Genomic DNA, 56,452 nt, shown 5'->3' on the forward strand with positions numbered 1-56,452 from the left:
GGCCGCCGATGCGCGGGCGACCGGCGCCGCCGACGCGTCCGGGCAGCAGCTGGGCGCCGACGGCGTCCCGGTGGGCCACGCCCAGGTGCTCGACTTCCGCGCCGACTCCGGGCACGGCGTCTCCGGAGTCGTCCGGACGGCGCACGCGGGCGTCGGGCTCGGCCGGCGCGTCCTCGTCGGACGGCCCGGCTGGCTGCGCGAGCAGGGGGTCGCGACGGACACCGTCGACGACGCGGTCGCCGCGGCCGAGCAGGACGGGGCGACGGCGGTCGTCGTCGCCTGGGACGGCTCGGTGCGCGGCGCGATCGTCCTGCGGGACCCGCTCAAGGCGACGTCGCGGCAGGCGGTCGAGGAGCTGCGCGCCGCCGGGCTGCGGCCCGTGCTGCTCACGGGCGACAACGAGGGAGCCGCGCGGGCGACCGCCCGCGAGGTGGGCATCGAGGACGTGCTCGCCCAGGTGCTGCCGGCGGACAAGGTCGCGGCGGTCGAGCGGCTGCAGGCCCAGGGCGCTCGCGTCGCGATGGTCGGCGACGGGGTCAACGACGCGGCGGCGCTCGCGCAGGCGGACCTCGGCCTCGCGATGGGCACCGGCACCGACGTGGCGATCGAGGCCGCCGACATCACGCTGGTCCGTGGGGACCTGCGCTCGGCCGCGCAGGCGGTGCGTCTCTCGCGTCGCACCCTGCGCGTGATCCGGCAGAACCTCTTCTGGGCGTTCGCCTACAACGTCGCGGCGATCCCGCTGGCCGCGGCCGGGCTGCTGAACCCGATGATCGCGGGCGCCGCGATGGCGTTCTCCTCCGTGCTCGTCGTGACGAACTCGCTGCGGCTGCGCCGGTTCGACCGCTGAGGCGCGGGCTTCCCCGGTGGGGCTCTAATGTGATATCACTTTGATATCGCCTGGACCCCGCCGGGCGCCCGACGCCCAGGAGGCACCCATGACCGAGACCGTCCCCCCGCAGGAGTCCGAGGGCGGCGAGCCCGCCGGCCGCCCCGTGGGTCACGCGGGGGCGCGCGTCGACATCGAGGAGCGCACGGCGTGGTCGCTCGGCGCCGGTGGCGCCGTGCTCGCGCTCCTCGTCGCGGTCGGGTTCGTCGCCGTCGCGATCCCCCTGTTCGCCGCGGCCGACCGGGGCCAGGACGCACTCGGCGGCCTCGGCATCCTCGTGCTCCTCGTCGGCCTGCTCGCCCTGTCCGGCCTGACGATCGTCTCCCCCGGCCAGACGAAGGTCGTCCAGCTGTTCGGCCGCTACCTCGGGACCGTCCGGCGCACCGGCTTCGTCCTCACCGTGCCGCTGACGACGAAGAAGCGCGTCTCGGTCCGGGTGCGCAACTTCGAGACGAACGAGCTCAAGGTCAACGACGCGGACGGCAACCCGATCAACATCGCCGCGATCGTCGTCTGGCAGGTCGCGGACACCGCGAAGGCGACCTTCGCCGTCGAGGACTACGCCGACTTCGTCCGCGTCCAGTCCGAGTCCGCGCTGCGGCACGTCGCGATGGCCCACCCGTACGACCACGCCGACCACGGCGAGCAGTCGTTGCGGGGCGCGACGGACGTCGTCTCCGGCGAGATCGCCGCCGAGGTCGCCGAGCGCGTGGTCATCGCGGGCATCGAGGTCATCGAGGCGCGCATCTCCAACCTCGCGTACGCGCCCGAGATCGCCCAGGCCATGCTGCAGCGCCAGCAGGCCGGCGCGATCATCGCCGCCCGCGAGCGGATCGTCGAGGGCGCGGTGTCGATGGTCGAGGACGCGCTGGGCCGCCTCGAGCGCGACGGCATCGTCAGCCTCGACGACGAGCGGCGCGCGGCGATGGTGTCCAACCTGCTCGTCGTGCTGTGCGGCGAGAGCCGCCCGACGCCCGTCGTCAACGCGGGGAGCCTGTACGCGTGAGCGACCGGGCCGACGCGTCCGCGCCGGGCGGGGATCGTCCCGCCCGGCGCGAGCGCAAGCAGGTGCTGCTGCGGCTGGACCCGGCGGTGCACGACGCGCTGGCCCGCTGGGCCGCCGACGACCTGCGGTCCGTCAACGCCCAGGTCGAGCTCCTGCTGCGCCGTGCCCTGGACGACGCCGGCCGCATGCCGCGCGACGCCGGCCCCCAGCGGCGACCGGGCCGCCCGCGCGCCGGCGAGCGGCCCGGGGAGCCGTGAGCTCCCGGCGTCAGCGGAAGCGGCGGCCCTCGTCGGCGCGGTACGCCAGCACGGCGAGCAGCCCGAACACGAACGTCCAGCCGAGCAGCACCGGCAGCGCGAGCGCGTACGCCTCGACCCCCGTCACCATCTGCACCGTCAGGTCGCGCAGCGCCCGCGTCGGCAGGGCCCGCGACAGCGCGTCGAGCCACGCCGGGAAGGCCTCCGGCGGCATGAAGAGGCCGCCCGCGAACGCGAGCGGGAACACGATCGCCTGGACGACCGCGATGGCCGCCTTCGACGAGAGGCGGTAGCCGATCGCGAGCCCCAGCAGGACGAACGGCACCGCGGCGGCGAGCACGAGCAGCACCGACCAGCCGGCCTGCGCCCAGGTGAGCGCCGCGGCCGTGAGCAGCCAGCCGACGAGCACGATCGGCACGACGGACACGTAGGACCAGCCGACGCCGTTGAGCACCCGGCCCGTGAGGCGCGGGAGCGGGCCCGCGGGCAGCGTCCGGACGAACGGGTCGAACGGCATCTGCCGGTCCTCGGCGACGCCCGCGCCGAACGAGAACATGCAGGTCGACATCACGGCGAAGACGCCGAGCTGCACCACCGCCGCCGTGGCGTAGAGCGGGTTCTCGGCGACAGCGCGCTGCGGCACCACGAAGAACAGCAGCGCGAGCGCCGGGAACGCGAGGTTGCCGATCACTGCGATGGGGATGCGGACCGTCTCGACGAACCCGAGCCGGGCGTGCAGCCAGGCAAGCCGCCAGAACGGGCGGCGCGCGAGGGTCTCGGTGGTCATGCGGTCACCTCCTGGGTGGCGGCGGGCGCGCCGGCTCCGGCACGGCCCTCGTCGTCGGGGCGCTCCCCCTGGGCGGCGGTGAGGGCGAGGAACGCCTCCTCCAGCGACGCGCCCCGGACCTCGAGGTCCCGGAACGGGGTGCCGCGCTCGACGAGCGCCCGGACGAACGCGTCGGCGTCGGACGCGAGCACCGTGACCCGGTCGCCGGCGGGCGAGGCCACGCGCCCGGCGAGACTGTGCGCGCCCGGGAGCGCGGCGAGCTCGTCGCCGTCCGCGACGCCCGCGGGCAGCGTGAGGAGCACGCGCCGCAGCCCGACGAGGTCGAGCACCGAGCGCAGCGAGCCGTCGGCCAGCACGCGTCCGCGGTCGATGACGACGACCCGCTGGGCGAGCGCCTCCACCTCCTCGAGGTAGTGGCTCGTGAGCAGCACCGTCGCCCCGTCCGCGTGGTAGTCGCGCAGCGCCTGCCACAGCACGTGGCGCGCCTCGACGTCGAGGCCCGTGGTCGGCTCGTCGAGGAGCACGAGCCGGGGCCGGCCCACCAGGGCGAGCGCGACGGCGAGCCGGCGCTTCTGCCCGCCGGACAGCCCGCCGGTCTGGCGGCGCACGAGGTCCTCCAGGCCGAACCGGGCGAGGGCCTCCCCGCGCGTCATGGGGTCGGGGTAGTGCCCGGCGACGAGGTCGACGACCTCGCCGACCCGCAGCGTGGGCGGCAGCCCGGTCTCCTGGGGCGTGGTGCCCAGCCCGATGCGGGACCGGGCGTCGCGCGGGTCGCCCCCGAGCAGCCGCACCGTGCCGGCGTCGGGCCGGCGCAGGCCGGAGACGAGGCTGAGCAGCGTCGACTTCCCGGCGCCGTTCGGGCCGAGCAGCCCGACGAGCTCCCCCGGGTGCACGTCGAGGCTGACGTCGTCGAGCGCGACCACGGCGCCGAACGTGCGTCGCACCCCCCGCACCTCGACGACCGGCGGTCCCGCGGTCACGAGACGCCGCCCAGCAGCGCGCGCAGCTGCTCGGTGTACCGCTCGAACGCGAGGCGCCCGGCCCCGGTCAGCTCCACGTAGGTGACCGGCGTGCGCCCCTCGTAGGTCTTCGTGATGCTCACGTACTCCGCCTCCTCCAGCCTGCGCAGATGGGTCGAGAGGTTGCCGGCGGTCATGTCGAGCAGCCTCTGCAGCCGCGGGAACGCGATGCGGTCCCCCCGGCCCAGCGCGGCGAGGGTCGCCACCACGCGCAGCCGCGCCTGCGCGTGGATCACGGGGTCGAGCGCGTCGTCGCTCACGCCGGCGCGCCCGCTGCCGCCGCACGCCGGGCACGGAGCCCGACGACGAGCGACGCGACGAGGGCGACGCCGCCGCCCGCCAGGCCCATGACGAGGTAGGTGCAGGGCACGCCGGCGAAGGCGGCGGCACCGGCGACGAGGGCGATCCACACGCCGAGGCCGTACAGCAGCCGCTCGTGCCACAGCGCGCCGCCGGCGACGTACAGCAGCGCCACGACCAGCGCTGCGATGCTGTTCGCGGCGACCGCGACGACCTCCGGCGAGGCTCCCGCGCCGGCGATGCCCCCGACGATCAGGCCCTGCGCCGTGAACCCGACGGGCCACGCGAAGCCGTAGAGCGCGCCCTCGACGGCGCTGACGCCGCGGATCCCCCGGGACCGGTGCGCGGTGTGCCACACGGTCGCGGCCACCGCCACCACCCCGAGCCCGATCGCGAGCGCGGCGGCCGCGACGCCCGGCGTGCCGTCGTCCCGCGCGCTCGCCCACAGCGCGCCGTACCCGACCAGCCAGGCCGCGCCCCACGCGCCGGTGATGAGCGCCGACGACGGCTCCGTCGTGGCGGCCCGCCGCCGCTGCTGGTCGATGATCCCGAGCGCCTCCCGCGGGTCCAGCCCGTCGCGCCCCGTCGAGACCGCATCCTCGTCGCTGCTCATCGCCATCCCCCTGGTCGGCTGAGGTTTGCGCCACAAACTACTCTGCGCCACCTCGCCGGACAACCCCCGGCGCCCCGGCGTCGTCCAGCCCGCGCCCAGCCCGCGCGCCTACAGTCGTCGCCATGACGCCTCCCGCCGGGCCGACGGCCGACGCCGTCGACGAGCCGCCGGCCCCCGCTGCCGCCCGTGCCCCGGGCCCGTCGCCGCGCGCGGTCCGGCGGCGGCTCACCGCCGAGGTGTGGATCGTCCTGGGGCTGTCGCTCGGCTCGTCCGGGCTCTACGCCGTGGTCCGGATCATCGACCGCATGACCGCGGGCCCCTCGCTCGGCAGCCAGAGCACCGCGCTCAACCCGAGCGTCTCACCGCGCCCCTGGCTCGACCTGACCTACCAGCTGCTCGGGCTGGCCCTGGCGCTCGTCCCCGTCGCGCTGGTGCTCTACCTGCTGTCCGCCGGCGGGCGGTCGGCCGTGCGCCGCATCGGCCTCGACCTGGGCCGGCCGTGGCGCGACCTCGCGGTCGGCGCGGGCCTCGCCGCCCTCATCGGCGTCCCCGGCCTGGGCCTCTACGTCGCCGGACGCGCGCTGGGCGTCACCGTCGAGGTGCAGGCCTCCGCGCTCAACACGGCCTGGTGGACGATCCCGGTGCTGGTCCTCGCCGCGCTCAAGAACGGCCTCCTGGAGGAGGTCGTCGCGGTCGGCTACCTCATGGAGCGGCTGCGCGAGCTGCGCTGGTCCGCGCCGGCGGTCGTCGCCGCGAGCGCCCTGCTGCGCGGCTCGTACCACCTCTACCAGGGGTGGGGCCCGTTCGTCGGGAACGTCGTCATGGGCCTGGTGTTCGCCGAGTACTACCGCCGGCGCCGGCGCGTGATGCCGCTCGTCGTCGCCCACACGCTCATGGACGTGTTCGTCTTCGTCGGCTACGCGCTCGTGCCGCACGCGTGGCTGCAGGCGCTGCACCTCACCTGAGCGGGTCCGGGCGCACCAGCGCCTTCGCCATGCTGCGCGTCGCCAGCCCGCTGACGACCAGCAGGACGCCGCCGACGCACGCGAAGAGCCCGATCAGCACGACGATGACGGTCACCGAGGTCTGCGGGTTGGCGAGCAGCACGATCCCGAACAGCAGGTTGACGAGCCCGAACGCGAGCACCCAGTACCAGGCCACCTCCTCGGCCCGGTAGAGCACGATCGACGCCACGACGGCGAACACCCCGACGGCGACGACCCAGAACGCCGCGAAGTAGAACAGCACGGTCGCGGTGGGCTGCGGCCACAGGACGAGGACGAGGCCGAGGGCGATCTCGACGAGCCCGCCGAGCAGCTCCCACCAGAACGCACCCTGGCGCCGGTCGGCGAACGCCTGCACGACCACCAGCACGCCGTCGAGCACGGCGAACGCGCCGAACACCCAGACGAGGGCGGTGACGCTCTCGAGCGGGCGCGCGAGCATGAACAGCCCGAGCAGCAGGATCACGGCGCCGCGGACCACGGGCACCCACCAGATCCGCCGCAGCTCGGCGGACAGGCGTTCGGCGGCGAGCTCGGACATCGGTGCTCCTCCCGACGGACCCGCCACGCGGGCGCTGCCTCACGCTAGCGCGCGGCACGTCCGGTTCGCCCGGATCGCCGCCGACACGCGGGCCGCGCGCCCGGACCCCCTGCCTAGACTCGTGCGCATGTCCGCCGAGCCCGAGGCCCGCCGCGCGGCTGAGGGGACGGACCCCCTCACGCCGCCCGCCGACGACGCCGCGCGGCCGCCGGTCGCGGAGGACCGGCCGGAGCCGGCGCCCGGCACCGCCGACCCCGGCGCCACCCGCACGCCCGTCGAGGTCGACGACGCGCCCACCCGGCGCATCCACCACCCCGGCGACCTGCTGCAGGCGGTGCTCTCCGCCGCCGGCGTCGTCCTCGTCATGGTCCTCGCCACGTGGGCCCACGGCACGACCGAGGGCGTCAGCGAGGACGTGCAGGGCTTCGCGTCGTTCCTGCAGGGGTTCCTGTTCGTGCCGGTCGCCCTGCTCGAGGGCCTCGTGCTGCTCGTCGTGCCGCTCGCGGTGGTGACGGAGCTCGCGATGCGCCGCCTCGGCCGCCAGGTGCTCGACGCGCTCGTCGCCGCCGTCGTCGCGGTGGCGCTCAACTCCCTCGTCCTGTGGCTCGTCACCACGCTGGACGCGGAGCAGCTGCAGCTCGGCCTCTCGGCCCGGCCCCGGGGATCGCTCGTCGTGACGCTCCCCGCCTACGTGGCCATCGTCGCGGCGCTCCTCACGGTGTCCGGGCCGCGTCAGCGGTTCCGGACGGTCCGGTGGTCCTGGAACCTGCTGTGGCTGGCGATGGGCGTCGCGGTCATCACCGGCACGCTGTCGCTGACCGGCGCGGTGGCGTCGCTGCTGCTGGGGCGGGCGGCGGGTCTCGTCGTCCGGTACGCGTCGGGCGTGCGCGCGGAGCAGGCGTACGGCTCCGCGCTCGTCGCGGGCGTCCGGCACGCCGGGTTCGACCCGGTGCGCCTGCGGCGCATCGACGAGGACGACGAGGGCGAGCCGGCGGACGCCGCGGCCCGCGCCGTCGTCCGCGCGACCGACCACCGCGCGTACGCGATGACGACGAGCGACGGGCGCGAGCTCGACGTCGTGGTCCTCGACGGCGACCGGCAGGTCGTCGGCATGCTCGCCCGGCTCTGGCGCTCGATCCGCCTGCGCGGCATCGAGGGCCGGACGATCGTCTCGCTGCGGCAGGCCGCCGAGCGACGGGCGCTGATGCTGTACGCCGCGCACGCCGCCGGCGTCTCGTCCACCCGGCTGCTCGGGCTCGCCGAGGCCGAGGACTCCGTCGTCTTCGTCCAGGAGCCGGCGCCGCGGGCGGTGACGCTGGGCGAGCTGCCCGAGGAGCGGCTCACCGACGAGCTGCTGCGCACGCTGTGGGACGAGCTCGGCACCGCGCACGCAGCCGGGCTGGCGCACCGCAACCTCACGAGCGACACGATCCTCGTCGACGACTCGGGCGACCGGCCGCGGGTGCTGCTCACGACGTGGGAGCTCGGCGACATCGCGTCGTCGTCGCTCGCGCGCCGGATCGACGTGACGCAGCTCGTGGCGCTGCTGTCCGTGCGGGTCGGCGCCGAGCGCGCCCTGGCGTCGGCGGTGGCGTCCCTGCCGGAGGCCGACGTCGAGGCGATCGGGCCGCTGCTGCAGACCATCACCCTCCCGCGGCGCACGCGCGACGAGATCCGCCAGGCGCGCCGGTCCGGGCACCACGCGATCGCGCGGCTGCGCGAGGCGCTCGTGGAGCGCATCCCGGAGGCGGACGTCGAGCCGCAGCAGCTCACCCGGTTCGGGCTCCGGACGATCCTCACGATCTTCGTGCCGATCGTGGCCGTCATCTACGTCGTCACGACGATCAACATCGAGCAGATCAGCGAGGCGATCGCCGACAGCGACTGGCGGTGGGCGGTCGTCGCGTTCGCGCTCGGGCTCGTCACGCTCGTCGGGGCGGCGCTCGCCTTCGTCGCGTTCTCGCCGGTGCGGCTCAGCCTGTGGCGCGCGACCCTCGTGCAGACCGCGGCCACGTTCGTCGCCCTCGCCGCCCCCGCGGGCATCGGGCCCGCGGCCCTCAACCTGCGGATGCTCACGCGGCGCGGGGTCAGCGGGTCCCTCGCCGCCGCCACCGTCGCGCTGGTCCAGGTCAGTCAGTTCATCGTGACGCTCGCGCTGCTGCTGGTGCTCACGCTCGTGTCCGGACGGCAGGACACGACGCTCACCATCTCGCCGACGATGCTCGTCGTCATCGGGGCCGTCGTCGCGCTCGTGGCGGCGGCGCTGCTGGTGCCGAAGATCCGTCAGCTCGCGGTCGCGCGGATCATGCCGATCGTGCGGCAGACGTGGCCGCGGCTCCTGGCGACGCTCAGCCAGCCGTCGCGCCTGGCCCTCGCGTTCGGCGGCAACCTGCTGATGACGCTGGGGTTCATCCTCGCGTTCGACGCGTGCCTCGCGGCCTTCGGCCAGGACGCGTCGCTGATCCAGGTCGCGATCGTCTACCTGGCGGGCAACACCGCCGGCGCACTCGTGCCGACCCCGGGCGGGATGGGCACGGTCGAGGTCGCCCTCGCCGCGACGCTCTCCGCGGTGACCGGCATCAACACCGGTGTGGCGACCTACGTCGCCGTGCTGTTCCGGGTCGCCACGTACTGGCTGCGCATCCCGATCGGCTGGGTCGCGATGCGGTACCTGCAGAAGACCGGCGAGCTGTAGCCGGCCCCTGCCTCGCCGGGGCCGGTGACCGCGCACGAGGCCGGCGGCTGCTCCCGCCGGCCTCGCCCGGACCACCGACCCCGGCGGGGTCAGGCGAGCGCCTTGGCCTTGAGGGTGTCGAACTCCTCCTGCGAGATGACGCCCTGGTCGAGGAGCGCCTTGGCGTCGGCGATGTGCTCGGCCGGCGACTTCGTCGCCACCTCGCGGATGTAGGAGTCGGTCTCCACCTTCGCGCGCTGCACCGCCTGGAGCTGACGCTCCGCCATGCCGTTGCCGCGCGCGATGAGGTACACGAGCGCCGTGAGGAACGGGAAGACGATGAGGAAGACGACCCAGACGGCCTTCCACCACCCGCTCAGCGCCCGGTCACGGAACAGGTCGCCGATGATCTGGAACAGAACGATCAAGTAGGCGAAGAACAGGAACCACCAGACGAGCAACCAGAACCAGTCCCAGAAGCTGTCCATCACGAGCCCTTTCTGCCGTGTCAGCGATCCCGGCGAACCGGGCGTACCTGGCAATCTAGGGCCAGGGGCGGACGTCGCGGCAAGCGACATTCCGACAGCTGTCACGCAGGGGACGACGCCACGGGGCCGCGGGTACCGACGCGACGAGAGCCACGGACGGCGTCGTCCGTGGCTCTCGTCGGCACAGCTCGGGAGCCTGCGCTCCTCGTGATGCTCGGTGCGGCGGCCCGTCAGGCCGCGAGGTGCTCGCGCTGAGCAGGCACGTGCGAGACCTGCTCACCCCCCGCGGCGAACGCGGCCCAGACCTGCAGCCGCGCGAGCGGGAGGCTGGTGACGGGGGTGACGGCGGGCTCGAGGTGCGATCCGTGCTGGTCCATGCTGCGACCGTCCTTGTCGTTCGGTAGCCCGGCTGACCGCATGGGTCCCGTGGCTTTGCGTCCCCTCCTTGCGGAGGGTTTGCCGTTTCGCTGACAAGTCAGACATTACGACGGTCATGGCGCGAAGTGGAAGAGCGATCGCTTTCGAAAATCGGACGGGCGACCAGTTTCACCCGTTCGGACCGCGCGTCTGCTTGACGGGTCCCCCGGTCGGGCACGTGTCACTCGCCTGCGCGCCCCCGGCGGCCGCGCGGGCCGGCCGGGGGCGGGGCGGCGACGGGTCCGCTGACCGATCACGCACCGACGGGTGATCGATCAGGTGCGATCCGTGGCCGGATCAGCTGCCGACGGCGGTCGGGTCAGCTGAACGCGTCCTTGACGTCGTCGCCCGCCTGCTTGAGGTTCGCGGACGCCTGGTCCTTCTTGCCCTCGGCCTCGAGGCGCTCGTTGTCGGTCGCCTTGCCGGCGGCCTCCTCGACCTTGCCCTTGGCCTCCTCGGCCCCGTGCTGGATCTTGTCGTCGAGTCCCATGGCTCCTCCTCGTACCTCTGCTGGCACTCCCGGTCGCGGGTACGACCGGCCGGTGCCCTCGACGCTAGGTCGGACCCGCGGGGCCCGCACCTCGAGCACCCCTGCCCGGCCGTCCCCCGCCGTTCGCCCGCCGCGGCGGGACTCTTGACGGGCGCCTGTGACGTTCGTAATGTCCTGATCCGACATCGCAAGAAGTCGACAGAGCAGTCGCACAAAGTTGTGCGACGGGTGGAAGCCCGCGCCGCCCGCGCTCTGGACGTCGCGATGCCGCCGCCCTTGCGGCGAGTGCTCGACGGGCCCGCGACCGTCGGCATCCGCACCGGCACCGAGCACCGCCTCCAGCACATCGCACGCACCGGGAGCCCCGGCCGCGCCGCCGCCCGGTGCGCCCGCCCGGTGCCGAGCCCGCACCGGCGCGGGAGAACGAAGGACGTCGACGATGACGCGAACCACCCGACCCAGGCCACCGCGCGCGGCGCGCCGGCCCGTCCACCTGCTCGTCGCCGCGGCGACCGCCGCCGCGCTCGTCGCACCGGTCACGGTGCTCGCCCAGCAGGCGTCCGCCGCGCCCGTGCTGCTGTCCGCGGGCAGGACCGCCACCGCCAGCAGCGTCAGCCAGGGCTACGTCGCCGCCCACGTGACCGACGGCAACCAGGACACCTACTGGGAGTCGGCGAACGACGCGCTGCCGCAGTGGGTGCAGGTGGACCTCGGCTCGGCCGCGACGGTGACCGACGTCCGGCTGAAGCTGCCCGCCGCGTGGGGGTCGCGGTCGCAGACCCTGCAGGTCCAGGGATCGGCCGACGGCTCGTCGTTCAGCACCCTCAAGGCCTCGGCGTCGTACACGTTCGCGCAGGGCACCAACGCCGTGGCGATCGACACCACCGACGCGAGCGTCCGGTACGTGCGCGTCACGGTCACCGCCAACAACGGCTGGCCGGCCGGGCAGCTCTCCGAGCTCGAGGTGTACGGCGAGGGCACCACCACGCCGCCGCCGAGCGGGTCGAACCTCGCCCAGGGCCGCCCGATCTCCGCCTCGTCGGTGCAGCAGACCTACGTCGCGGCGAACGCCGTCGACGGGTCGACGGCCACCTACTGGGAGGGCGCGCCCGGCGCGTACCCCTCCACGCTGACGGTGCAGCTGGCGTCGACGTCCGCGCTGACCGGCGTGGTCGTCAAGCTCAACCCCGCCGCCGCGTGGTCCGCCCGCACGCAGACCTTCGCGATCGAGGCGCGCACCGGCACGGGGGCGTTCACGACGATCAAGCCGTCCGCGTCGTACGCGTTCGACCCCGCGAGCGGCAACACCGTGACGGTCCCGCTGTCCGCGAGCGCGAGCGAGGTCCGCCTGACGTTCACGGCGAACTCCGGCTCGTCGAACGCCCAGGTCGCCGAGCTGCAGGTGATCGGGACGGCGGGCGCCACGCCGACCCCGACGACCGACCCGACCACCCCGCCGGACCCCACGGGGACCAACTACGCGCGCGGCCGCGCGGCGGAGGCGTCGTCGACGGAGTGGACGTACGTCGCCGGCAACGCCACCGACGGCGACGCCGCGACGTACTGGGAGGGCGCCGGCGGCCAGTACCCGTCGACGCTCACCGTGCCGCTGCCCACCCCGGTCCAGCTGTCGTCGGTCGTGGTGCGGCTGAACCCGTCGTCGGCGTGGGGCTCGCGTACGCAGACGTTCGCGGTGCTGGGTCGCACCGGGACCGGCTCCTTCACGCAGCTCAAGGCGTCGGCCGGCTACACCTTCTCGCCGTCGTCCGGGAACCGGGTCACCATCCCCGTGAGCGGCACCGCGACGGACGTGCGCCTGCAGTTCACGGGCAACACCGGCTCCGGCAACGGGCAGATCGCCGAGCTCGAGGTGTACGGCGCACCGGCGCCCAACCCCGACCTCACGGTGACCGCGGTGACCGCCAGCCCGGCGTCGCCGCTCGAGTCGGACGCGATCACGCTGAGCGCGACGGTGAAGAACGCGGGCACCGTCGCGTCGCCCGCCTCGTCGGTCGACCTGCTGCTCGCCGGCACCAAGGCCGGCTCGGCGGCGGTCAGCGCCCTGCAGCCCGGTGCCAGCACGACCGTCAGCGCCTCGGTCGGCGCGAAGGCCGCCGGCTCGTACGCGCTCGGCGCCACCGTCGACCCGTCGAACGCCGTCGTCGAGCAGAGCGAGACCAACAACACCCTGACCGCGTCGAGCCCGCTCGTCGTCCGTGAGGTGCCGAGCTCCGACCTGGTGCCCGTCGTCTCGTGGAGCCCGAGCACCCCCTCGGCCGGCCAGCCGGTCGCCTTCACCGCGCAGCTGCGCAACACCGGCAACGTCGCGACCTCCTCGTCGCCCCACGCCGTGACGGTCACCGTCAAGAACGGCGGCGGGACGACGGTTGCCACGCTCAACGGCACGGTCACCGGCGCGATCGGCGCCGGCGCCACGAGCGCGACGGTCGCGCTCGGCTCGTGGACCGCGGCGAACGGCAGCTACACCGTCACGGCCGTGGCCGCCGCCGACTCCACGGAGATCGCGGGGCGGCAGGGCAACAACACCGTCACCTCGACCCTGTTCGTCGGCCGCGGCGCCAACATGCCGTACGACATGTACGAGGCCGAGGACGGCACGAGCGGCGGCGGGGCTGTCGCCCGGGGCCCGAACCGGACGGTCGGGGACCTCGGGGGCGAGGCCTCGGGCCGGCGCGCGGTCACGCTCGGGACGACCGGCTCGTACGTGCAGTGGACGACCCGGCAGGCGACCAACACGATCGTCGCCCGGTTCTCGATCCCCGACGGCACGACGGGCAGCATCGACGTCCTGGCCAACGGGACGTTCGTCAAGCGGCTGGACCTCACCTCGCGGTTCGCGTGGCTGTACGGCGACGAGACGAACCCGCAGAACTCCGGCTCGAACCCGCGGCACATCTACGACGAGGCCAACATGCTGCTCGGCACGACCCTGCCGGCCGGCACGGTCCTGCGGCTCGAGCGGACGTCGGCCAACCCGCAGCCGGTGACGGTCGACTTCGTCAGCACCGAGCTCGCGACGGCCAAGCCCAACCCGGACCCGGCGCGCTACGTCGTCCCCGCGGGGTTCACGCACCAGGCCGTGCAGGCCGCGCTCGACGCCGCGCGTCAGGACTCGTCGAAGGCGGGCGTGTACCTGCCCGCCGGCGACTACTCCACCAACGGCAAGTTCCAGGTGTACGGCCGCGCGATCCAGGTCGTCGGCGCCGGGCCCTGGTTCACGCGGTTCTACGCGCCGCAGACGCAGGACAACACCGACGTCGGCTTCCGTCCGGACGCCACCGCCAACGGCACGGTCTGGAAGGACTTCGCCTACTTCGGCAACTACGTCATCCGCCAGGACGGCCCCGGCAAGGTGTTCGACTTCTCCAACGTCGCGAACATGACGATCGACAACGTGTGGGTCGAGCACTTCGTGTGCATGTTCTGGGCGTCGAACATGGACTCCTCGACGATCACGAACTCGCGCATCCGCAACACCTTCGCCGACGGCATCAACATGACGAACGGCAGCGCGAACAACCGGGTCGCCAACATCGAGACCCGCAGCACGGGCGACGACGCGTTCGCCCTGTTCGCGGCCACCGACAACGGCGGCACGGGGCAGACCGGCAACGTGTACGAGAACCTCACGGCCCTCACCACGTGGCGGGCCGCGGGCCTGGCCGTCTACGGCGGCTACGGCAACACGTTCCGCAACATCCGCATCGCCGACACGCTCGTCTACTCGGGCATCACCGTCAGCTCGCTCGACTTCGGGTACCCGATGGACGAGTTCGGCTCGGCGCCCCCGACGACGATCGAGAACGTGACCCTGGAACGCACGGGCGGGCACTTCTGGGGCAACCAGACGTTCCCCGGCATCTGGATCTTCTCCGCCTCGAAGAAGTTCCAGGGCATCCGGATCAGCAACGTCGACATCGTCGACCCGACGTACTCCGGGATCATGTTCCAGACGAACTACACGTCGCCCACGTCCCCGCAGAACCCGATCACCGACACGATCTTCACCAACGTGACGATCAGCGGGGCGCGCAAGAGCGGCGACGCGTGGGACGCGAAGTCCGGCTTCGGCATCTGGGTCAACGAGATGCCGGAGGCGGGCCAGGGACCGGCGGTCGGCTCGGCCACCTTCCGCAACCTCATCCTGCGGGACAACGCCCAGGACATCAGGAACACGACCTCCACGTTCACGATCGTCCGGGAGTGAGACCGGCGACGGGCGGCCGGAACGCGGGTCCCGGCCGCCCGTCGTCGCACGTGCGCGGGCCGCGGGTCGGCGTCGTCCCCTGACGGCACCGGCCTGCGGCCCGCGTCTCGTCGCGCGGCAGGGTGCGATCCGGGGTCTGATGGAGGGGCAGGCACCGACAGGAGGAGAGCGCATGGCCACCGTCCCCGACATCACGCTGAACAACGGGGTCACCATCCCGCAGCTGGGCTTCGGGGTGTTCCAGGTCCCGCCCGAGAGCACCCGCGACGCCGTGCTCACCGCGTTCGAGGCGGGCTACCGGCACATCGACACCGCGCAGATGTACGGCAACGAGAAGGGCGTCGGCGACGCCGTCGCGTCCTCGGGGCTGCCGCGCGACGAGGTGTTCGTCACCACGAAGCTCAACAACAACAACCACGACCCGGAGCGCGCGCTCGCGTCGATCGACCGCAGCCTGGAGGAGCTGGGCCTCGAGCACGTCGACCTGTTCCTCGTGCACTGGCCCCTCGCGACCGTGAGCGACGTCGTCGAGACGTGGCGCGCGATGGAGGAGATCTACCGCGCCGGCAAGGCCCGGTCCATCGGCGTCTCGAACTTCCAGCCGCACCACCTGCGGCGCGTGCTCGACGAGACGAGCGTCGCGCCTGCCGTGAACCAGGTCGAGGTGCACCCCTACCTGCGTCAGGACGAGGTACGGGCGTTCGACTCCGACCACGGCATCGCCACGGAGGCCTGGTCGCCCATCGCACAGGGCCTCGTCCTCGACGACCCGGTGGTCGAGCGCGTCGCGGCGGGTGTGGGCCGGACGCCGGCGCAGGTCGTCCTCCGCTGGCACCTGCAGCGCGGCGACATCGTCTTCCCCAAGTCCGTGACGCCGGAGCGCGTGCGCGAGAACTTCGCGCTGTTCGACTTCGAGCTGTCCGAGGTCGACATGGCGTCGATCGACGCGCTCGACCGGGGCCAGCGCACCGGGCCCGACCCGGACACGTTCGCGTACGTGCCCAGCTGACGGCTGGCGCGTCCTCGGACGGCTCGGCGCACCGGCCGGCGCTGCGACCCGCGGCGCCGGCCGGTCAGCGCCCGGGGACGCCCGCGCGGATCCGCGCCAGCCCGGCGGCGTAGGTCGCCGCCTCGCCCTCCCACTGCGAGTCGACGAACCACGTCGCGCCGGCCTCCTCGAGCGCGGCCAGGCGCTCGGCGTCGGCCGCCGGGTCGCCGGACAGCGCGCCCTGCACGACGACGTCGAACGGGCCCTCGGCCGCGCGGTGCTCCCGCACCCACGCGACGATCTCGCGCACGTCGTCCGGCCCCATCGGGTCCATCGTCCGCTCGCCGCGCAGCTGCGGCACGACACCGTCCCACCGGACCGCGCGCCCCATCGAGCGGTCGCTCGGGAACGCGCCCACCACCCACAGCGGCGGGCGCGGGCGGCTGGCCGGCGCGGGCCGGATCGTGAGGTCCGTGACCCGGTGGTGCGCGCCGTCGTACGAGAACGGCTCGCCGGTGAAGGCGTGGCCGAGCACGTCGAGGCACTCGTCGAGGAGCTGCGCCCGCTCGCGCAGCGTCTGCGGCTCCCCCGCGACGCCCGTGAGCCCACGGTCCTCGGGCACGCCGAGGCCGACCGGGATCACGACGCGACCGCCGGAGAGGTGGTCGACGGTCAGCGCCTGGTGGGCGAACACCCAGGGCCGGCGGCGCGGCAGCGCGAACACCAGCGCCCCGAGCGCGACGCGCTCCGTGCGGACGGCCGCGGCGGCCAGCAGGGTCCACGGGTCCCACACGTCGACCTCGAAGCCCGGCAGGTCGACGGCGTCCCAGGTGAACCAGCCGTCCCAGCCGGCCCGGTCCGCCTCGACCGCCGAGTCGACCAGCTCCCGCGCCGAGCCGAACGGCGCGACGATCCCGACCTTGAGCGACGTCATCGGTGCCTCCTTCGTCGTGGGAGCACGACGCTAGCGACGGCCGCCCACACGTCCGCGGGCCACCGCCGAGGACGGGAGACGACGAGGGGGCGGACCCGCCGGGCCCGCCCCCTCGCCTCGCCCGGTCAGTCCGCGACCGGGTACTCCGTGAGCGTCGTCCAGTGCGAGCCGCCCTCCTGCGGGAGGGCCGGGCCGCCGACGCCGTTGACCACGTGGTCGATCGTCCCGGCGTTGTTGAGCGACACGATCACCATGTGGTGCAGCTTCACGCCCGGACGCTCCGGCACCTCGAACGCGTTCGTCGCGTGCAGCGTCGGGTCGACGTTCGTGTAGATGTAGCTGCCCAGGCCCCACGCCTCGTGCGTGCGGACGTGGTCGCCCACCTTGTACGCCGCCCAGCCGAGCGTCGTGCCGTGCTTCCACGCGGCCTGGTTCGGCGGGTCGTACGGCAGCTCGTTCTGGAAGAAGATCGTGCGGCCGCGCTCGCCGTTCCAGACGAGGTTGTACTTCTTGTAGTGCTCGGCGAACAGGCCGGTCGCGAGCACGTCGTTGCCGTTCACGACCACGCCGTAGTCGCCGGGGTTGACGTCCCAGCCCACCCCGGTGCCGTGGTCGGCGCGCCAGGCCCAGGTGTGGTCGACGATCACGTTGTTCGCGTTGACGACGAGGCTGTTCGTCGCCGCGCCGGCGTGGTCGCCGCCGATGCGGAAGAACACGTCCTGCAGGGCCGTCGGGTTGCTCGTGCTGCTGAGCTTCTGCTTGCGGAGAAGCCCGTCGACCTTCGAGAGCGCCGTGCCGACCGTGAGCAGCGACTCGGAGCGCTTCGCCCCCGCGTCGAACATGATCCCGGCGATGACGACGCCCGGGACGTCGAGCGTCCGCATCGCCGTCACGCCGCGGTCGGGGATGATCGTCGCCAGGCCCAGCCCGAGCACGACCTGGTCCTTGCGCGTCACGAGCAGCGTCTGGTCGACGTGGTAGATCCCGGGGCTCAGGAGCAGGTTCTTGCCGGAGAGCAGCGCCGTGTTGAGCTTGCGCGCGCTGTCGCCGGGCTTCGCGACGTAGAAGTCCGACAGCGGCACCGAGCGGCCCGCGGTCGCACCCCCGGCGTACGAGGTGCCGCGGGCGTCCTTGCGGACGGACGGCACGAACACGCGGTACTTGCCGCGCTCGTCGGTGTAGACGTACGGCTTCTCGCGCGACGCCGGCGTGGTGTCGAGCGTCGTGTACGCGTGGACCCCCGCGTCGTCCGGCTCGCCGAAGTCGGTCGCCGGGGCGCCCTCGACGCCGGAGAACACCTGGTTCCAGACGCCGTTGCTCCAGCCCGCCACCGACGAGTCGCGCGTGTAGAACTGCTGCTGGCTGCCGCTGACGACGAAGGGCATCGTCGAGTCGGCGATGTACCCGCCGGACGCGAACTGCGGCCCGGCCGAGCAGTAGTCCATGAGCGAGAGGTTCGCGCCCGCGATCTCGACCCGGCGCATCGGCGCCGCCTGCGAGACCGCCCAGAAGTTCGCGCTGTCGCGGCAGCCGTCGCCGCCGCCGACGAACTGGATCTTGAGGTTCGACAGCGAGCGCCAGAAGTTCACCAGCGCGAGGCAGTTGGACGGGTTGCCGTTCGCGTCGGTCTCGAGGCAGCGGTTGTAGACCTCCACCGCCCCGTTGATGACGACGTCGCCGGGGTTGCGGCCCAGGCCCGCCACCTCGGTGTAGTAGCCGACCTGGAAGCGCAGCGGCCTCTCGGCCGTGCCGTACGTGCCCGGCTTGAACAGCAGGGCGTAGCGGTTCTGGCTGAACTCCGCGTCCCGCTGCTGGGCGTTGACCGCGTCGACGCGCGCCTGGATCTGCTCGACCGGCATGCTCGGGTCGAACACGATCGTGTTCGGGCCGAGCTCCGTCCCCGAGCCGAGGCCGCCGGCGCTCGCGGGGGTGGCGACGGCCACGGCGACCGTCGTGACGAGGGCGGCCGCGAGCGCGGCGGCGGCGAGTCGGGTGCGCGGACGTCCTCGGCCGCGGTTCCTGGGCAGCATGAAGTGACCTTTCGACAGGGTTCTCGACGGGAGCTCGACAGAGGCCACGCGCCGGAGGGGGCCGCGTGGAGCACGGGCGGGCACTGCGGGTGGTGCGACATCGTCGTCGTTGCCAAGACCGGACGTTCGTCCGATTCACGACAGAACGTACTCGGCGCGCGGGCCCTGTCAAGACTGACAGCCCTGTCAGCGAACGCGATCCGTCGCCACGATGACACGTATCACTGAATCGGGCCACTGACGCCGCCCGCGGCAGGCACGCCGCCCTAGGCTCGGTCGGCCGCCGCGCGCAGGAGCGTCGACTCGAGGTCGGCCGGGAGGCCGTGGGCCGGGCGGTCCGGACGCTGGGCGGGCATGCCCTCGTCCCGCAGCCAGGACCACGTGTCCGCGACCGTCTCCTCCACAGGCCGGCAGCGCAGACCCGCCGCGAGCGCCCTCGCCGGTCGGCCCTCGAGGAAGCCGGCGAAGTCCCCCGACTCCGGCACCCACACCGGCAGCTGGGTCCACGGCTGCGCGCCGGAGGCGAGCACCTCGTCCTCCGGCACCCAGACCAGCCGGGCGTCGGAGCCCGTCGCCGCGACGCACGCCTCGAGGAGCGTCCGCGTCGTGGCGTGCCCCGACGCGCTGGTGACGTCGTACGCCCCGGACCGCCCGGCCGCGAGCGCGTCGAGCGTGAAGGCGGCGAGGTCGCGCGCGTCGACGTACTGCAGCGGGCGGTCCGGGCGGCCGGGGGCGACCACGTCGCCGCCGCGGGCGATCCGCGCGAGCCACCACGGCAGGCGGCCGATGTCCTCGTGCGGGCCGAGGATGAGGCCGGGGCGGACGAGCAGCGCCTCGGGGAACGCCCGGAGCACGCCCAGCTCCGCCCCGCGCTTGTCGGCGTCGTACGCGGTGGCGTCCGCGTCGGGGTCGCCGTCGACGACCGGGGAGGCCTCGTCGACGTGCTCGCCCCAGCGGTAGACCGAGATCGACGAGACGTACGCGTACCGCTCGACCCGTCCGGCGAGGGCCGTCGCCGCGAGGGTCGCGACGCTCGGCGCCGCGGACCAGGTGTCGACGGCCAGGTCCCACGTCCGGTCCGCGAGCGCCGCCGCGAGGGCGTCGGGGTCGGTGCGGTCGGCCGGCAGCTGCTCGACGCCGGGCGCGGCCGGGGCGGTCACGCCGCGGTTGAGCGTCGTCACGGACCAGCCGCGGGCGAGGGCGTCGGCGACGAGCGCGCGGCCGACGAAGCGGGTGCCACCGAGGACGAGGAGTCGCATCCCTGCATCCTCGCGGCTCGACGACGCCGCGCGCCCCCGTTCACGCCCGCAGCAGAGCGGGCCGTGGCGCTCGGACGCCGCTGGGTGGGGAGTTCGTCGTCCCGACGACGACGAACCCTGCACGCAGCGGTCGCTGAGCGGGGACCGTGCCCCGACCGTAGGGTCGGGCGCGTGGACGCGGCGGTCGGAGGGCGAGGGCGCGAGCCCCGCGCCACCGTGGCGCCCGGCGACGACGAGGTCGCGGGCGGCGTCGGTGAGCGACCAGCCCTCGGCTGGCTCGGGCACCTCGCCGCTGCGCTGGTGTGCGGGTCGGCGGTGCTGCTGTTCGCGGTGCACGTGCGGCCGCTGGCCTACCTGCCGCTCGTCGCCGGCGTCGCCCTGGGGTGGCTCGCCCGGCGCGAGCTCGGGCGGGACCTGCTCGTCGTCGCGGTGGGCATGGGCATCGTGTCGTCGATCTCCCTCGAGGCCGACCTGTCCGACCGCGGCATGGCGGCGTTCACCGTGGTGCTCTCGTCGGCGGTCCTGGTGCCGTACGCGCTGTCGCGCGGGCTGTTCCGCGACCGGACGATCGTCTTCCCGCTGCGCACGGGCCGGCGCTGGGGCCGGGTGCAGTGGACGTACCTCGTCGTCGTGCTCGCGGCGGGGTACCTGATCCTGCCCTGGTACTTCCTGTCGTCGGGCGCGTACCTCAACTGGCCGCACGTCACGACCAGCGACGAGATCCTCCGCCTGTTCGTCGGGGTGAACGCCGTCGGCATCTGGGACGAGCTGTTCTTCGTGTGCACCGTGTTCGCGCTGCTGCGCAAGCACCTGCCGCTCTGGCCCGCGAACCTCCTGCAGGCGACCGTGTTCGTCTCGTTCCTGTGGGAGCTCGGGTACCGCGAGTGGGGCCCGCTGCTCACGGTGCCGTTCGCGCTCGTGCAGGGGTTGACGTTCTCGATCACGAAGTCGCTCACCTACGTCGTCACCGTGCACCTGCTCTTCGACGCGGTGGTGTTCATGGTGCTGGTGCACGGTCACAACCCGGAGCTGTTCGACATCTTCGTCACCGCACCGCGCTGACCTGGCCGGACGCCGCCGCCGGGAGCTCCCCGCGCGGTCCGGGCGAAGCTCTGGGACGCTGCCCGCATGCAGCCCCGCGTCCGCACCCGAGCGCTGGCCCGCGCCGCCGCGTTCGGGCTCGGGCTCGCGGTCCCCGTCGCGGTCCTCGCGTACCTCGTCCGGGCCCAGGTGCCCGCCGTCGTCGCCTTCGACGAGCGCGCCGTGGCGGCGGCGACGGACGTGACGCGCGCGCACCCCGCGCTGCTGCGCTCGGCACTCGCGTGGCAGGAGCTGTTCCAGGCCAGATGGGTGAACCTCGCCGGCGGCCTGGTGTGCCTCTGGGTGTGGCGACGGCACGGCCTCGCCTCGCGCGCGCTGTGGGCGTTCGTCACGATCCTCGCGGGCTGGGGGCTGCAGCTCGCCGTGAAGGGGGCCGTCCAGCGCGCGCGCCCGGTCGTCGACGACGCCCTCACCGACGCTCCGGGCTCGAGCTTCCCCTCGGGGCACGTCACCAACTTCGCCTGCACCGCGACGGCCGTCGCCCTGCTCGTCTGGCCGCTGCTCGGCCGCCGCGGCCGGGTGGCGGTGGCGACGACGGGGGCGGTCCTGCTCGTCGGGACCGCGCTCGACCGCGTCGCGCTCGGCGCCCACTTCCCCTCCGACGTGACGGCCGGCGCGCTGCTCGGCACGGCGATCGCCGGCGCGTCGTACGTCGGCTACGCGGGGTGGCGGCCGCCGGCCGGTCCGCACCCCGACCCGCAGCACCCCGGCTCCCCCGCCCGTCCCCCCGCCCCTGCGCCACCGCCCGCCTGAGAGGCCCGCCGCGATGACGTCCTTCCTGCACCGCTACGAGCTCGACACCTCCGCCCCCACCGTCGCCCAGGCCGCGCGTGACGCCGCCGTGCGCGCGCTCGCGCCGGCCGTCCTGTGGTGGGCGGTGGTCGTCGGCCTGGGCCTGCTCATCACCGGCCCGCTCGACGGCCTCCCGGCCGAGCGCGCCGTCAGCGAGTGGTTCGCCGAGCACCGCGTCGACTGGCTCGACTCCGCGACCTCGGTGATGTCGAACATCGGCGCGACGCTCTTCATCATCACGGCCTGCGTCGTGGCGATCGCGACGCTCTGGTGGCGCACCCGGCAGTGGTGGTTCGCCCTCGTGCCGGGCCTCGCGGTGGCGCTGCAGGCGCTCGTGTTCCTCACGTCCTCGCTGGTGGTCGGGCGCGAGCGACCGGAGGTCGAGAAGCTCGACGACTCCCCGCCGACCACCGCCTACCCGTCCGGGCACACGGGCGCCTCGACGGCGTTCTACCTGACGATGGCCTTCCTGGCGCAGCGCATCCGGCGGGCGTGGCTGCGCCGGCTCGTGACGGTGCTCGTCCTGCTCGTCCCGCTCGGCGTGGGCACCGCGCGGCTCTACCGCGGCATGCACTCGCTGACGGACGTGCTCGTGGGCGCGGCGAACGGCGTCGTCTGCGCGCTGCTGGCGTGGAACTACCTGCGCCGCGACACGTCGGGAGCGGTACGGAGCGCGGGCTGACGCCTCACGTGAGGTGGTCGAAGTCCCCCCGGACCCAGGCGGCGTGCCGCTCGGCGGACGCGAGGACCACCGAGCGCGCGCCGGCCGGGATCACGCCGTCGAAGTTGTTGTAGAGCCGCTCGAACGGGCGGCCCGCGACGTGCTCCGCGACGCGCAGCGCCACGGCCCCGGACAGCGGGAGCCGGTTCGGGTACGAGCGCATGAAGCTCACCGAGCGGCGGTCCGGGTTCGCCATGATCGTGTCGCCCGCGAGCAGCACACCGCGACCCTCGGCGCCGGCCGCCCAGTGCACCACGGCGCTGCCGGGGAAGTGCCCGCCCGGCTGGGAGAGGACGACACCCGGCAGCACCTCGCGCTCGCCGGACCACGTCTCGATCACCGGGTCCGGCCGCTGCACCCAGCTCGCATCGGCGTCCGAGACGAGCACGGGCACGCCACCCAGGCGGCGCGACCACTCGACCTGCACGCCGAACATGTGCGGGTGGCTCGCGACGACGGCGACGACCGGCCCGTGCGCGAGGACCGCGGCGACGGCCTCGTCGTCGACGAAGCCGAGCGGGTCCCACAGCAGGGAGCCCTGCGGCGTGACGACGACCTTGGTCGTCGGCCCGATCCCGACCGCCGGCTCGGCCCGGAGCCCGAGGAGGCCCGGCTCGAGCTCGTCGACCACGACGCGCGTGCCGGCGGCCGTCAGCTCGTCGAGCGTGGTCCAGCGCTGACCCTGCTCGGGCACCCACTGCCGCTCGTCGTCGCAGATCGCGCAGACGTCCGGGCGCGAGGCGTGCTCGACCCCGCACGTCGCGCAGACCCACCAGGCAGCCACCGTGCTCACGCCTCCGGACGCGTGGCCCGGCCGTCCAGCCACAGCGTGTCGGACTCGTCGCGGTGGGAGCCGGTGGTGCCGACGTGCTTGTCCCCGATGCCGGGGCCGTTCTTCACGACGTGGACGAGCGCCATCCCGTGCCCGCGGCCGAGGCCGTAGTCGGCCTGCAGCCACGTGAGGATCTCGCCGGCCTTCGTGTCCGCACCGAACCCCCGGGCGTGGGCCTCGTCGACGAGCGCCCGCGGGGTCTTGCCGGTCTTCTCCTCGATCGCGTCGAGGTACGCCTGGAACGACATGCCGGCCACGCTAGCGGGGGCCGCCCACGCCGGGCAGCCCCCGCCGGGGCGTCCGGGTCAGTGCGCGGACGGGTGGGCCGCGACCTCGTCGCCGCCCGGCACCGAGGCGGGTGTGGCCGGCTCCTGGGACGTGCCGCGCCACCGGGCCACCCACCGCATGAGGTGGTAGGTGAGGATGACCGCGGCCGTGCCGAGCGCGATGCCCTCGAGCTTCACCTCGCCGATCGTCCACGCGTAGTTCGCGATGCCCACGATGAGGCCGATCGCGGCGGGGAAGAGGTTCGTCGGGAGCGAGAAGTCGACCTTGTTCTGGATCCAGATGCGCGCGCCGAGCAGGCCGATCATCCCGTAGAGGACGGTCGTCGCGCCGCCCAGGACGCCCGGCGGGACGGTGCGGATCGCCTCGCCGACCCGCGGCGACATCGCCAGCACGAGAGCACCGCCGGCGGCCACCCAGTACGCGGCCGTCGAGTACACGCGCGTCGCGGCCATGACACCGATGTTCTCGGCGTACGTCGTGGTCCCCGACCCGCCGCCGACGCCCGCGAGCGTGGTGGCGAGACCGTCCGCGAACAGCGCGCGGCCCGTCAGCGCGTCGAGGTTCTGCCCGGTCATCGCGGCGACCGACTTCACGTGGCCCACGTTCTCGGCGATGAGGACGAGGACGACGGGCAGGAACAGGCCGAGCACCGACACGTCGAGCTGCGGCGCCACGAACTCCGGCAGCCCGACGAGCGGGGCCTTGCGCACCTCGGTGAAGTCGATCTGGCCCTGCAGCAGCGCCGCGACGTAGCCGACCGCGACGCCGACGAGCACGGACAGCCGCCCGAGGATGCCGCGGAAGAGCACGGTCACGAGGATCGTCGCGGCCAGCGTGACGACGGCGGTGAGGGGCTCCTCCTGGAACGAGCCCCAGGCCGCCGGCGCGAGGTTGAAGCCGATGAGCGCCACGATCGTGCCGGTCACCACCGGCGGCATCAGCACCTCGATCCACCGTGTGCCCGCCCAGTGCACGACCGCTCCGACCGCCGCGAGGAGCAGGCCGGTGGCGAGGATGCCGCCGACCGCGACGCCCTGGCCGCCGGACTGCGTGGCGGCGGTGATCGGGGCGATGAACGCGAAGCTCGACCCGAGGTACGACGGCAGCCGGTTGCCCGTGATGAGCAGGAAGCCGATCGTGCCGATCGCGGAGAAGAACAGCGTGGTCTGCGGGGAGAAGCCCGTCAGCAACGGCACCGTGAACGTCGCGCCGAACATCGCGATGACGTGCTGCAGCCCGATCCCGATCGTCCGGGGCCACGTCAGCCGCTCCTGCGGCCCGACGACCTCGCCGGGCGGCAGCGCGCGGCCCGCGCCGTGCAGCGTCCACCCCCACCGACCGGCGGGTCCCGTGGTTCCCGTCGCGTCCTCGACCTGCTGCGCCATGGTCTCTCCCGTCGTGCGTGGCCGTCGGGCGCACGCTAGCGGTGCCGGGGCCGTCGGCGGGAGGTCCGTCCGTCCTCCGTCCCGGCGGCGCGGCGCCAACACTTACAGGCCGGTAAGTATTCGGGTATCGTGCTGTCTCGCATCGTTTCGAGGCCGCGCCAGGCCCCGCCCCGTCCCGCACGACACCGCCGCCGTCCGCTCGTGAGGTCCCCCGTGTCCGACGTCTCCACCGCCGCCCCGACCGCCCCCTACCTCGACCCGAGCCTGCCCGTGCCGGAGCGCGTCGCGGACCTCGTCGGGCGCATGACCCTGCCCGAGAAGATCGGGCAGATGATGCAGCTCAACGCCCAGGACGGCGTGCGGCACGTGGTGGAGGAGAAGCTGGCCGGCTCGATCCTGCACGCGTCGCCGGAGAACGTCCGGGAGGCCGGCGAGCTCGTCGAGCAGAGCCGCCTGCGCATCCCCATGCTCGTCGCCGAGGACTGCATCCACGGGCACTCGTTCTTCCGCGGCGCGACGATCTTCCCCACGCAGCTCGCGATGGCGGCGACGTGGGACGCCGGGCTCCTCGAGCGCGTCGCCCGCGCCACGGCCGTCGAGGTGTCCGCGACCGGCATCCACTGGACCTTCTCGCCCGTCCTGTGCATCACGCGCGACCTGCGCTGGGGTCGTGTCTCCGAGACCTTCGGCGAGGACCCGTTCCTCATCGGCGAGCTCGCGTCCGCGATGGTGCGCGGCTACCAGGGCGACGGGCTCTCGGACCCCACCGCGATCCTCGCGACCGCCAAGCACTTCGCCGGCTACTCCGAGACGCAGGGCGGCCGCGACGCCTCCGAGGCGGACATCTCGCGGCGCAAGCTCCGCTCCTGGTTCCTGCCGCCCTTCGAGCGGGTCGCGCGCGAGGGCTGCCGCACCTTCATGCTCGGCTACCAGTCCACCGACGGCGTGCCGATCACCGTCAACGACTGGCTGCTCAACGAGGTGCTGCGCGGCGAGTGGGGCTACACCGGCACCCTCGTCACGGACTGGGACAACGTCGGACGGATGGTCTGGGAGCAGCACGTCGCGGCCGACCACACCGAGGCCGCGGAGCGCGCGGTCAAGGCCGGCAACGACATGATCATGACGACGCCGCAGTTCTTCGACGGCGCGCGCAAGGCCGTGGAGAACGGCGTGCTCGACGAGCGGCTGCTGGACGCCGCCGTGAGCCGGATCCTCACCCTCAAGTTCGAGCTCGGCCTCTTCGAGGACCCGCGGCACCCGGACCCCGCGCGCATCGCGGCGGTCGTCGGGGCCGACGAGCACCAGGCGCTCAACCTCGAGGTCGCGCGCCGCTCGGTGGTGCTGCTCGAGAACGACGGCGTCCTGCCGCTGGCCGGCGGGTTCGAGGCCGACGCCTCGGGCCGGGCCCAGGGCGACGGCACCGCCCGCACCCTCGCGGTGGTCGGGCCGAACGCGCACGACCCGCACACCATGCTCGGCGACTGGGCGGGCGCGTCCGGCCAGGTGGACTGGCTGCCCGACGGCCACCCGCGCGACATGACCTCCACGGTGCTCGACGGGCTGCGCGCCCACGCGCCGGCCTCCTGGACGGTCACGTACGCGCCGGGTGCGGAGATCCTCTCCGTCGGTCCCGACCCCGAGGGCACGCACTTCCCGGACGGCCAGCCGCGCCCCCCGGTGGTCCTGCCGGCGGAGCCGGACGAGGCGATGATCGCCGAGGCCGTCGAGGCGGCGCGCGGCGCCGACTGGGTCGTCGCGGTCGTCGGCGACCGGATCGAGCTCGTGGGCGAGGGCCGCTCGACGGCCACGCTGGACCTGCTCGGGGGTCAGGTCGCGCTGCTCGACGCCCTGGAGGCGACCGGCACGCCGATGGTCGTCGTCGTGGTCGCGTCCAAGCCGCTCGTCCTGCCGCCGTCGGCGCACCGCGCCGCCGCGATCCTGTGGGCGGGCAACCCCGGGATGCAGGGCGGTCGCGCCGTCGCCGAGGTGCTGCTCGGGATCGTCGAGCCGACCGGCCGCCTGCCGATCTCGTTCGCGCGCCACGTCGGCCAGCAGCCGACCTTCTACAACCAGATCCCGGGCCAGCACGGCTCGCGGTACGCGGACCTCACGCAGAGCCCGGCGTGGGTGTTCGGCCAGGGCCGCGGCTACACCACGGTGGCCTACGACGACCTGCGGGTCCTCGAGCCGGTCGTCGGCACGGGCGAGACCGTGCGTGCCGAGGTGACCGTGACGAACACGGGCTCGCGGCCGACGATCGAGACCGTGCAGGTGTACGTGCACGACGTCGTCACGTCGGTGACGTGGGCGCGCAAGGAGCTCAAGACGTACCGCCAGGTCGCGCTCGCGCCCGGCGAGCAGCGGCGCGTGGCCGTCGAGGTGCCGGTGTCCGACTGCACGATCGTCGACCCGGAGGGCCGCCGCGTCGTCGAGCCGGGGGCGTTCGAGCTGCTCGTCGGCCCGTCGTCCCGGGACGAGGACCTGCTCGTCGGCCCGTTCGCCGTCGTCTGACGGGCGTCAGCTCCCCGCGGGGGCGAGGAACTCCCGCAGCGCGTGCGCGGTCGCCTCGACGGCGATGCCGTGCCCCTCGCCGCCGGGCACCTCGAGGAAGCGTGCGTCGCGCAGCTCGTCCGCGAGCGCCCGGCCGGCCGCGCGCAGCCCGGGCCACGTGCTCGCCCCGGCGAGCACGAGCACGGGGAGGTCGAGCGACCGCATCGCGTCCGTCGGCACGTTCGGCGCGGCGCAGACCGTCGCGTCGTGGACCACCGTGGGCGCCAGCGCCTCGAGCGCGGGCCAGTACGGCGAGCGCCGCGCGCCCTCGACGGCCTCCGGCGGCAGGCCGATGACGTCGCGCTGCATGGTGGCGACCGCCTCCCCCCGCTCGCCCGCCGCGACGAGCGCGACGAGGCGCTCGCGGACCGCCGGGTCGGGCGCGGGCAGGCCGCCGAGCGCGAACGGCGCCTCGTACAGCGCCAGCGCGCGGACGGACGAGCCGGCCGCGGCGGCGTGCAGCGCGAGGATCGCGCCGGACGAGAACCCGAAGACCGCGGCCGAGCCGCCCTCCGCGGCGATCACCGCGTCGAGGTCCTCGACCTCGCGGGCGACCTCGTACGAGCCGACGTCCGCCGCGGCGATCGCGTCGGTCGAGTCGCCGCGGCCCCGGCGGTCCACGGACACCACGGTAAAGGCGTCCTCCAGGAGCGGCGCGAGCGGCGCACACGTCCGGCGGTCGTTGAACGCGCCCGCGAGGAGGACGAGCGTCGGGCCCGCACCGGACCGCTCGTAGGCGATCGTCGACCCGTCCGCCGACCGCACCGTCCGCAGCTCCGCCATGGGGCCACTCCCTTCGTCGGGCTCACCGTAGACCGGGCTACGTGTGCCGGCTGTGCGTCCCGGCTGCGCGTCCCGCCACGCTCCGTAGGCTGGCGAGGCATGGGACTGGCGAGCACGTACGGGGTCCACTCCGAGGTCGGCAGGCTGCGACGCGTGCTGGTGTGCGCTCCGGGGCTCGCCCACCGGCGGCTGACGCCGACGAACTCCGACGAGCTGCTGTTCGACGACGTGCTGTGGGTCGACCAGGCGCGGCGCGACCACGCGATGTTCGTCGACACGATGCGCGGCCGCGGCGTCGAGGTCGTCGAGCTGCACGACGTGCTCGAGCAGACGCTGCGCGTCCCGGGCGCGCGCGACTGGCTGCTCGACCGCAAGGTCCGGCCGGACCTCGTCGGGCCCGAGCTCGTGGACGCGACGCGCGCCCACCTGGAGACCCTCGACGAGCGGCGCCTGGCGGAGCTGCTCCTCGGCGGCATGACCAGCGACGACCTGCCGGACGCCGCGCCCGACGAGGTGGCGCTCTCGCGCTGGGCGCCCGACCGCGAGTTCCTCCTCCCGCCGCTGCCGAACACGCTCTACACGCGTGACACGACCTGCTGGCTGTACGGCGGGGTCACGCTCAACCCGCTCTACTGGCCGGCCCGGCACGGCGAGACGCTGCTGATGAAGGCGGTGTACCTGTTCCACCCCGACTTCGTCGGTGCGCAGGTGTGGTGGGGCGACCCCGAGACGGACCACGGCCGCGCGACGATCGAGGGCGGCGACGTCATGCCGGTCGGGAACGGGACCGTCCTGGTGGGGATGAGCGAGCGCACGTCGCGCCAGGCGATCGTCCAGGTGGCCCAGGTGCTGTTCGACGCCGGGGCCGCCGAGCAGGTGGTCGTCGCGGGGCTGCCCGCGCTGCGCTCGGCGATGCACCTCGACACCGTGATGACGTTCGCGGACGTCGACCTGGTCACGGTCTACCCCCGCATCGTCGACGGCGTCCGGGCCTTCACGCTCCGGCCGGGCGGCGACGCGGCCGGCGCGCCGGTGCACGTGACGGACGAGGGCGGCACGCCGTTCCTCGACGTCGTGGCGCGGTCGATGGGCCTGCCACACCTGCGGGTCATCGAGACCGGCGGCGACCGGTACGAGTCGGAGCGCCAGCAGTGGGACAGCGGGAACAACGCCGTCGCGCTCGAGCCCGGGGTCGTCCTCACCTACGACCGCAACACGACGACGAACGCGCTGCTGCGCCGCGCCGGCGTCGAGGTGCTCGAGATCGCCGGCGCGGAGCTCGGCCGCGGCCGAGGGGGCGGCCACTGCATGACCTGCCCCCTCGTCCGCGACCCGGTGTAGCCGTCAGCGCCAGGTGTCGGCGAGCGTGAGGGACGACCCGCTCGCCGTCGTCGCGCGGTTGGCGCCCGACTCCCACACCACGTTCCCGGACGCGTCCCGCTTCACGTACTTGTACTCGAACGACGACCCGGCCGGGATCGCCACCGTGCCGCGCCAGACGGGGTAGGCCGCCGACGAGAGCGCGACGCCCGCCGCCGGGTTCCACGACCCCAGCTGCGGGATCGACCCGACCACGACGACGGTCTGCCCCCACGTCGTCGTGGCGTTCACGCCGAACGCGACGGCGGTCGTCCCGGACGTCGGGCTCGGGGACGGCGTCGGGGTGCTCCCGCACGGGTCGGTGGCGGAGACCCCGCCTGACGACGACACGGCGGCCACCGCGCCGCTCAGCGCGTAGTCCTTGCCGCCGTTGTTGTCCCACGTCCCGCTGCCGTTCGTGAACGCGGCGGTGACGGTCGCGCCGTTCGAGTCGATGGTCCGGGCGACCCAGCCCGTGCAGGCCGGGACGAGGTCCTCGCCCGGGACGGTCGTCCACGCGCCGCTGCCGACGCGGTAGTGGACCTTGTAGGCGCTCCAGCCCTTCGCGGTCGAGTAGTAGACGCGGGTGTCGTCCGTGCCGGTGGTCGGCGTGGGGGTCGGGGTCGAGCCGGCGGTGCGGCCGACGTGCAGCGCCAGCGCGCCGTACGCCGGCACCGACGCGGTGAACGTCCCGCCCGCGACGCGGACCGTGCGCGAGCAGTCGGACGCGGCGACGACGTCGCAGTACGTGCCGTCGGGCAGGCTCGTCGCCCAGGTCCGCTGCACCGCGGAGCCGGTGTTGTTGAGCGCGAGGTAGCCCTTCGAGCCGCGGCCGAAGCCGACGACGTTGTTCCCGTCGTCGTACCAGCTCGTCACGCCGGTGCCTGCGACGGCGTTGTGGAACCCGACCATGCCGGCGATCTCGGTCCACCGGTGCACGCACGTCCAGGCCGTGTTCGAGCACGACGCGTCCGGCACGCTCGTCGCGCCGGCGCCCGGTGCGCCCGCGTCCTTGTCGGTGAACCGGTAGCCCTCGTAGACCGACGGCGAGCCGTACGGGTAGGCCAGCATGAAGGCGTTCGCGAGCGTGTACTTCGCGCCCCAGGTGACGTTCATGGTCTCGCCGTTGCGCTCGGTGTCGTGGTTGTCGACGAAGACGCCGGCCTGCGCCGACGGCAGCAGGCCGTCCGCGATCGTCCGGAGCTGGGCGATCCGCCCGTCGAACCGGCTCTTGAGGGTGCGGGCGTAGTCGAACTCGTGCACGTCGCCGGAGCCGACGTACTCCGACTCGGTGATCGGCTCCCCCGCCGCGCCGATGACCTCCTGGACCCAGTAGACGTCCGGCTTCGTCAGGCGCGCCTTGATCGCGGCCAGGTCGGAGGCCGGGACGTGCTTGGCGGCGTCGATGCGGAACCCGACGACGCCGAGCCCGAGCAGGTCGTTCAGGTAGTCGGCGATCTTGCCCCGCACGTAGTTGGAACCGGTGCGCAGGTCCTGCAGCGAGACGAGCCGGCAGTTCTGCACCTGGTACCGGTCGCCGTAGCTGGCGATGTTCGTGCGGCAGTCGTTGAAGTCGTTCGCGCCGAACGGCACGGCCGGGAAGGAGTCGATCCCGAACGACGAGCCGGCGACGCCGGTGCCCGAGCCGCGGTCGGCGCCGGCCATGTGGTTGATCACCGCGTCCGCGACGATCCCGACGCCCGCGCTGCGGCAGGACTGCACCATGGCCGCGAACTCCGCGCGCGTGCCCAGCTTCGACTCGATCCGGTAGGAGACGGGCTGGTACGAGGTCCACCACTGCGTGCCCTGCACGGTCTCGTTGGGCGGGGACACCTGGACGTACGCGAAGCCCGCGTCCCCGATCCGGCCGCACTCGGCGGCCACCGCGTCCCAGGTCCACTGGAACATGTTCAGGACGACGTCCCCCTTCGGGGTGACGGGTGCCGCGGCGTCGCTGCGGCCGGCGGTCGCGACGAGCGCGACGGCGGTGGTGGCGGCCAGGGCGACGGCCGCGACCGCCGCGACGAGCGCCTGGGCGTGCCGGGTCGGTGCGTGTTCCATGCGGTTGCTCCGTTCCGCGCCGGCTCCGTCGCCGGACGCACGATCGGCGTGCGGCCTCCTCGCCGCATCGACTGCTGCTGCAACTTCTCTGCAACTTGCAGTCCGTTTGCAGGACCGTACCAACGCGACGCGGCGGGATCGATGGGATGAATCGGCCACCTCCGCCGGCGGCCGGGAACGCTCCCGTACGCTCACGACGTGCGGATCCGCCTCACCGACCTGGCAGACCAGGCCGGCACGAGCATCTCGACGGTCTCGCGCGTCATCAACGGCAAGCCGGGCGTGGCCGAGGACGTGCGGCGGCGCGTGCTCGCCGCCATGGACCTGCTCGGCTACGAGCGCCCCCGCGCAGGGCGGGGCCGGTCCGCAGGACTGATCGGCCTCGTCGTCCCGGAGCTGTCGAACCCGGTGTTCCCCGCCTTCGCGCAGGCGATCGAGTCGGTGCTCTCCCGGCACGGCTACACGCCCGTGCTCTGCACGCAGTCGCCCGGCGGGACCACCGAGGACGAGTACATCGACGCCCTGCTCAGCCACCAGGTCGACGGCATCGTCTTCGTCTCAGGCCTGCACGCGGACACACGCGCCGACCTCGGCCGGTACCAGCGCCTCACCGAGCGCGGGCTGCCGATCGTCCTCGTCAACGGGGACGCCCCCGCCGTCGACGCCCCGTCCGTCTCTCCCGACGACGCGCGTGCGGCGGACCTCGCCGTCGCGCACCTGGCCGCGCTCGGGCACCGCCGCATCGGCCTGGCCGTGGGTCCCGAGCGCTTCGTGCCGGCGCGCCGCAAGCTCGACGGGTTCGTGCACGCGCTCGTCCAGCGCGGTCTCTCGCCCGACGCGGACGAGGCCGCCACGCACGTCGCCCGCTCGTTCTTCACCGTGGAGGGCGGCCGCGCGGCCGCGAGCGAGCTGCTCGCCACGGGCCACACGGCGATCGTCTGCGCCTCCGACATCATGGCGCTCGGCGCCGTCACCGCCGCGCGGGCCGCCGGCCTCGAGGTGCCCGCGGACGTCTCCGTCGTCGGGTACGACGACTCGCCCCTCGTCGCCTACACCGACCCGCCCCTCACGACGGTCCGCCAGCCCGTCGCCGCGATGTCCGAGGCGGCCGTGAGCGCGCTGCTCGCCGAGATCGGCGGGGAGCGCGTCTCGCGCACGGAGCTGCTGCTCGCGCCCGAGCTCGTCGTGCGCGGCTCGACGGGCACCGCCCGCGCCTGAGGCGGGCGCCGCCGCCCGCGCCGTCGCGCTCACCCGTTCGGGTGACCGACCTTCGGCCCTCACCGAGACCGTCGTCGGGCTGCCACACTCCGAGCGTCCTTCTCGACCCAGGAGCCCCCATGGCCTCGCTCGCCACGCGCCACCGTCGGCGCCTTCCCGTCTCTGTCGTCGTCGTCGCGGGTCTCGCGCTCGGGGGCCTCGTCCTCGCCGCGCCGGCCGCGCTGGCGGCCGAGCCGCCCGCCGCCGCCACGACCACCACGCTGGACGTCCTGCTCACCGACGTGCCCCAGGACATCGAGCTCCCCGTCACGATCAGGACGCTGCCCGACACCAGCGGCGCCGTGACCGGCCAGGTCGCGGTCGAGCTCGACGGCGACCTGCTCGAGGACACGCGCACGACCGCCGCGCCGCTCCCCGGCGGCGGCGTGGGCGCGGAGCTCACGCTCGTCGACCTCCCGGTGGGGCCGCACAGCCTCGTCGGCGTCTTCGAGGGCTCGGACGGCACCGGCAGCTCGCGCTCGGGCGCGACCGCGGTGCGCGTGGCGCCGGCGTCGATCGAGGCGACGTTCACCGACGAGGAGGGCGACCCCCTCACCTCGCCGCTCTCGTCGCCCGTCGTCGTCGCCTCCGGGAGCGGGCAGTACCCCGGAGCCCCGGTCGAGCTGCAGTCCGACGAGGACGGCACGTGGTCGTCCATCGCGGACGGCACCGTCTCGGCGTCGGGAGCGTTCAGCCTCGAGGGCGTCGTGGTCGGCGACCTGTCGCTCGCCGGGAGCCCGGTGGGCCTGCGCGTCGTCTCCACGCCGTTCGCCGGCGCCGAGACGCTCGTCAGCGACGTCGAGGACGTCGTGGTCCCGCCGTTCGAGCTCACCCTCGACCTCGACGTCGACCCGGGCCCGTACCGCCCGGGCGACGGCGCGACGAACCTCGTGCGCGCGAGCGTCTCCTGGTACGGCGAGGAGCTCGCCGTCGCCGGGGCCGACGACCTGCAGGACGCGGTCGACGACGGCTCGCTCGTCGTGTGGGTGGACGGCGTCGACCTCGACCCGCGCACCGTGCGGGTCGAGGACGTCGGCTCCGACTCCGCCGTCCTCACGTTCCCCGTCTCCGACGCGCCGGGCCCGCACGAGGTCCAGCTGACGATGGTGCTGTCGGACGGCGTCGACGCGATCCACGCGGAGTCGCCGGTCGGCACGTACACGACGCTCGCGACCTCGCTCGACCTGAACGTCATCACCGACGGCGGCGGCTTCCCGGTCGAGACGGTGCGGCCCGGCGAGTTCGTCGGCGTGCAGGTGTTCTCGCTCGTGCCCGGCACGGTCGTGCACTTCGCGATGCACTCCGACCCGCTCGACCTCGGGACGGAGACCGCGAACGCCGACGGCTACGCCGGGACCCGCTTCCAGGTGCCGGCGGACACCCCGGCCGGCCGGCACGAGGTGGTCGCGCACGCCGTCGACCCGTACGGCAACCGGCTCAGCGCGAGCTACGCGTTCGTCGTGCTCGCCGCGTCGGACGACCCGGAGGGCCAGCTCCCCGTGACCGGCTCGTCCGCCGGGCCGCTCGGCGCGCTCGCCGCCTCCTTCCTCGTCGTCGGGGCCGGCGCGGTGGCGTTCGCGCGACGCCGCGCCTGACGCCTCACGACGCCGGGCGCCCACCTCCCGAGGAGGGGGCGCCCGGCGTCGTCGCGCGTCGGCGTCAGCGGCCGTCGGCCGCCTGCAGCCACTCGAGCATCGAGGCGGCGTCGTCCGGGCCGTCGTCGAGGATCCGCCGCACCTGGATCGGCTGCTGCGACGGGACCCCGCCAGGGCCGGGCACCGCGGAGACCCGCGCGGCGATCTCCAGGGCGCGCGCCTCGTCCGCGACGTCGACCACCTGGAACCCGGCGAGCCACTCGGTGAACTCGGCGAACGGACCCTCCTGCACAGACGTGCCGCTGCGCCCGTCGGAGCGCACCACCTTCGCCAGGTCGGGCCCCTCCAGGACGAGCCCGCCCGCCAGCTCGCCGCGAGCACGCAGCTCGTCGTTGAGGGCGCCGTAGTAGTCGAGGTGCGCCTGCACGTCGGCGGGGTCCCACTCGGTCATCGGGGTGGCGTCGACGCCGCCCTGGAAGTCGACGATGAGCGCGTACTTCGGCATGGGTGTTCCTCGTCTCGTCGGGTGCCCGGCGGGCACGTCCACCTCGGTGACGCGCGCGGGGGCGCGGTTCTCGACGTCCACCGTGCCGCACCACCGGCCGGGCGCGCACGGGGTCCGCTTCGACCCCTTCGGGCTGAAAGGCGTCTGAGAGTCCTGCAAGTTTCTTGCAGGACGGCCGTCCAGGCGTCTACGGTCGCGCCATGAGAGTGCGGCTCGTCGACGTGGCGGAGCGTGCGGGCGTGAGCGAGGCGACGGTCAGTCGCGTGGCGAACGGCAAGCCCGTGAGCGACCGCACGCGTGCGCTCGTGCTCGACGCGATGCAGGAGCTCGGCTTCGGCCTGGTGGAGCGGCGCCCGGAGAGCGCCCGCGGGCTCGTCGGCGTCATCGTCCCGGAGCTCTCGAACCCGGTGTTCGCCCAGTACGGGCAGGTGCTGGAGGGCGAGCTGGTCCGCCACGGGCTCACCCCCGTGCTGTGCACGCAGGTCGTCGGTGGCGTGCCGGAGGGCGACTACGTCGACATGCTCGTCGAGCAGGGTGCCGTCGCGTTCGTCTTCGTGTCCGGCCGGCACGCCGTCGTCGGCTCCGACCCCGAGCCGTACGCCGCGCTGCGCCGCCGAGGGCTTCCCCTCGTGCTCGTCAACGGCCGGCACCCCGGCGTCGACGCCCCGACCTTCTCGCTCGACGACCGCGCCGCGGTGGAGATCGCCGTCGAGCACCTGGCCCAGCTCGGGCACACGCGGATCGGCTTCGCGTCCGGCTCCCTGCGGTACACGCCGGCGGCGCGACGCGCCGAGGCGTTCGCCGCGGCGGTGACCGCCCGGTTCCCCGGCGACGAGCCGCTGGTCGAGACCATCCACTTCTCCGCCGAGGGCGGCGCGACCGCGGCGCAGCAGCTCGTGCGCCGGGGCGCGACGGGCATCGTCTGCGGCTCCGACGTCATGGCGCTCGGCGCGATCGGCGGCCTGCGCCGGATGGGGCTGCGCGTCCCGGACGACGTGTCGGTCGTCGGCTCCGACGACTCCGAGCTCATGCGGTACACCGACCCGCCGCTCACCACCGTGCGGCACGACGCGGCCACCATCGCGGCCGCCGCGGTCCAGGCGCTCGTCGACGAGCTGGACGGCCGACCGTCGTCCCGCGACGAGGTGCTGTTCGCCCCCGACCTCGTCGTGCGCGCGTCGACGCGCGTGCGGCCCGAGCGGGTCTCGCTCGTCGGCTGACGCCGCCCCGCCCCCGCCCCCGCACCACCACCGGAACCCCTCATGGAAGAGACACCCGTGACCATCACGTCCCCCTCGACCGCCGTCGGCCCCCTGGCCGCCTCCACCCTCGTGCACGCCGGGCAGACCGGCGGCCAGTGGTGGCGCGACGCCGTCATCTACCAGGTGTACCCGCGCTCGTTCGCGGACGCGGACGGCGACGGCGTCGGCGACCTGCGGGGCATCACGTCGCGCCTCGACCACCTGGCCGCGCTGGGCGTCGACGCGGTCTGGCTCTCGCCCTTCTACCGCTCGCCGCAGCACGACGCCGGCTACGACGTGGCCGACTACCGCCAGGTGGACCCGCTGTTCGGCACCCTCGAGGACTTCGACGAGCTGCTCGCGACCGCCCACGGACTCGGCATCCGCGTGATCGTCGACCTCGTCCCGAACCACACGTCGTCGGAGCACGTGTGGTTCCAGGAGGCGCTCGCGGCGGGCCCCGGCTCCCCCGAGCGGGCCCGCTACCTGTTCCGCGACGGCCGCGGCGAGCACGGCGAGCTCGAGCCCAACAACTGGCGCTCGATCTTCGGCGGCAACGCGTGGACGCGGGTCACCGAGGCGGACGGCACGCCCGGCCAGTGGTACCTGCACCTGTTCGACTCCACCCAGCCGGACCTCGACTGGACGAACCCCGAGGTCCACGCGGAGTTCGAGCAGGTGCTCCGGTTCTGGCTCGACCGCGGCGTCGACGGCTTCCGGGTCGACGTGGCGCACGGCATGGTCAAGGCCGACGGGCTGCCCGACTGGGACGGCTCGGTCGCGATGGTCGACGGCTCGGTCGACGGCACCGACCCCGGCGCCCCCGAGGACGGCTCGACCGGCGCGGGGAACTCCGGCCCGGCGTTCGACCAGGACGGCGTGCACGAGATCTACCGCGCGTGGCACCGCGTGCTCGCGGAGTACGACGGCGACCGGGCGCTCGTCGCCGAGGCGTGGGTCGAGCCGCTGTCGCGCCTCGCGCGGTACGTCCGGCCGGACGAGATGCACCAGGCGTTCAACTTCTCCTTCCTCACCACCGCCTGGAAGGCGGGCCCGCTGCGCACCGTGCTCGCGGGGTCGCTCGCGGCGAACGACGCGGTGGGTGCGCCGACCACGTGGGTCCTCTCGAACCACGACGTCGTGCGCCACGCCTCGCGGCTCGGGCTCGGCGTGGACGGCGAGCGCCCGAACGGCCTCTTCGCGACCGACCCGCAGCCCGACGAGGCCACCGGCCTGCGCCGCGCCCGCGCCGCCACGCTGCTCATGCTCGGCCTGCCGGGCTCGGCGTACCTGTACCAGGGCGAGGAGCTCGGGCTGCCCGACCACACCGCCCTGCCCGACGAGGTCCGCCAGGACCCCGCATTCTTCCGCACCGCCGGCACGGAGGCCGGCCGCGACGGCTGCCGCATCCCGCTGCCGTGGCAGTCCGACGCGCCCGGCTTCGGCTTCGGCCCGACCGGCGCCACCTGGCTGCCCCAGCCCGAGTCGTACGGGCGCTACGCCGCCGACGTGCAGACCGGCGTCCCGGGCTCGACGCTCGAGACCTACCGCGCCGCGCTCGCCGCTCGTCGGGCGCACCGGCTCGGCTCCGGGACGCTGGCGTGGCTCGACGCCTACGCGGACGCCGACGACGTGGTGGCGTATCGCAACGGCGACGTCGTCGTGATCGCGAACCTCTCGAACCGCCCGGTCGTCGTGCCGCGCTCCGCCGAGGTGCTCGTCGCGTCGGGCGACCTCGTCCGCGGCCTCAACGACGAGACGTCGGTCCCGACGGACACGACGGTCTGGCTGCGCGCCTGACCTGACCCACCCCGTTCCGCCGAGCTCGTGACCTCGGACCGAGATCGTGACGTCGACGTGCCGATCTCGGGCGGAGCTCACGATCTCGGCGGAACGCCTTCCTCGCTGGTGCATCCAGACGAAGGGCTCGCCCGGAAGAGAGGACGACAGCCTCTCGCCACCCGGGCGAGCCCTCACGGAAGGACGCACCACCATGCGCGCACGACTCCTGGGACTGACCGGCGCCGCCGGCCTGGCCCTCGCCGGTCTGACCCTTGCCGCCGTCCCCGCCTCGGCCGCCGACGGTGACGCCCAGCTCTGGGTGCTGCACGGGGTCCCCGACCTCACCGTCGACGTCTGGGTGAACGGCGAGCGCACGCTCGACGACTTCGCCCCGGGCGACCTCGCCGGCCCGCTCGACCTGGCCGCCGGCACCTACTCGGTCGCGATCACCGCCTCGGACGCCGAGGACGACAGCGACCCCGCGATCGGCCCGGTCGACCTCTCGCTCGAGAGCGGCGGCAGCTACACCGCCGTCGCGCACCTCGACGCCGGCGGTGACCCGACCGCCACGCTGTTCACCAACGACGTCAGCCAGACCGCCGCCGGTGAGGGTCGCCTGACGGTCCGGCACGTCGCGGCCGCGCCCGCGGTCGACGTGCTCGCGGGCGGCGACGCGGTCATCTCCGGCCTCGAGAACCCCGACGAGCAGGTGCTCGACCTGCCGGCCGGCACGGTCTCGGCGAGCGTGGTCGCCGCCGGCACGACCGAGCCCGCGCTGCTCGGCCCGGCCGACGTCGAGGTCGCCGAGGGCACGAACACGATCCTGTACGCATGGGGCTCGGCGACGTCCGACCCGGCCAGCCTGGCCCTCGCCACGCAGGTGATCGACGGGCTGCACGGCGACCCGAGCGGCGTGCAGGCCGGTGAGCTCGGCCTGGCGGCCGACCGCGGCACGGCGCCGTGGGTGTGGGCCGCCGCGGCGGCGGCGCTGGCGCTGACGGCGACGGCGGGCACGGCGGCGGTGCGCCGCGCGTCCGCCCGGTCCACCACGCGCTGACGTGGCCCGACGGCACGACCGGCGCCCCCTCGGCGGCGCCGCACGGCACCGGTGGCACGCCGCCGTGGCGGCGCTCGCCGTGGTCCTCGCGGTGGCCGGGTGCGGCGGCCCCGAGGCCGGTGCGCCGGTCGTGCCTGCGCCGGCGGAGACCGGCACCTCGCCCGCGCCGAGCCCCGCGGGCGACGACCCGGGGGCGCCGTCCAGCGCCCCGGGGCCGCAGGTGCCGGTCCGCCGGGCGACCGCACCGGCCGCGAGTCCTGCGCCGCGGCCGGTGCGGCTCGTCGTCCGTGCCGCCGACGTCGACATGCGGGTCGACCCCGTGGGTGTCCTCGACGACGGCACGATGGAGATCCCGCCGGACGCGCGGCGGGCCGGGTGGTACCGCTTCGGTCCCGGACCCGGCTCGCCGCGCGGCAGCACGGTCCTCGCGGGCCACGTGGACTCGCGCCTCACCGGCATCGGCCCGCTCGCCGAGCTGCGGCGGGCGCGGCCCGGGGACGAGGTCCTCGTGACGACGGAGGACGGGACCGTGCACCGGTACACCACCGTGGAGGTCGAGAAGGTGCCGAAGCAGGACGCGCCGCTCGCCCGCTGGTTCGACCGGGACGGGGACCCGCGGCTCGTCGTCATCACGTGCGGGGGCGCGTGGCGCGCCGAGATCGGGCACTATGCGGACAACGTGGTGCTCACCGCCGAGCCGGTCCGTGGGTAGCCATGACGACGCTGACGGCGCACCCGCGCCCGGCGAGCGCGACGCGTGAGGAGCCCGACGTGACGCCAGTCCCGGCCGACGGCGCGCCGGTGCGCGCGACCGCCGGGCGTGACGGCGAGGGCGTCGAGGAGCTCGGGGCGGCCTTCGCCGCCGGGGACGAGGCCGCGGTCCGCGAGGCGTACCGGCGCTGGTCGGCGCTGGTGCACACGGTGGCGCTGCGCTCGCTCGGCTCGGCGGTCGAGGCGGACGAGGTCACGCAGCAGGTGTTCGTCGACGCGTGGCGCGGCCGGCGCCGGTTCGACCCGTCGCGGGCGCGGCTGCCCGCGTGGCTGCTGGGCATCACCCGGCACGCCGTCGCGGACGCGCACGAGCGACGGGCGCGCGAACGGCGCCTCGTCGAGGCGGCCGAGCCCGCGCCGGAGGTCGCCCGCGGCGCCGACGACCGGGTCGTCGAGCGGCTCGTCGTCACGGACGAGCTCGACCGGCTGGGCGACCCGCAGCGCACGATCCTGAGGCTCGCGTTCTACGAGGACCTCACGCACGACCAGATCGCCACCAGACTGGAGATGCCGCTCGGCACGGTGAAGAGTCACCTGCGGCGCAGCCTGGCCCGGCTCAGGACCCGATGGGAGGTGGACGGTGTCGCCTGACGACCGCACGGACGTCGAGCACGTCGACGACGACGTCCTGACCCTCCTCGCGCTCGGCGAGCCCGCCGGGACGCCGGACGAGCGCGCCCACGTCGCGGCGTGCGCCCGCTGCACCCAGGAGGTCGACGCGCTGGCCGAGGTCGCGGCGCTCGCCCGGGCGAGCGAGCCGCTCGTCGCGCCCGGGCCGCAGGTGTGGGACGCGATCGCGCGGGACCTCGACCTGACCGACCGCACGTCGCCGCTCGACGAGGCGCCGTCCGGCGCACCGCCGGTCGCCGAGGCGACGGCGGAGGCACCCGTCGCGGCGGTCACGCCGCTGCGCCCGCGTCCGAACCGCCGCACGTGGGCGTTCGTCGCGGGAGCGGCCGCCGCCGGCCTCGTCATCGGCGGCACGGGCGTGTGGGCCGCGACGCGGACCGCCGCGCCCGAGGTGCTGGCCAGCGCGACGCTCGAGCCGCTCCCGGGCTGGGACGCCTCCGGCAAGGCGTTCGTCGAGACGTCGGACGGGCACCGCGTGCTCGTCGTCGACCTCGAGGGCGACGTCGGCTCCGCGGGGTTCCGTGAGGTCTGGCTGCTGCGGCCCGACGTCTCGGGGCTCGTCAGCCTCGGCACGCTCGCCGGGAGCACGGGCCGCTTCGACCTGCCCGCCGGGCTCGACCTCGACGAGTTCTCCGTGGTCGACGTCTCCGAGGAGCAGTTCGACGGCGACCCGGCCCACTCGGGCGACTCGATCGTGCGCGGTCCTCTGACCGCCTGACGAGCCGCTGGACCCGTGGGACGCTGGCCCCGACGGGTCCGCGACGCGGCGGCCCTCGCGAGGAGGTGGACGCATGCGCGCCCCGCACGAGGTCCACGCCGCCGCGGCGGCCGAGCTCCGTGCCGTCGACGCGGGCCGCGCGGCGCTGTTCGGGCTGCGGCTCGACCGCTGGTACGCGGACCTGCACGCCGGGCTGTCCGCCGTCTACCCGGGCCGGCCGGGCCAGGAGCTGCTGCTGCGGCTCGTCGGCGCCGCGGCCCGCGCCTACGCCGAGCGGGACCCCGACCTGCACCGCCTCGACCAGGAGCGCACGCTCGCGCCGGACTGGTTCCAGGAGCCCGGCATGCTCGGCTACGCGGCGTACGCCGACCGGTTCGCCGGCGACCTGCAGGGCGTGCGCGAGCACATCTGGTACCTGCGCGAGCTCGGCGTCACCTACCTGCACCTCATGCCGCTGCTGCTGCCGCGCCAGGGCGACAACGACGGCGGGTACGCGGTGGCGGACTACCGGACCGTGCGGCCGGACCTCGGGACCATGGCGGACCTGCGCGAGCTCGCCCGCGACCTGCGCGCCGAGGGCATCAGCCTCGTCGTCGACCTCGTCCTCAACCACGTGGCGCGCGAGCACGAGTGGGCGCGCCGGGCCCGCGCCGGGGAGCACCGGTACCGCGACTACTTCCACGTCTACCCCGACCGGACGCTGCCCGACCGGTACGAGGAGACGCTGTGGGAGGTCTTCCCGGACTTCGCGCCCGGCAGCTTCACGTGGGACGACGAGCTCGACGGCTGGGTGTGGACGACGTTCCACTCGTGGCAGTGGGACCTCAACTGGGCCAACCCGGCCGTGTTCGCCGAGCTCGCCGAGGTGGTGCTGCACCTCGCGAACGAGGGCGTGGAGGTGTTCCGGCTCGACGCGATCGCGTTCCTGTGGAAGCGCATGGGCACGTCCAGCCAGAACGAGCCGGAGGTGCACGCGATCACGCAGGCGCTGCGCGCGCTCGCCCGGATCGCCTGCCCGGCGGTGGTGTTCAAGGCCGAGGCGATCGTCGGCCCGGCGGACCTCGTGCACTACCTCGGCAGCGGCGCGCGGCACGGCAAGGTGAGCGACCTGGCGTACCACAACGCGCTCATGGTCCACGTCTGGTCGATGCTCGCCGCCAAGGACGTGCGGCTCGCGTCGCACGCGCTGCAGGCGCTGCCGCCGGTCCCGACGACCACCGCCTGGGTGACGTACGTGCGCTGCCACGACGACATCGGCTGGGCGGTCGCCGACGAGGACGCCGCGGCCGTCGGGCTCGACGGGTGGGCGCACCGCTCGTTCCTCTCGGACTGGTACTCGGGCGAGTTCGCCGGCTCCGACGCCCGGGGGCTCGTCTTCCAGCACAACCCGGCCACGGGCGACCGCCGCATCAGCGGCACCGCCGCGAGCCTCGTCGGGCTGGAGGCCGCCCGGGCCGCGCACGACGAGGCGTGGGTCGACGCGGCGCTCGGCCGCCTGCTCGCCGCCCACGCGGTCGTCATGTCCTGGGGCGGGATCCCGGTGCTGTGGTCCGGCGACGAGGTCGGGCTGCCCAACGACCCGGCGTGGGCGCAGGAGGAGGGGCACGCGGGCGACAACCGCTGGGCGCACCGGCCCCGGCTGGACCCCGCCGCGGTCGCCCGGCTGGACGACCCGACGTCGCTCGAGTCCCGCGTGTTCGAGGGGCTGCGCCACCTGGCGCGAGTGCGCGCCGGGCTCGTCCACCTGCACGCGTCCGTGCCGGCGCAGGTGCTGGGGCCCGACGACCCGGGCGTCCTGCTCGTCGCCCGGCGCCACCCGGTCGGCACGCTCCTCGCCGCGACCAACGTGACCCCGGACCACCGGCCGCTCGGCGGGTGGCGGCTGCGCGAGCTCGGCCTGGCGGACGCGAGGGACGCGCTCACGGGCGAGCGCGTGCACCTCGGCCCGGACGACCAGCTCTGGCTCCGCCCGTTCCAGGCGGCCTGGCTGACCGCGCCCCCGCCGCCCTGACCGGCCCTCCGCCGAGATCGTGACCGTGGCCCGAGATCGGCACGTCGACGTGACGATCTCGGGCAGACGTCACGATCTCGGCGCTCTGCCGTCAGGGGATCCGCGCACGGCAGAGCCGCGGGTCCGCTCCGCCGCGACGGTGCCAGCGTGGCGAGCATGACCACTCAGCCGTCCCCCACCGTCCTGTCCCGCACCGACGCCCCCACGCGCCCGTTCGACGACGAGCTCGCCGCGCGCCTGCTGCACCAGCGCATCGTCGTCCTCGGCCAGGAGGTCGACGACGTCGTCGCGAACCGCGTGTGCGCGCAGCTGCTCCTGCTGTCCGCCGAGGACCCGCGCGCGGACGTCGCGCTCTACGTCAACTCCCCGGGCGGCTCCGTCTCGGCGGCACTCGCGATGTACGACACGATGCGCCTCGTCCCCAACGACGTGTCGACGCTCGTCATGGGTCTGGCCGCGAGCGCCGCGCAGTTCCTGCTCTCGGCGGGCACCCCCGGCAAGCGGTTCGCGCTGCGGCACGCGCGGGTCCTCATGCACCAGCCGTCCGGCGCGGTGGGCGGCACGGCCGTCGACGTCGCGATCCAGGCGCAGAACCTGCTGCACACGAAGCGGACGATGCTCGGGCTCATCGCGGAGCACACGGGGCACGACCTCGAGACGATCGAGCGGGACGCCGACCGCGACCGGTGGTTCACCGCCGAGGAGGCGCAGGCGTACGGGTTCGTCGACCGCGTCGTCGACCGGCTCGACGACGTGCGGCCGGGCGGCCGTGCACGGCCCGCGGGACTGTGAGGGTCGAGGTCAGGCGGCGAGCAGGACGACGTCGGCGGGGCCGCCGACCGCGCGGCTCGGTGCCGGCACCGCCCGCGCGGTACGCCGCCCCGAGAGCGCGTCGGGCGCCGTGAGGTCGAGCACGACCCGGCCCTCGGCCGCCGCGAGCTCGGCGTGCGCCGCGCCGACCAGGTCGACGAGCCGCAGGTCGAGCGCACGGCAGACCGCCTGCAGCACCTCCGACGACGCCTCCTTGCGGCCGCGCTCGATCTCCGAGAGGTAGGCGAGGGAGACGCGCGCCTCGTCGGCGACGTCCTTGAGGATCCGCCCCTGCTCGCGGCGCCGCCGTCGCAGGACCTCCCCGACGAGCCGGCGCAGCAGCGGTTCGGTGGTCACCTCGAGCACAGGTCCTCCCCTCGCGCGCCGCAGCGCCCTGGTCCGTGCTGCCCACGGTAGGCGCCGCCCGCCGGCCGTGGTCGCTCCGTGGATCTGCCCACAGCAGAACGAACCGGTGCGTACCGTGTCGGGGTGAGCGAGCACCTCTCCCCCCGGACCGCGCAGCGCGTGCGCTCGCACGCCGCGCTGCTCGCCGCCGCGATCGTGGCGCACGCCGACGCCGTGACGAAGGCGGACGGGCCCGACGCCGAGGACCAGGTCGCGCTGGCGCAACGGCGGCTGCAACCGGTCGTCGACGCGTACGTGCAGGCGCACCGCGACCACACGGGGGCGGACCTGCGGCTGCGCTCCCCCCGGCACTGAGCGCTCAGGCCCCCGTCACCATCCACGCCGTACCCCGCGCGCGCCAGCCGGTGGTCAGGGCGCGCGCCGCCATGAAGACGCCGGCGAACGCGGCCCACAGCCACGCCAGCCCCGCGGTGCCGTCCGGCGCCCACGCCCGCAGCGCGAGCGCGAACGGCACGTAGACGACGAGCGTGAGCACGCCCGCCCACGCGAGGAACCGTCCGTCGCCCGCGCCGATGAGCACCCCGTCGAGCACGAACACCCAGCCCGCCATCGGCAGCGTCACGGCCGCGACGACGAGCGCGACGACGGCCGCCTGCCGCACGTCCGGGTCGGTGGTGAACAGGCGTACGTACAGCCAGGCCGTGCCGCCGACGACGAGGCCGATCACCACGCCGGCGCCGACGCCCCACTGCAGCGTGCGGCGCAGCACCGCGCGCGTCCGGGGCACGTCGGCGGCGCCGAGCGCGTGCCCGACGAGCGCCTGCGCCGCGATGGCGAGGGCGTCGAGCGCGAAGGCGGTCAGGCCCCAGACGGAGTTGACGACCTGGTGCCCCGCGAGCGCGACCGCGCCCAGGCCCGTCGCCACCCAGACTGTCAGGAGGATCGCCCCGCGCAGGGTGGCGGTCCGCACCAGGAGGGGGAACCCGGCGCGCGCGTGGGCCCAGATCCCGCCCGCGGCGGGGCGCAGGTCGGCCCCGACGGACCGCGCACCCCGGACCACGACGACGACCAGCACCGCCGCCATGCCGAGCTGCGTGAGGGCGGTGCCGAGACCCGAGCCCGCGATGCCACGGTGCAGGCCGTACACGAACCAGACGTTGAGCACCGTGTTGACGACCGCGCCACCGGCGGCGACCCACAGGGGCGTGCGCGTGTCCTGCAGCCCTCGCAGGGCACCCGTGGCGGCGAGCACGAGCAGCATCCCCGGCAGGCCCGGCGCGGACCAGTGCAGGTAGACGACGGCCTGACGCGCGACCTCGCCGCTCGCCCCCAGCGCGCCGACGAGCCACGGCGCCGCCGCCCACAGCGCGACCGCGAGCACCGCGCCGAGCCCCGCGGCGAGCCACATGCCGTCCACGCCCACCTGCAGGGCGCCACGCCGGTCCCGCGCGCCCAGCCGACGCGCCACCGCCGCGGTCGTGGCGTACGCGAGGAACACGCACAGGCCGACGAGCGTGACGAGCAGCGTCGACGCGAGCGCGAGGCCGGCGAGGGGTGCGGTCCCCAGGTGCCCGACGACCGCGGAGTCCACGAGCACGAAGAGCGGCTCGGCGACGAGCGCGCCCAGCGCCGGCACCGCGAGCGCGAGGATCTGCCGGTCCACGCCGCCGGACGGCTGGCTGCCGCGCACGCCCGTCGCCCCGTCGGCGTCCTCGTGGTGAGCAGGGGTGTCCGTCACGTGGGATGGCCTCCGAACTTTCTTCGTTCCACAGGGGTGCACGGCGTTCGCCCCGGTGGCACGGGTGCTCCGGCGGTCGTCGTCCACCGTATCCACAGGGATGTCCACGACCTGTGCACAGTCACCCGGCGCTCGTCCACAGCGCGTCCCCAGGAGTGTCAACAGGGTCGTTTGGGGACGCGCCGAGGTTGGTCCTAGCCTCGCGTGCGGGTGGAGGTCCACCGTGGGCCGGACAGCCCGCGCGGCCGCGCCCGAGGGTGTGTCGGTGGCCCCTGATAGAACGCATGTTCGACACCGGGGACGAGCAGGATGGGTGGCCAGTGACGATCGAGGAGCTCGAGTACGGGCTGCCGCCGGACGCCGGGAACGACCGCGGCGGGCGGGGGAACGGCGGCTTCGACCGCACCCCGCCGCAGGACCTGGAGGCCGAGCGGTCCGTCCTCGGCGGCATGATGATCAGCAAGGACGCGATCGCCGACGTCATCGAGCAGCTGCGCGGCAGCGACTTCTACCGGCCCGCGCACGAGGTCATCTACGAGTCGATCCTCGACCTGTACGGCCGCGGCGAGCCGGCCGACGCGATCACGGTCGCCGACGAGCTGACCAAGCGCGGCGAGATCGGCCGCATCGGTGGCGCGCCCTACCTGCACACCCTCATCTCCACGGTCCCCACGGCCGCGAACGCGGGCTACTACGCGCGGATCGTCCGCGAGCGCTCGATCCTGCGCAAGCTCGTCGAGGCGGGCACCCGCATCGTCCAGCTCGGCTACGGCACCGACGGCGGCGACGTCGACGAGCTGGTGAACAACGCCCAGGCCGAGGTGTACGCGGTCACCGAGCGCCGGGCGTCGGAGGACTACCTGCCCCTCGCGGAGATCATCGGCGGCACGGTCGACGAGATCGAGGCGGCGGGCCACCGCGGCGAGGGCATGATCGGCGTCCCCACCGGGTTCTCCGACCTCGACCGCCTGACGAACGGGCTCCACCCGGGCCAGATGATCGTCGTCGCGGCGCGGCCGGCCATCGGCAAGGCGCTCGCGCTCGACACCCCGCTGCCCACCCCGACCGGCTGGACGACGATGGGGGAGGTCGCCGTCGGCGACGAGCTCCTCACGGCCGACGGCTCCGCGACGCGCGTCGTCGCCGCGACCGAGGTCCTCGTCGACCGTCCCTGCTACCGCGTCACCTTCGACGACGGCTCGTCCGTCGTCGCCGACGCCCTGCACCAGTGGGAGACGACGACGAGGGCGGACCGTCGCTCGCCGGGGCGCCTTCCCGCGATCCGGACCACGGAGGAGATCGCCGCGACGCTCCGGTGCGAGACCGCGGAGCGTCGGGCCAACCACGCGGTACGGGTCACCGCGCCGCTGGCGCTGCCCGAGGCAGACCTCCTGGTCGACCCGTACGCGCTCGGCGTGTGGCTGGGGGACGGTCACTCGACCTCGGCCCGGTTCACCAGCGCCGACCCCGAGATCGCGATGCGGCTGGAGGGCCGCGGACTGGTGGTCCGCGCCGCGAACCACGACGCGCGTGCGGACCTCTACACGATCACGCTCCCCGTCGAAGAGCGCGGCACGCGCACCTGCGACGTGTGCGGCACCGAGTTCACGCCGGCCCGGGCGCAGGTCCGGACCTGCGGGCGCTCGTGCGGCGGGAAGGTGCGGCTCGTGACGGCGGCTCCCCCGCACCCGACGTGCCCGGACTGCGGCGAGCGGACCTCAGGTCTCGTCCGCTGCCAGAGCTGCCACGACCGGTACGGCACTTTCCAGGGACGGCTGCGCACGCTGGGCGTCCTGGGCGCGAAGCACATCCCGTCGGCATACCTGCGGGCGAGCGAGCAGCAGCGTCGCGACCTGCTCGCCGGCCTCCTGGACACTGACGGGACCGTCAACCCGACGGGGTCGGTCCAGTTCGCCGTCACCGACGAGCGCCTGGCCCGCGACGTCCGCGAGCTCGTCCACTCCCTCGGCTACCGCACCGGATGGGCCACCAAGCCCGTGCGCGGCCGCAGCGAGCAGTCGTCCACGTGCTACACGATCACGTTCACCACGGACGACGACGTGTTCGCCCTCGAGCGCAAGCGGCTCGTGCACAAGGACCGCAGGCGACCCTCCACCCCGCGGCTTCGCCAGCGGATGGTCGTCGCGGTCGAGCGTGTCGCGAGCGTGCCCGTCCGGTGCGTCGAGATCGCGCACCCCTCACACCTGTACCTCGCGGGCGAGTCGATGGTCCCGACGCACAACTCCACGCTGGGTATCGACATCGTCCGGTCGGCGGCGATCAAGCACAACATGACGGCCGTCGTCTTCTCCCTCGAGATGAGCCGCAACGAGATCACGATGCGTCTGCTCTCGGCTGAGGCGCGCGTGCACCTGCAGAAGATGCGCACCGGGCAGATGGGCGACGACGACTGGGCCAAGGTCGCCACGACCATGGGCCGCATCTCCGAGGCGCCCCTGTTCGTCGACGACTCGCCCAACATGTCGCTCATGGAGATCCGCGCCAAGTGCCGCCGCCTCAAGCAGCGTCACGACCTCAAGCTCGTCGTCATCGACTATCTGCAGCTCATGACGTCGGGCAAGCGCGTCGAGTCCCGCCAGCAGGAGGTCTCCGAGTTCTCGCGAGCGCTCAAGCTCCTGGCCAAGGAGCTCGAGGTCCCCGTCATCGCGATCTCGCAGCTGAACCGTGGTCCGGAGCAGCGCACCGACAAGAAGCCGCAGATGAGCGACCTGCGCGAGTCCGGCAGCATCGAGCAGGACGCCGACATGGTGATCCTGCTCCACCGCGAGGACGCCTACGAGAAGGAGTCCCCGCGCGCCGGCGAGGCCGACCTCATCGTCGCCAAGCACCGCAACGGCCCCACCGACACCATCACGGTCGCCTTCCAGGGCCACTACTCACGCTTCGTCGACATGCAGGCCTGACCGCCGCGCCCCACCGGTCGCGCAGCGGAGACGGTCGGCCGAGGCTGGAGGGGTGCCGAACCGTCTGGCGAGCGCCACCAGCCCGTACCTGCTGCAGCACGCCGAGAACCCCGTCGACTGGCGCGAGTGGGGCCCCGACGCGTTCGCGGAGGCGGCTCACCGGGACGTGCCGGTGCTGGTCTCGATCGGCTACGCGGCCTGCCACTGGTGCCACGTCATGGCGCACGAGTCGTTCGAGGACGAGCGCGTCGCCGCCTTCATGAACGAGCACCTCGTGTGCGTGAAGGTCGACCGGGAGGAACGCCCGGACGTCGACGCGGTCTACATGGCCGCGACCCAGGCGCTGACCGGCCAGGGCGGGTGGCCCATGACGGTGTTCACGACCCCGACGGGTGAGCCGTTGTACTGCGGCACGTACTTCCCGCCCCGCCGCGTGGGCCACATGCCCTCCTTCAGCGAGGTCCTCGCCGCCGTCGCTGCCGCCTGGCGTGAGCGCCGGGACGAGGTCACCGCGTCAGCGGCTCGCATCGCGGCTGCGCTCGCGGAGCCGCCGGGCTTCCCGCCGGCCCCCGGTCCGGACGAGGCGATGGCGCGGCGTGCGGTCGACCAGCTGGCCTCGTCCTTCGACGAACGGCACGGCGGCTTCGGCGGTGCCCCGAAGTTCCCGCCGTCGACGGTGCTCGAGTGGCTCGTCCGGCGGTACGCGCGCACGGGGGACGAGCGGGCCTGGCGCATGGCGGCGACGACGCTCGAGGCGTTGGCCCGGGGGGGCATCCACGACCAGCTCGCGGGCGGGTTCGCCCGGTACTCGGTCGACGCGACGTGGACGGTGCCGCACTTCGAGAAGATGCTCGACGACAACGCGATGCTGCTCAGCGTCGCGGTGCACGCCTGGCGGGCCGGCGGTGGGTCGCTCGCGCGGGACGTCGCCGAGCGCACCGCGGGCTGGCTCGTGGCCGAGCTGGGCACGCCCGAGGGCGGTTTCGCGTCGTCGCTGGATGCGGACAGCCCCGGGGGCGAGGGCGCCGCGTACGTCTGGACGCCCGCACAGCTGCGTGAGGTGCTGGGCGACGACGACGCGGCCTGGGCGGCGTCCCTGCTGGGCGTGACGGACGAGGGGACGTTCGAGGCAGGGGCCTCCGTGCTCACGCTGGCCGAGGACCCGCCGGACGTCGCCCGCTGGCAGTCGGTCCGCGCGAGGCTGCTGGCGGCCCGGTCGACGCGGCCGCAGCCCTCGCGCGACGACAAGGTCGTCACGGCCTGGAACGGGTGGGCGGTGGCGGCCCTCGCGGAGGCCGGCGCGGTGCTGGACGAGCCGCGGTGGGTGCACGCCGCGCAGGCCGCGGCCCGCCTGCTCACCACGACGCACACGAGACGCGACGACCGGGGACGGGCGCGACTGGTCCGCGCCTCGCGGCACGGCGTGCCCGGCAGTGCGCCGGCGGTCCTCGAGGACTACGCGGCGACGGCCGTCGGGCTCCTGGCGCTCGCGGCGGTGACGGGCGACCAGCAGTGGACGCTGCGCGCGGGCGAGCTGCTGGAGACCGTCCTGGAGCTCTTCGCCGACGACGACGGCGCGCTGTACGACACGGCCTCGGACGAGACGGACGCGGTGCTGGCGGCCGTCGGCCGCCCGCGTGACGCGGCCGACGGCCCGACGCCGTCGGGTCCGGCGGCGGCGGCCGGCGCGCTGCTGACGTACGCGGCGCTGACGGGCTCGGTGCGCCACCGGGAGGCTGCGGAGGCGGCGCTGCGGCCGGCGCTCGCCGTCGCGGCGCAGCACCCGAGGGCCGGCGGCTGGGCGCTCGCCGTCGTGGAGGCGATGCTCGACGGGCCGCGGGAGGTGGCCGTGATCGGTGCGGCGGGCGACGAGGGGGCGCAGGAGCTGCGAGCGGCCGCGCTCCGGTCCCCCGCGCCCGGTCTCGTCCTCGCGGTCGGGTCCCCCGGGGACGTGGTCCCCGAGCTGCTGCGCGACCGGCCCCTGGTCGACGGTCGGGCGGCGGCCTACGTGTGCCGCGGCTTCGTCTGCGAGCGTCCCACGACGAGCGCGCAGGAGCTGGCCGAGCAGCTGGCCGCCCGCCCCTAGCGCGGTTCGGGAACCGGCCTGGGGTACGTCGAGCAGGGCCGACCGCCGAGTGGACGGCGGTCGTGGTGGCCGGTGACCGCCCGGGACGCGGTGCGACGCGACGGGGATCTCGGCATCGGGCCGGCTCCCGCCCTGCTGCGGCGGCCGCCCCGATCGCGAAGACACTTGCGCTCGGTCTAGAGTGAATGTACATTCACTCACATGCCTCGAACGACGCTCTCCACCGCGGACCTCCGCAAGCCCGTCGTCACCGCTGCGGCTGTCCGGGAGTTCGCCCGCGGCGGGTACCACGGCACGACGATCGCCGACGTGGCCCGCGCAGCGAAGATCTCCCCCGCCTACGTGGCCAAGCTGTTCCCGACGAAGGAGCGCCTGTTCGTCACCGCCCTCGAGCGTTGCTTCGACCAGGTCGTCGAGGCGCTGGCCGCCGGCGCGGACGACGCCGACGACCCGTCGCCCGACGGCGTGCTGTTCGCGATGGGCGGCGCGTACGCCCACCTCATCGCGGACCGCACGCTGCTGATGCTGCAGGTGCACGCGCAGTCGGTGGCGGAGCTGCCCGAGATCGGCGAGGCGTTGCGCGCGGGGCTGCGGCAGGTCGTGGAGTTCGCCAAGATCCGGTCGCGCGCCTCGGACGAGGCCGTGCAGCGGTTCGTGGCCTACGGCCAGCTCTGCCACCTCATCGTGACCGCCCAGATCGTGGAGACCCCCGAGACGTGGGCGCGCCTGCTGACCGAGGGCATCCGACACCCCGACTGACCGGCCACGCCCGCCACGGGCGCGGCTCCACTCCGCGACCCGATTCCTGAGTTCCGCATGTCCAGTTGAGTGAATGACTGTTCACTCTCTCATCGAGGAGGTCCCCGCACCACCGACAGCACCCCTACCACCGTCGACGAGTCGGCCACCGTGGTGGTCCGGCGCGAGGTCCGCATCAAGGCCCCGATCGAGCTCGTCTGGCGGCTGCACACCGACGTCCGGAAGTGGCCCGCGTGGCAGAGCGACATCGACTCGACGCAGCTCGACGGCCCGCTCGCGCCGGGCGCGACGTTCCGCTGGAGCACCCACGGTCTGGACGTCGCCTCGACCGTGTACGCGATCGAGGCGCCGCGGCGCATCCTCTGGGGCGGCCCGGCGCAGGGCATCACCGGCGTCCACGAGTGGACCTTCACGCCGGACGGGGACGCGACGATCGTGCGTACCGCCGAGTCGTGGGAGGGCGACCCGGTCCGAGCCGACGCGGAGAACCTGCGGGCAGCGCTCGACGCGTCGCTCGCCTCCTGGCTCGAGCTGCTGCGGGTCACGGCGGAGGCCAAGGCCGCCAAGCGCGCTCGCAAGGCACGCCGGCGCCGGTTCGGCCGGTTCCTGGCCTGGGCGTCGCTCGCTCTCACGGCCCTCTTCGTCCTGGCGGAGCCGTGGCTGCTGCTCCCCGTCGTCCTGTTCGTGGTCGCCCTGGGCCTGGGTGCCTGACGCCATGACGACGACGATGACGATGCCTCCCCCGAGTCGGGTCGGCACCGACCCCGGCCGGCTCGCTCGGACGGCGGTCCTCGCGGCCGCAGGGCTGACGATCATGGCTCCCGCCCTGATCGCCCCGGGGCTGCCCGCCATGGCCGACCACTTCGGGGACGCCGGCCTGGTCCGGCTGGCGCTGACGATCACGTCGCTGGCCATCGCGGTCGGCGCGCCGGTCGCGGGCGCGCTCGTCGACCGGCTCGGACGCCGCCCCGTGCTGCTCGGCGGGCTCGGCGTGTACGCGGCGGCCGGGACGGCCGGCCTCGTCGTGACGGACCTCGGCACGCTGCTCGCCTCCCGCGCCGCGCTGGGGCTCGGCGTCGCCGGGATCACGACCGCGGTCAGCGCCCTGGTCACCGACTGGTTCAGCGGCTCCCGCCGCGCCACCTACCTCGGCTACCAGCAGGCCGCAGCGAGCCTCGGCGGGGTCGTGCTCCTGCCACTGGCCGGGGTGCTGGCCGACAACGGATGGCGGGCACCGTTCTGGCTGTACGCCGCGGCGGTGCCCGTGGGGGTGATGGTGCTCGCGGCGGTCCCGCAGCGCGAGCAGGTCCGCGCCGCCGCCCCCCGTCCGACGGCACGTGCGCGCACCGCGGGCCGGCCGCGGCGACGCGGTACCGGTCGGATCCTCGGTCTCTACCTGCTCGCTCTCGCGGCGACCGCGGTCTTCTACATGGCACCCACCCAGCTGCCCTTCCTGCTGGGCGGGCTCGGCATCGGACCCGGGCTCGTCGGCATCGCGATCGCCGGGTCGATCGTGACGGCCCTGGCGGGGTCGCTCGCCTTCCCGGTCGTGCGCCGGCGGCTGTCACCCACCGCGATCAGCCTGACCGCGCTGGCCCTCCTGGGTGTCGGCTGGACCCTGATCGGCCGCGCCGCGGGGCTCGGCACGGTCGTCACGGGTCTCCTCGTCGGAGGCATCGGCGTCGGCCTGACGGTGCCGAACCTCAACCTCCGCCTCGGCGAGCTCGCCCCGGACGGCCGTCGGGGACAGGTCCTCGCCGGTCTCGTCACCGGCATCTTCCTCGGGCAGTTCCTCTCACCGCTGGCGGCGGGGCCCCTCGTCGCCGGCCTGGGCCCGGGCGGCGCGTTCGCCGCCGCGGGACTCCTCACCACCGCCGGCGCGGTCGTCGCCGCCCCGGTCCTCCTCCGGTCGCACCGCGGCCACTGACCCACCACCACCGAAAGGAGACGACCATGATCGTCCACGGCAACCGCTTCACCATCAAGCCCGACGTCACCCCCGCCCAGCTCGAGGAGGCCCTCGAGAGCCTGCGCAACCAGGGCCGGGTCATCCCCTCCGTGAGGTCGTTCGTCGTCGGCCGCGACATCGGCGGCGAGTACGAGTGGGGCGCCACCTTCGTCATCGAGGACCTCGAGGGCTACTGGGAGTACCTGATCCACCCGGCGCACCGGAACACCGACCGCGTCGGCCTGCCGCTCGTCGACCGGTTCGCCTCGTTCGACATCACCGACGACGACGACCCCGAGATCGGCGCCAAGATCGCGGCGCTCCACCAGCGCCGCTACGACGCCGACGCCACGCTGACCCAGCTCGTCTCGGACCTCGGCGAGTACACCGGCTCCGCCGCCCCCGGCCGGCACGCGGCGAGCTGACCCACCGCCAGGGCCGGGCCGACGTCACGTCGGCCCGGCCCTGGCCCGCGTCCTGCGTCCAGGCGCGGGCATGCCGCGACGTGCTCATGGTGCCTCCCGGCAGCCGCGAGTACCGTCGGAAGATGCCCGCACCGCAGGCCGACTGGTACCCCGACCCCCTGGAGCCCGCGCGCCTGCGCTACTGGGACGGCGCGCAGTGGACGGGGTACGTGGTGGACCGTGACCGCCCGGCCGCGGTGCGCTACGAGCACCCGCCGTGGCTGCGGACCACGACCGCGACCGGGATCGACGTCCCATTGTCGATCGCGGTGACCTCCGCGTTCTGAGCGCGCGTGGCGGCGGTCCAGAAGGCCGCGAGGGGCCGGCGGCGCGGCCCGCTAGAACAGCCCGATGACGTACCCGACCCCGAAGAGCACGACGAGCACGACCACGATGCCGATGAGCACCAGCGCGAGCCGGTTGCCGCCGTCTCCGCGCGCGGTGGGCTGACGTGTGGACAGCCCTTCGGTCGTGCTCGCCTCGCCCGGAGGCGTGTCGCCCACGGGGACGCCCCCGCCGGGCTCGAGGCCAGGCGTGTCGGACGGATCAGGATCGGGACTCGACATGCTGGGCCTCCCTGGACCACCGTCAGCGGTGCCGGTGGGCTGCCCTCGTGCGGCAGCCGCCCCCGGACCGGTACCGACCCCCAGCGTGCGGCGCCCGCCCGCGGCCCGCATCCCGGGCGACGGTCACCCCGTGCGGACGTCCGCAGCGCACTGGTCCCTCGAGCCACGACCGTGGTCGGCCCGGCACCCCACCGGTAGCGTCGGGTCCGACGACGAGGAGCGACGATGCCCGCAGCGTTCGTGCTGATCCACGGTGCCGGCGACGTCGGCTGGTACTGGCACCTCGTCGAGCGCGAGCTGCGCCGGCGGGGCCACGACACGGTCGCCCCCGACCTGCCCTGCGAGGACGACACGGCCGGCGTCGCGGAGTACGCGGACGTCGTCGTCGGGGCCGTCGACGCCGCGGGGCTCGCGGGGCGCGACGACCTCGTCGTGGTGGCGCAGTCGTTCGGCGGGTTCACCGCCCCGCTCGTCGCCGCCCGGGTGCACGCCCGGTCCCTCGTGCTGGTCGCGCCGATGATCCCGCTCCCGGGCGAGGCGCCCGCGGGGTACACCGACCGCACCCGCTGGTCGGACGACGCGGACCACGACGTCGCCGACCCGGTGGCGCTCTTCTACCCGGACGTCCCGCCGGCGCTGGCCGCCGAGGCGCTGCGGCGCGGCCGGGGGCAGTCGGAGGCGCGCATGGACCGCCCGATCCCCCTCGAGGCGTGGCCCGACGTGCCGACGCACGTCCTCGTCGGCACCCGGGACCGCATGTTCCCGCCGGCCTACCTGCGCCGGGTCGCCCGCGAGCGGCTGGGGCTCACGCCGGACGAGATCGACACCGGGCACACGCCGGCCCTCAGCCGGCCGGTCGAGCTCGCCGACCGCCTCGAGGCGTACGCGCGCGCCGACGTCTGACGGCGCCGCCCGACCCTGGGGCGTAGCCGTCGGGTCCGGGGCGTCGGTAGCGTCTCGCCCGACGAGGGGAGCGACGATGCCCGACGACGAGCAGCGGCCCGACGCCTCGGCAGGCGGCCAGACACCGCGGGCCGGCGCGGCGCCGCGGGTGCCGCCCCGCTGGTTCGTGCGGACTGCGTGGGTGGTGCACCGCGCGATCTACCGGCTCTCCGGCGGGCGGCTCGGCCTCTCGCGTCCCCGGCCCACGCGCTGGGGGATGATGCACCTCACCACGACGGGACGCCGCACCGGGCAGCGTCGCGCGGTGATCGTCGCCTACATGGAGGACGGCCCCAACCTCGTCACGCTGGCCATGAACGGGTGGGCCGACGCCGAACCCGCGTGGTGGCTCAACCTCCAGGCGCAGCCCGACGCGACGGTCACGATCAAGGACGGCACCCGCGCGGTACGCGCCCGCGCCGCCCAGGGCGCCGAGCGCGACCGCCTGTGGGAGGCCTGGAAGCACCTCGGGGACGACCTCGA

General features: G+C 74.5%; 52 protein-coding genes and 1 riboswitch (1 of these 53 cut by a window edge). Of the genes, 32 read left to right on the forward strand and 20 right to left on the reverse strand.

Annotation, left to right across the window (positions count from 1 at the left end; genetic code table 11):
* The 3 genes from HGCM_RS16750 to HGCM_RS16755 all read left to right on the forward strand — a co-directional run.
* The coding region (locus HGCM_RS16750; protein WP_147572992.1) for an HAD-IC family P-type ATPase at positions 1-850 on the forward strand (850 nt) is incomplete at its 5' end.
* Positions 851-938: 88 nt separating this feature from the next.
* On the forward strand, positions 939-1,895 hold the full coding sequence (locus HGCM_RS03725; protein ID WP_019135540.1) for an SPFH domain-containing protein: 957 nt from the start codon (positions 939-941) through the stop codon (positions 1,893-1,895).
* A complete protein-coding gene (locus HGCM_RS16755; RefSeq protein WP_019135541.1) occupies positions 1,892-2,152 on the forward strand; it encodes a type II toxin-antitoxin system antitoxin in 261 nt (86 codons plus the stop codon). Before HGCM_RS03725 ends, HGCM_RS16755 begins: the two co-directional genes overlap by 4 nt.
* A gap of 10 nt (positions 2,153-2,162) precedes the next feature.
* On the opposite strand, the gene HGCM_RS03735 is transcribed toward HGCM_RS16755, so the two are convergent.
* Genes HGCM_RS03735 through HGCM_RS03750 form a run of 4 tightly spaced genes read right to left on the reverse strand, consistent with a single transcriptional unit; the run spans position 2,163 to position 4,871 of the window.
* Positions 2,163-2,939: an ABC transporter permease gene (locus tag HGCM_RS03735; RefSeq protein ID WP_019135542.1), complete on the reverse strand. Its 777-nt coding sequence runs from the start codon at positions 2,937-2,939 to the stop codon at positions 2,163-2,165.
* A complete protein-coding gene (locus HGCM_RS03740) occupies positions 2,936-3,883 on the reverse strand; it encodes an ABC transporter ATP-binding protein (RefSeq protein WP_147572640.1) in 948 nt (315 codons plus the stop codon). Before HGCM_RS03740 ends, HGCM_RS03735 begins: the two co-directional genes overlap by 4 nt.
* Before the next feature lie 32 nt (positions 3,884-3,915).
* A complete protein-coding gene (locus HGCM_RS03745) occupies positions 3,916-4,218 on the reverse strand; it encodes a transcriptional regulator (RefSeq protein ID WP_019135544.1) in 303 nt (100 codons plus the stop codon).
* Positions 4,215-4,871: a hypothetical protein gene (locus HGCM_RS03750; RefSeq protein ID WP_147572642.1), complete on the reverse strand. Its 657-nt coding sequence runs from the start codon at positions 4,869-4,871 to the stop codon at positions 4,215-4,217. The genes HGCM_RS03745 and HGCM_RS03750 overlap by 4 nt, the downstream gene beginning before the upstream one ends.
* Positions 4,872-4,993: 122 nt before the next feature.
* Between HGCM_RS03750 and HGCM_RS03755 the strand changes: the two genes are divergently transcribed.
* Complete coding sequence (locus HGCM_RS03755) at positions 4,994-5,836, forward strand: CPBP family intramembrane glutamic endopeptidase (protein ID WP_019135546.1); 843 nt, start codon at positions 4,994-4,996, stop codon at positions 5,834-5,836.
* On the opposite strand, the gene HGCM_RS03760 is transcribed toward HGCM_RS03755, so the two are convergent.
* Positions 5,829-6,416: an HdeD family acid-resistance protein gene (locus HGCM_RS03760; protein WP_019135547.1), complete on the reverse strand. Its 588-nt coding sequence runs from the start codon at positions 6,414-6,416 to the stop codon at positions 5,829-5,831. The two genes, HGCM_RS03755 and HGCM_RS03760, sit on opposite strands and share 8 nt — an antisense overlap.
* Positions 6,417-6,543: 127 nt before the next feature.
* Between HGCM_RS03760 and HGCM_RS03765 the strand changes: the two genes are divergently transcribed.
* On the forward strand, positions 6,544-9,111 hold the full coding sequence (locus HGCM_RS03765) for a lysylphosphatidylglycerol synthase transmembrane domain-containing protein (RefSeq protein ID WP_019135548.1): 2,568 nt from the start codon (positions 6,544-6,546) through the stop codon (positions 9,109-9,111).
* A gap of 89 nt (positions 9,112-9,200) precedes the next feature.
* Here HGCM_RS03765 and HGCM_RS03770 read toward each other — a convergent pair whose 3' ends face one another.
* The 3 genes from HGCM_RS03770 to HGCM_RS16760 form a co-directional block, all read right to left on the reverse strand.
* Positions 9,201-9,578 carry an SHOCT domain-containing protein gene (locus HGCM_RS03770; protein WP_026075244.1) on the reverse strand — a complete coding sequence of 126 codons (378 nt, stop codon included), beginning with the start codon at positions 9,576-9,578 and terminating at the stop codon, positions 9,201-9,203.
* 230 nt (positions 9,579-9,808) lie between these two features.
* Entirely contained in the window at positions 9,809-9,955 is a 147-nt protein-coding gene (locus HGCM_RS19255; protein WP_019135550.1) for a hypothetical protein, read from the reverse strand.
* A gap of 19 nt (positions 9,956-9,974) precedes the next feature.
* Positions 9,975-10,049: riboswitch (cyclic di-GMP riboswitch) on the reverse strand.
* A 265-nt stretch (positions 10,050-10,314) separates the two neighbouring features.
* Positions 10,315-10,485, reverse strand: coding sequence for a CsbD family protein (locus tag HGCM_RS16760; RefSeq protein ID WP_019135551.1), 171 nt, complete (start codon positions 10,483-10,485; stop codon positions 10,315-10,317).
* A gap of 439 nt (positions 10,486-10,924) precedes the next feature.
* Here HGCM_RS16760 and HGCM_RS03785 point away from each other — a divergent pair, with 439 nt between their 5' ends.
* A complete protein-coding gene (locus HGCM_RS03785; RefSeq protein WP_019135552.1) occupies positions 10,925-14,713 on the forward strand; it encodes a discoidin domain-containing protein in 3,789 nt (1,262 codons plus the stop codon).
* A gap of 172 nt (positions 14,714-14,885) precedes the next feature.
* Positions 14,886-15,722, forward strand: coding sequence for an aldo/keto reductase (locus tag HGCM_RS03790; protein ID WP_019135553.1), 837 nt, complete (start codon positions 14,886-14,888; stop codon positions 15,720-15,722).
* A 64-nt stretch (positions 15,723-15,786) separates the two neighbouring features.
* Here the strand turns inward: HGCM_RS03790 and HGCM_RS03795 are convergent, their stop codons facing one another.
* The 3 genes from HGCM_RS03795 to HGCM_RS03805 all read right to left on the reverse strand — a co-directional run bounded on the left by HGCM_RS03795 (position 15,787) and on the right by HGCM_RS03805 (position 19,924).
* Positions 15,787-16,635, reverse strand: a complete 849-nt coding sequence (locus tag HGCM_RS03795; protein WP_019135554.1) for an LLM class flavin-dependent oxidoreductase — start codon at positions 16,633-16,635, stop codon at positions 15,787-15,789.
* A 125-nt stretch (positions 16,636-16,760) separates the two neighbouring features.
* Entirely contained in the window at positions 16,761-18,665 is a 1,905-nt protein-coding gene (locus HGCM_RS03800; protein ID WP_019135555.1) for a pectate lyase-like domain-containing protein, read from the reverse strand.
* A 266-nt stretch (positions 18,666-18,931) separates the two neighbouring features.
* Positions 18,932-19,924 carry an NAD-dependent epimerase/dehydratase family protein gene (locus HGCM_RS03805; protein ID WP_019135556.1) on the reverse strand — a complete coding sequence of 331 codons (993 nt, stop codon included), beginning with the start codon at positions 19,922-19,924 and terminating at the stop codon, positions 18,932-18,934.
* 171 nt (positions 19,925-20,095) lie between these two features.
* Between HGCM_RS03805 and HGCM_RS03810 the strand changes: the two genes are divergently transcribed.
* From HGCM_RS03810 to HGCM_RS03820, 3 genes are all read left to right on the forward strand, one after another.
* Complete coding sequence (locus HGCM_RS03810; protein WP_019135557.1) at positions 20,096-20,986, forward strand: CPBP family glutamic-type intramembrane protease; 891 nt, start codon at positions 20,096-20,098, stop codon at positions 20,984-20,986.
* A gap of 66 nt (positions 20,987-21,052) precedes the next feature.
* Positions 21,053-21,778: a phosphatase PAP2 family protein gene (locus HGCM_RS03815; protein WP_019135558.1), complete on the forward strand. Its 726-nt coding sequence runs from the start codon at positions 21,053-21,055 to the stop codon at positions 21,776-21,778.
* A 13-nt stretch (positions 21,779-21,791) separates the two neighbouring features.
* A complete protein-coding gene (locus HGCM_RS03820) occupies positions 21,792-22,499 on the forward strand; it encodes a phosphatase PAP2 family protein (RefSeq protein WP_019135559.1) in 708 nt (235 codons plus the stop codon).
* A gap of 4 nt (positions 22,500-22,503) precedes the next feature.
* Here HGCM_RS03820 and HGCM_RS03825 read toward each other — a convergent pair whose 3' ends face one another.
* From HGCM_RS03825 to HGCM_RS03835, 3 genes are read right to left on the reverse strand one after another with little or no spacing between them, the layout of a single operon-like run.
* Positions 22,504-23,331, reverse strand: a complete 828-nt coding sequence (locus tag HGCM_RS03825) for an MBL fold metallo-hydrolase (RefSeq protein ID WP_019135560.1) — start codon at positions 23,329-23,331, stop codon at positions 22,504-22,506.
* Positions 23,328-23,618, reverse strand: a complete 291-nt coding sequence (locus HGCM_RS03830; protein WP_019135561.1) for a DUF4287 domain-containing protein — start codon at positions 23,616-23,618, stop codon at positions 23,328-23,330. Before HGCM_RS03830 ends, HGCM_RS03825 begins: the two co-directional genes overlap by 4 nt.
* 57 nt (positions 23,619-23,675) lie before the next feature.
* On the reverse strand, positions 23,676-25,043 hold the full coding sequence (locus HGCM_RS03835) for a uracil-xanthine permease family protein (protein ID WP_019135562.1): 1,368 nt from the start codon (positions 25,041-25,043) through the stop codon (positions 23,676-23,678).
* A gap of 213 nt (positions 25,044-25,256) precedes the next feature.
* On the opposite strand from HGCM_RS03835, the gene HGCM_RS03840 reads away from it, so the two are divergent.
* The gene (locus HGCM_RS03840) at positions 25,257-27,557 is read left to right on the forward strand and encodes an exo-beta-d-1,3/1,6-glucosidase (RefSeq protein WP_019135563.1); all 2,301 of its coding nucleotides are present in this window, start codon (positions 25,257-25,259) and stop codon (positions 27,555-27,557) included.
* Positions 27,558-27,563: 6 nt separating this feature from the next.
* On the opposite strand, the gene HGCM_RS03845 is transcribed toward HGCM_RS03840, so the two are convergent.
* Positions 27,564-28,379, reverse strand: coding sequence for an alpha/beta fold hydrolase (locus tag HGCM_RS03845; RefSeq protein WP_019135564.1), 816 nt, complete (start codon positions 28,377-28,379; stop codon positions 27,564-27,566).
* 99 nt (positions 28,380-28,478) lie between these two features.
* On the opposite strand from HGCM_RS03845, the gene HGCM_RS03850 reads away from it, so the two are divergent.
* Complete coding sequence (locus tag HGCM_RS03850; protein ID WP_019135565.1) at positions 28,479-29,720, forward strand: arginine deiminase; 1,242 nt, start codon at positions 28,479-28,481, stop codon at positions 29,718-29,720.
* Positions 29,721-29,723: 3 nt separating this feature from the next.
* On the opposite strand, the gene HGCM_RS03855 is transcribed toward HGCM_RS03850, so the two are convergent.
* Entirely contained in the window at positions 29,724-31,799 is a 2,076-nt protein-coding gene (locus HGCM_RS03855) for a carbohydrate-binding module family 20 domain-containing protein (protein ID WP_019135566.1), read from the reverse strand.
* A gap of 198 nt (positions 31,800-31,997) precedes the next feature.
* On the opposite strand from HGCM_RS03855, the gene HGCM_RS03860 reads away from it, so the two are divergent.
* Positions 31,998-33,017, forward strand: coding sequence for a LacI family DNA-binding transcriptional regulator (locus tag HGCM_RS03860; protein ID WP_019135567.1), 1,020 nt, complete (start codon positions 31,998-32,000; stop codon positions 33,015-33,017).
* A 119-nt stretch (positions 33,018-33,136) separates the two neighbouring features.
* Positions 33,137-34,651 (forward strand): LPXTG cell wall anchor domain-containing protein, encoded by a 1,515-nt coding sequence (locus tag HGCM_RS03865; RefSeq protein WP_019135568.1) that lies wholly within the window; start codon positions 33,137-33,139, stop codon positions 34,649-34,651.
* A 64-nt stretch (positions 34,652-34,715) separates the two neighbouring features.
* Here HGCM_RS03865 and HGCM_RS03870 read toward each other — a convergent pair whose 3' ends face one another.
* Complete coding sequence (locus tag HGCM_RS03870) at positions 34,716-35,237, reverse strand: YciI family protein (protein ID WP_246119425.1); 522 nt, start codon at positions 35,235-35,237, stop codon at positions 34,716-34,718.
* Between the two features lie 119 nt (positions 35,238-35,356).
* Here HGCM_RS03870 and HGCM_RS03875 point away from each other — a divergent pair, with 119 nt between their 5' ends.
* From HGCM_RS03875 to HGCM_RS03910, 8 genes are all read left to right on the forward strand, one after another.
* On the forward strand, positions 35,357-36,376 hold the full coding sequence (locus HGCM_RS03875) for a LacI family DNA-binding transcriptional regulator (protein WP_026075245.1): 1,020 nt from the start codon (positions 35,357-35,359) through the stop codon (positions 36,374-36,376).
* Between the two features lie 42 nt (positions 36,377-36,418).
* Positions 36,419-38,197 carry a glycoside hydrolase family 13 protein gene (locus tag HGCM_RS03880; protein WP_081596356.1) on the forward strand — a complete coding sequence of 593 codons (1,779 nt, stop codon included), beginning with the start codon at positions 36,419-36,421 and terminating at the stop codon, positions 38,195-38,197.
* A 193-nt stretch (positions 38,198-38,390) separates the two neighbouring features.
* Positions 38,391-39,236 carry a DUF4397 domain-containing protein gene (locus HGCM_RS03885; protein WP_019135572.1) on the forward strand — a complete coding sequence of 282 codons (846 nt, stop codon included), beginning with the start codon at positions 38,391-38,393 and terminating at the stop codon, positions 39,234-39,236.
* Between the two features lies 1 nt (position 39,237).
* Positions 39,238-39,948, forward strand: coding sequence for a class F sortase (locus HGCM_RS20350; protein WP_019135573.1), 711 nt, complete (start codon positions 39,238-39,240; stop codon positions 39,946-39,948).
* A 2-nt stretch (positions 39,949-39,950) separates the two neighbouring features.
* Positions 39,951-40,598: an RNA polymerase sigma factor gene (locus tag HGCM_RS03895; protein WP_019135574.1), complete on the forward strand. Its 648-nt coding sequence runs from the start codon at positions 39,951-39,953 to the stop codon at positions 40,596-40,598.
* Positions 40,588-41,355 (forward strand): anti-sigma factor domain-containing protein, encoded by a 768-nt coding sequence (locus HGCM_RS03900; RefSeq protein ID WP_019135575.1) that lies wholly within the window; start codon positions 40,588-40,590, stop codon positions 41,353-41,355. The genes HGCM_RS03895 and HGCM_RS03900 overlap by 11 nt, the downstream gene beginning before the upstream one ends.
* A 73-nt stretch (positions 41,356-41,428) precedes the next feature.
* The gene (locus tag HGCM_RS03905) at positions 41,429-43,366 is read left to right on the forward strand and encodes an alpha-amylase family protein (protein ID WP_019135576.1); all 1,938 of its coding nucleotides are present in this window, start codon (positions 41,429-41,431) and stop codon (positions 43,364-43,366) included.
* Between the two features lie 156 nt (positions 43,367-43,522).
* Positions 43,523-44,158: a ClpP family protease gene (locus HGCM_RS03910; RefSeq protein ID WP_040399378.1), complete on the forward strand. Its 636-nt coding sequence runs from the start codon at positions 43,523-43,525 to the stop codon at positions 44,156-44,158.
* A gap of 9 nt (positions 44,159-44,167) precedes the next feature.
* On the opposite strand, the gene HGCM_RS03915 is transcribed toward HGCM_RS03910, so the two are convergent.
* The gene (locus tag HGCM_RS03915; protein ID WP_173390536.1) at positions 44,168-44,533 is read right to left on the reverse strand and encodes a helix-turn-helix domain-containing protein; all 366 of its coding nucleotides are present in this window, start codon (positions 44,531-44,533) and stop codon (positions 44,168-44,170) included.
* A 132-nt stretch (positions 44,534-44,665) separates the two neighbouring features.
* Between HGCM_RS03915 and HGCM_RS03920 the strand changes: the two genes are divergently transcribed.
* Positions 44,666-44,896, forward strand: coding sequence for a hypothetical protein (locus HGCM_RS03920; RefSeq protein ID WP_019135579.1), 231 nt, complete (start codon positions 44,666-44,668; stop codon positions 44,894-44,896).
* A gap of 4 nt (positions 44,897-44,900) precedes the next feature.
* On the opposite strand, the gene HGCM_RS03925 is transcribed toward HGCM_RS03920, so the two are convergent.
* A complete protein-coding gene (locus HGCM_RS03925) occupies positions 44,901-46,232 on the reverse strand; it encodes an MATE family efflux transporter (protein WP_026075246.1) in 1,332 nt (443 codons plus the stop codon).
* 368 nt (positions 46,233-46,600) lie between these two features.
* Here HGCM_RS03925 and dnaB point away from each other — a divergent pair, with 368 nt between their 5' ends.
* The 7 genes from dnaB (at position 46,601) to HGCM_RS03965 (ending at position 54,748) form a co-directional block, all read left to right on the forward strand.
* Entirely contained in the window at positions 46,601-49,204 is a 2,604-nt protein-coding gene (gene dnaB / locus HGCM_RS16765; protein WP_019135581.1) for a replicative DNA helicase, read from the forward strand.
* A gap of 52 nt (positions 49,205-49,256) precedes the next feature.
* Positions 49,257-51,290, forward strand: coding sequence for a thioredoxin domain-containing protein (locus HGCM_RS03940; protein WP_019135582.1), 2,034 nt, complete (start codon positions 49,257-49,259; stop codon positions 51,288-51,290).
* Positions 51,291-51,491: 201 nt separating this feature from the next.
* On the forward strand, positions 51,492-52,049 hold the full coding sequence (locus HGCM_RS03945) for a TetR/AcrR family transcriptional regulator (protein ID WP_019135583.1): 558 nt from the start codon (positions 51,492-51,494) through the stop codon (positions 52,047-52,049).
* A gap of 150 nt (positions 52,050-52,199) precedes the next feature.
* The gene (locus HGCM_RS16770) at positions 52,200-52,760 is read left to right on the forward strand and encodes an SRPBCC family protein (protein WP_218917031.1); all 561 of its coding nucleotides are present in this window, start codon (positions 52,200-52,202) and stop codon (positions 52,758-52,760) included.
* A 22-nt stretch (positions 52,761-52,782) separates the two neighbouring features.
* The gene (locus tag HGCM_RS03955) at positions 52,783-53,976 is read left to right on the forward strand and encodes an MFS transporter (RefSeq protein ID WP_040399382.1); all 1,194 of its coding nucleotides are present in this window, start codon (positions 52,783-52,785) and stop codon (positions 53,974-53,976) included.
* A 26-nt stretch (positions 53,977-54,002) separates the two neighbouring features.
* Positions 54,003-54,422 (forward strand): Dabb family protein, encoded by a 420-nt coding sequence (locus tag HGCM_RS03960; RefSeq protein ID WP_019135586.1) that lies wholly within the window; start codon positions 54,003-54,005, stop codon positions 54,420-54,422.
* A 122-nt stretch (positions 54,423-54,544) separates the two neighbouring features.
* A complete protein-coding gene (locus tag HGCM_RS03965) occupies positions 54,545-54,748 on the forward strand; it encodes a DUF2510 domain-containing protein (protein WP_019135587.1) in 204 nt (67 codons plus the stop codon).
* A gap of 51 nt (positions 54,749-54,799) precedes the next feature.
* Here the strand turns inward: HGCM_RS03965 and HGCM_RS03970 are convergent, their stop codons facing one another.
* Complete coding sequence (locus tag HGCM_RS03970) at positions 54,800-55,138, reverse strand: DUF6480 family protein (RefSeq protein ID WP_306426424.1); 339 nt, start codon at positions 55,136-55,138, stop codon at positions 54,800-54,802.
* Between the two features lie 114 nt (positions 55,139-55,252).
* Here HGCM_RS03970 and HGCM_RS03975 point away from each other — a divergent pair, with 114 nt between their 5' ends.
* Both HGCM_RS03975 and HGCM_RS03980 read left to right on the forward strand, forming a co-directional pair.
* Positions 55,253-55,930 (forward strand): alpha/beta fold hydrolase, encoded by a 678-nt coding sequence (locus HGCM_RS03975; RefSeq protein ID WP_019135589.1) that lies wholly within the window; start codon positions 55,253-55,255, stop codon positions 55,928-55,930.
* Positions 55,931-56,006: 76 nt separating this feature from the next.
* Positions 56,007-56,452: the 5' portion of a nitroreductase/quinone reductase family protein gene (locus tag HGCM_RS03980; RefSeq protein WP_019135590.1), read on the forward strand. The gene runs 64 nt beyond the window's last position; the window shows 446 of its 510 coding nt (coding positions 1-446); it begins with the start codon at positions 56,007-56,009; its stop codon lies off the right edge, out of view.

It is taken from the genome of Cellulomonas massiliensis JC225 (assembly GCF_000312005.1).
In the GTDB taxonomy this organism is placed as follows: Bacteria; Actinomycetota; Actinomycetes; order Actinomycetales; family Cellulomonadaceae; genus Cellulomonas; species Cellulomonas massiliensis.

Bases quoted from the DNA above. Each gene is read 5' to 3' on its own strand.
- HGCM_RS03850 (WP_019135565.1), top strand. From the start codon at position 28,479: ATGGGACTGGCGAGCACGTACGGGGTCCACTCCGAGGTCGGCAGGCTG.
- HGCM_RS03755 (WP_019135546.1), top strand. From the start codon at position 4,994: ATGACGCCTCCCGCCGGGCCGACGGCCGACGCCGTCGACGAGCCGCCG.
- HGCM_RS03750 (WP_147572642.1), bottom strand. From the start codon at position 4,871: ATGAGCAGCGACGAGGATGCGGTCTCGACGGGGCGCGACGGGCTGGAC.
- HGCM_RS03975 (WP_019135589.1), top strand. From the start codon at position 55,253: ATGCCCGCAGCGTTCGTGCTGATCCACGGTGCCGGCGACGTCGGCTGG.
- HGCM_RS03875 (WP_026075245.1), top strand. From the start codon at position 35,357: ATGAGAGTGCGGCTCGTCGACGTGGCGGAGCGTGCGGGCGTGAGCGAG.
- HGCM_RS03910 (WP_040399378.1), top strand. From the start codon at position 43,523: ATGACCACTCAGCCGTCCCCCACCGTCCTGTCCCGCACCGACGCCCCC.
- HGCM_RS03885 (WP_019135572.1), top strand. From the start codon at position 38,391: ATGCGCGCACGACTCCTGGGACTGACCGGCGCCGCCGGCCTGGCCCTC.
- HGCM_RS03760 (WP_019135547.1), bottom strand. From the start codon at position 6,416: ATGTCCGAGCTCGCCGCCGAACGCCTGTCCGCCGAGCTGCGGCGGATC.
- HGCM_RS16760 (WP_019135551.1), bottom strand. From the start codon at position 10,485: ATGGGACTCGACGACAAGATCCAGCACGGGGCCGAGGAGGCCAAGGGC.
- HGCM_RS03955 (WP_040399382.1), top strand. From the start codon at position 52,783: ATGCCTCCCCCGAGTCGGGTCGGCACCGACCCCGGCCGGCTCGCTCGG.
- HGCM_RS03785 (WP_019135552.1), top strand. From the start codon at position 10,925: ATGACGCGAACCACCCGACCCAGGCCACCGCGCGCGGCGCGCCGGCCC.
- HGCM_RS03855 (WP_019135566.1), bottom strand. From the start codon at position 31,799: ATGGAACACGCACCGACCCGGCACGCCCAGGCGCTCGTCGCGGCGGTC.
- HGCM_RS03880 (WP_081596356.1), top strand. From the start codon at position 36,419: ATGGAAGAGACACCCGTGACCATCACGTCCCCCTCGACCGCCGTCGGC.
- HGCM_RS03735 (WP_019135542.1), bottom strand. From the start codon at position 2,939: ATGACCACCGAGACCCTCGCGCGCCGCCCGTTCTGGCGGCTTGCCTGG.
- HGCM_RS03765 (WP_019135548.1), top strand. From the start codon at position 6,544: ATGTCCGCCGAGCCCGAGGCCCGCCGCGCGGCTGAGGGGACGGACCCC.
- HGCM_RS03815 (WP_019135558.1), top strand. From the start codon at position 21,053: ATGCAGCCCCGCGTCCGCACCCGAGCGCTGGCCCGCGCCGCCGCGTTC.
- HGCM_RS03845 (WP_019135564.1), bottom strand. From the start codon at position 28,379: ATGGCGGAGCTGCGGACGGTGCGGTCGGCGGACGGGTCGACGATCGCC.
- HGCM_RS03960 (WP_019135586.1), top strand. From the start codon at position 54,003: ATGATCGTCCACGGCAACCGCTTCACCATCAAGCCCGACGTCACCCCC.
- HGCM_RS03795 (WP_019135554.1), bottom strand. From the start codon at position 16,635: ATGACGTCGCTCAAGGTCGGGATCGTCGCGCCGTTCGGCTCGGCGCGG.
- HGCM_RS03970 (WP_306426424.1), bottom strand. From the start codon at position 55,138: ATGCGGGCCGCGGGCGGGCGCCGCACGCTGGGGGTCGGTACCGGTCCG.
- HGCM_RS03830 (WP_019135561.1), bottom strand. From the start codon at position 23,618: ATGTCGTTCCAGGCGTACCTCGACGCGATCGAGGAGAAGACCGGCAAG.
- HGCM_RS03805 (WP_019135556.1), bottom strand. From the start codon at position 19,924: ATGCGACTCCTCGTCCTCGGTGGCACCCGCTTCGTCGGCCGCGCGCTC.
- HGCM_RS03865 (WP_019135568.1), top strand. From the start codon at position 33,137: ATGGCCTCGCTCGCCACGCGCCACCGTCGGCGCCTTCCCGTCTCTGTC.
- HGCM_RS03965 (WP_019135587.1), top strand. From the start codon at position 54,545: ATGCCCGCACCGCAGGCCGACTGGTACCCCGACCCCCTGGAGCCCGCG.
- HGCM_RS03905 (WP_019135576.1), top strand. From the start codon at position 41,429: ATGCGCGCCCCGCACGAGGTCCACGCCGCCGCGGCGGCCGAGCTCCGT.
- HGCM_RS03895 (WP_019135574.1), top strand. From the start codon at position 39,951: ATGACGACGCTGACGGCGCACCCGCGCCCGGCGAGCGCGACGCGTGAG.
- HGCM_RS19255 (WP_019135550.1), bottom strand. From the start codon at position 9,955: ATGGACCAGCACGGATCGCACCTCGAGCCCGCCGTCACCCCCGTCACC.
- HGCM_RS03790 (WP_019135553.1), top strand. From the start codon at position 14,886: ATGGCCACCGTCCCCGACATCACGCTGAACAACGGGGTCACCATCCCG.
- HGCM_RS03800 (WP_019135555.1), bottom strand. From the start codon at position 18,665: ATGCTGCCCAGGAACCGCGGCCGAGGACGTCCGCGCACCCGACTCGCC.
- HGCM_RS03820 (WP_019135559.1), top strand. From the start codon at position 21,792: ATGACGTCCTTCCTGCACCGCTACGAGCTCGACACCTCCGCCCCCACC.
- HGCM_RS03945 (WP_019135583.1), top strand. From the start codon at position 51,492: ATGCCTCGAACGACGCTCTCCACCGCGGACCTCCGCAAGCCCGTCGTC.
- HGCM_RS03725 (WP_019135540.1), top strand. From the start codon at position 939: ATGACCGAGACCGTCCCCCCGCAGGAGTCCGAGGGCGGCGAGCCCGCC.
- HGCM_RS03770 (WP_026075244.1), bottom strand. From the start codon at position 9,578: ATGGACAGCTTCTGGGACTGGTTCTGGTTGCTCGTCTGGTGGTTCCTG.
- HGCM_RS03835 (WP_019135562.1), bottom strand. From the start codon at position 25,043: ATGGCGCAGCAGGTCGAGGACGCGACGGGAACCACGGGACCCGCCGGT.